Raw genomic sequence first — 57,671 nt, 5'->3', positions numbered from 1 at the left:
ATAGGTTCCTGTTTCACCAAATTCATCAGGTGTTTCTGCGATCTTTTTAAATTCTTCAGCTGTTCTTGGACGGGCGAAGAATTTAACATCTAAGTTTTGAAGGGCCTTGTAGTCAGGTGTATTAAAGATTGAATTTTCATTAATGACTGTCTTGCCAGATTCGTCCTTTTTAAGGGCGCCGTCAGGTAACTTAACGTGGACATTGCCATTATCGCCGATATAGGCACTTGCTCCAGGAACAATTTTACCTGTGATCGGGTTATAAACTTGGCCGACTAATCTTTCTTTTGCATTTTCATCCACATTATCTACCTTGATGCCTGTGTCGATGTCTTGACCTTGGACAAAGTATTTTTTGTTTGGATCGTAATTATTTTTATTAAGCTTTAATTCTTCAAGCTTATCATTTTCATTTGGCCATGGATTTACCTTGTAGCCTAAAGCAAAGCTACCTCCAAAAAACTTAACTCTCGGATTGTCTGATGTATAATTATCTTTAAAACCAAAAGAAGTGGAGTCATTATCCTTGTTGTTGATATTCTTTAAGGTTTCTTCGCTTGCTCCATAGTTCAAGTTCCTTTGTGTTCTAGCAGCATCTATTATAGTGTTTTCATCTGGTTTGTAGGTTACATCAGGAGATCCAGGTGTTAACTTATCTCCTTCGCTCATCATTGGTTTTTCACCTGGATCAACAGGTATAAGACCACTGTCTGTAACATAAACCTTAGTATAGGTTCTTTGACCGGTTTTCTTGTCGATGGTAATTTGGTAACCATATTCGGTCTTACTTGGTGATGTTGCGGATGGGTTTTTAAGTTCAAATTTAAAACCATCTTTTATCTGCTTTTCATCAGTTTTATTGAACTCCTGATTTGTATCTCCCGGCTGTAAATCTGTTTCTTTATATCGTTCAGATTCATTGTAGTCTTTGATTTCTTTTTCATCAGTGGAATAATTCGGTTCGGTCGATTGGGCTTGAGCCACCGCATTGGGTGTTGCTTGATCGGATCATGCCAATGTCTCTGAATCAGTAGCCCCTCGACCTTCGTCTTCAGAGACACTATTGTTTGCTGCTTCATTTTGTATTTGAACGGACTCTTGAGGAAGATCTACTTCTTGGGCTTTAACAGTTTGTACTTGGCCCGCTAGAATAGCGGCAATAGCCACACTTCCTACCCCAAGGGTCGTTTTGCGAATCGCATAACGATAATTTTTTTCCATTCACTTACCTCCTATATATATAAGCATGGATATACTTATTTAATTTGTGCTTAATCTTTATTTAAGCTTTGATTAGCATTAGTAATTATACAAAGAACGTGTTTGCAATGCAAATAATAGCGGTTCTTTTTTAGCTTTTTTTTTTACTAATTTCATTGATTGATCATCAGTTCTAATCATTCATAGTGATTAAACCCTTATCACTTCTTTTTAAACTCAAATAATCAATGATTCATTTGACACTGAATTAAGAAGGTCCAACTATCCTGACGACGATAGTAACGATAAGGAACTTGGTATTTATCGAGCAATCGCTTAATAATAAAAAGTCCCAAACCAGTACTCTTCGTCCCCATATCCCCAGACTTGATTTCCGCCGTCCTATCTTCTTCTAAGGGGGTAGCCTTGCCTTCTAGGCTAGTATTCTGAATATAGAACCAGCCTTGTCGGCTTCCTACTTCAATCGTCTCACCGAGTTTAGAGTACTTGATAGCATTAGAGATTAAGTTTGATAGCACAATCTGAAAGGCTGACCGGCTAATATAGAGGCATTCTTGATCTAAGTGACTAACAATTCTAATTGATTTTTCTTGGGCCCAGAGGGCGTAATCTTGATAGACCTTGGCCAATTCTGGTCCAATCTGAACCCAGTCTTCATCTTGACCCAACTGTTCAACCGAGGAAAGTTCTAGAATCTGACGAATACTAGCGGATAGATCCTGAGTCAAGTCTAGACACCGGTCAATATATGTATCGCGATCCTTATACTTTCCCACCTGATACTTCATATTCTCCAAGATGATCTGTAGGCTAGCTAGAGGCGTCTTCAAATCATGGGATGCCCCTGTAAAGAAGTCAAAACGCAGGCGTTCCAATTCAATGCGAGCCGCTGAATTAGCTTCGACTTGTTCGATCACCGCGAGTAAATGACGGTATAAATGATTAAGCTGGTCCTTCAATTGACCGATCTCATGATAAGAATTAATAGGAAGTTGGGCATCTGGATCGAGCTTCATCATGCGGTCAGTCACACGTTTAACTTGTTGAATATGATGCGTAATCACCTTAGCATAGATATAAGCAATGAGCAGAGCAATTAAAAATGACAAAGCAATCGAATAAGGCAGAAAGGTCAAGGACAAATCCTTAGCTTCTTTTTTTATATCGGCCGTCGAGACAATCTGGACTTTAATCGGGCCTTGATCCTTAGATTGAACCGACCGTTCTTCAATAATCAAGGAATTATGGTGGCTGGTTAGATCACGATCAACTTGATCATCAACCGGCAAGGAATCTGGTTGACTAGCCGTTTGGATAAAGGCCTTAATATCATTGCCATTGGAATAAACTTCCAGACTTTGACGAATGGCCGAGACTTCCAGCCCCTCTAAGGATTGAGCTAAGCCTTCAGCAGCCTGATCCAATGCCTGCTTACGGGTCATCAAAAAAGTTGGCTGAAAGATAAAATAAATGGTTAAATGGACTACTACCACCAACCCCGTTAGAATTGCCAGGGTTGATAGGAAGAGTCCAGGAAAAAGTTTAAATCGTTTCATTATTTCTCCAATTTGTAACCGACGTTGCGAATCGTGACAATGCAGTCCAGATCAAGTTTACGGCGGAGTTCTTTAATATAGACGTCAATCACTCGATCAAAAGGAATCTCATCGCTATCCTTCCAGACCTGATCAATGATCTGGCCGCGTGATAAGACCTGCCCTTGATTCATGACTAAACACTGTAAAATCTCAATTTCTTTAGGGTTCATCTTTACAGGGCGATCGTTGACCGTTGCAGAATAGCTTTGAAAATCTACCACCGTCTCTTTATATTGAAAGACCGAGTCTTGCCCATAATACCGCTCCATCAAGGCGTCGATCTGAGCCTTAATTACTGGCAAGGAGAAGGGCTTTTCCACATAGCCATCAGCTAAGGAAGAAAAAGCCGCCACCTTATAATCTTCACCAGTAAAGGCTGTCAACATCAAAACAGGCACCTTAGACATCTCCCGGATCCGCTTTAAGACTTCCAACCCATTGAGCACAGGTAATTGAATGTCTAGGATCACCAACTTAATCACCTCTGGATCAAAGAAAATCATCGCTTCACCCCCGTCGCTGGCTTCTTTTACCTCATAACCTTCATTACGCAGGTATTCTGCCAAGCCATCGCGGATCATTTCATCGTCTTCCACTAACAATAAGGTCATCGAATTCTCTCCTTCTTTTATTCGATATCAATTAATAGGTCTTTAGCTGACTTCTTAAAGAGTTTAAGGGAGGCTAGAACTAAGGCAAAGACTAAAACTCCTAGAATAAAGAGGAAGCCTTTGCTAATGATGGCCGGATCCAAGTGAATAGATAGGCTGGTAATGGTCTTATTGAAGCCATCGACTTCCGCACCCCCGCCCAATCCTGCTGCTGAAGATTGATTAGCGATCTCTTGCTTTAAGCTTCCCGTTACTTGGTTGAGGATTTGGCTACCCATCATTTGACCTAAGGCTTTGGCTACCCCTAAAGAAGCAATAAAGGCAGGTAGGGACACTAATAAGAGTTCCATAGCGAATTGACCAAAGATCTTCAGCTTGGAAATACCTAAGGCTAGGAAGATACCAATTTCAGCTCGGCGGGCATTCATCCACAAGATTAGTAATAAGCTTAGAACAATCGCAGCAAAGATCAAAACAGCTAAGAGGATCTTTTTCGAGATGCCATAAATGCCTGAAATCGATGCTTGTAACATTGGGTAATTAGAGCTTGACTTGATTAACTGGTAGTTGCGCCAGTCAATGTCCAATTTTTGTAACTTGCCTAAGAGATTATCTAACTTTTGCCCCCCTTTAACAAAGAAGGTAGCGTCTTGATAAGCAGCGGTTTCTTCATCATTACCATAGACCTTGGCTGCTGTATCAATATCGGAAATCACATTATTCTCATAGAGCTCTTGGGGTACTGTAACACCAGACTTATTATGTCCATCAAACAAGCCCTTAATCGTTACCTCAACAGTCTCATCAGCTTGCTTAACATTATCCGCATCATAGCGATTGGACTTGATGGTTACCTTGTCGCCCACCTTTAAGTTGTTTTTAGCCGCCAAGTCTTTATGCATAAGGATTTGATTTTTGTCGCCTTCTTCAAGAGGTTTTCCTTCCACCAAGACAAATTCACCAGAGACAAATTTATCTTCTCTTGCTGACTGGTTAACTCCGGTAATCATTACCGCATGTCCAAATTCAGCTTGACGGTCAGAGGACTGACTTTGTTGAAGTTGGTCATTATCAACTAAGTCAAGATCAGGTAGGTCGGCAACACTATTGATTCGCTTTACATAATCGACAATGTCTTCTAAGTCAGCAATCTGTTGGATATCCTTTCCGGCGACGTTCCCACCACCACGAGGGGTTCCGGGATTATACTGACGGTTAATCTGCATCGAGAAACTATTATTGATATCTTTTAGGGTCTCCTCGGCAGCCTGGTCTGTGGCTGCATTAATGGCCAGACTGATCAAGGTCAAACTGGAAGCCATCAAGACGATCACAAAGATCAACAAGCTTTTTAGTTTTTTTCGAGTCACATAGGCTAAAGCATTTTTAAACATCTTTCATTCCCCTCCTTCTAAGCGTAATTATTAACCGCCACAAGACTTCGATCCTTCAATTCAAGGACTTGATCGGCAGAAGCAGCCAGTTCACGGCTATGAGTCACCACAATGACACATTTATTACGATCACGGGCTAACGTCTTCAAGAGACTGACAATCTCCGCCGCCGTTCCTTCATCCAGGTTCCCCGTCGGTTCATCGGCCAGGATAATTGGCGCTTCTGATACTAAAGCACGCGCAATGGCTACCCGTTGTTGTTGACCACCGGATAATTTTTTAATATTACGATTAATTTGATCACGGTCAAGACCCAACTCAATTAAGATTTCCTCTGGGGCTTGAGGGTTCACCAAGCGAATATTCTCCAGGGGTGTTAAGTAGTCAATCAAGTTATAGGATTGGAAAACCAAGGCAATATGATGTTTGCGGTGGTAACTATCCCCTTTTTCTTTGATATCCTCTCCTTGGAATAGGATCTGTCCGCTACTTGGTTGGTCTAATGCGGCTAAAAGGGATAAAAGGGTTGACTTCCCGGAGCCTGACTTACCAATAATGGCATAGAATTGTCCTTCTTGGAATTCTTGGTTGACCAAGGTCAAGACCTTTTCACGCGAATCAGGATATTTATAGGATACATTTTTTAACGATAAGATATTCATAAGATTACTCCTAACTAATTTTTGCTAATATATGACTGGGGCGTTTACTTAAGATCACTACGGAAGAGCCACTCACAGCAAGAACAACAATAATCATCAATAAGCCATAAGCTTGCAGAAGAGTGATAATGGCTGGAAGACCCGTAGATGCTTTAAGTGCTAGTGAATTCATAGACTCCGCCGCTTGACCAAAATTCAAGCTGGCTAATAATGGTTTGAGCATCAAGGGTTGTAGTAAAGCTGATAGAACCAAGGCCGGCAAGGATAAGAAGACTAATTCGGCGAGGAATTGGCCAAGAATCTTAGCCTTAGACCGTCCGATCGCTAATAAAACCCCAATCTCATAAAGACGCTCACGTAACCACAAAAGAAGGATGGCGGTTAGTATTACCCACCCAGCAAACATTACACCGTAAGCCACCCAGTGAAAGAGACTTTTCAGTGTTTTGATAGAACTTAGGATTTGATCATAAGCTTGGCTGTCTTTTATAACATCCAATTGACCGTGATCCTTAGCCCAAGCTTGAGCAGCCTTGAAGCTTGCTTGTAAGGCTTGAGGATCTTTCGCATAGCCATTCAACTGAGTCAGCTGGTTATTTTGTCCCTTCATTAATAATGCTTGACTACCCAGATAGTCCATAAAGAAGGTATTCTCACTTAAGTCCGAAGATACACCGGTATATTGTTCTTGGCGCTTCCCTTGAAAGATGCCGACAATCTCAAAGGGCACGGCTTCCTGGTCCGCAGGATCACCCTCTAAACTAACTGGCCGTAACTTAACTAGATCATGGAGCTTCAACCCATTAGCCTTGGCAAATTCCTCATGAACCAAAATCTTATCACGATCTTTGTCTGTCAATGCCCGTCCGGATACTAACTGAAAGACCTGACTATTAAAGAGCACATGTTTGGCTGAATCATCGGTTGCGTAAAGTGCAACATTGTTCTTAAGCCCTTCAGTTAGATCATCCCGTTGGATTTTCTGTGATCCGGTGACAGCTTGAAGGTCAGTGAGTTGAGCATTTCCTTCATAGAACCGCACCCATTGGTTATTTGGCTGACTTTCTTGAAGGGATTTTACCTGCTTTAAATCAAAGGGTTGAGCGGGATCCTTCGACCGAATGGAATAAGCTGCTTGCGAAGCTTGATACAAGGAGGCTTCCATCTGATTGGACTGCTTGACTAAGTCAATACATGCCGTCAAGGCTAGTAAAATCAGTGTCAACATACATAGCAAGCTGATACTCCGGGTTTTCTTTCGCCGGATATAATAATAAGCCATTTTTAACATAGAACACCTAGTTTCTAATAAGTTAATAAAGTTCAAAAAACAACTTTCTTTTGACTTATTATAGACTAACTTTTTAATGTGAAACAGTGATGAAATTGTTGGGACTTTTCTAACCCTTTCTGAAAATCAATTGAACAGTGACAGGTTTAGTGCTTTTCGCTATAATAGGGTTTGACTTTTATAGAAGAGGTGATACTATGCCAATAATCGATCTGATCGAATTCGCAAAAATTATTATTTTAAGTATTATTCAAGGGATCACAGAGTGGTTGCCGATCTCATCAACGGGACACCTAATTTTAGTTGAAGACTTACTACAATTACAATTAGATCCTAATTTTATGGAGATGTTTCGTACGGTGGTCCAATTTGGATCCATCTTAGCGGTGGTCCTTTTATACTTTAATCGACTCAACCCCTTAAATCCCCGCAAAAGCCAGCAAGAAAAAAAAGATACCTGGATCCTATGGTCCAAGGTGATTATCGCCACCATTCCGGCGGGCGTGCTGGGACTATTAATTAAGGATTATATGGAAGAATACTTCAATACGCCCTATGTAGTTGCGGCAGCTTTGATTATTTACGGTTTTGCCTTTATCTGGATTGAAAACCGCCAAACAGGCCAACATGATAAGATTGACCGTCATTTACAAGATGTCTCCTATACCAGATCCTTTAAGATCGGACTCTTCCAAGCCCTATCCTTGATTCCTGGTACGTCCCGGTCGGGTTCCACCATCCTAGGAGGACTTCTATTGGGTATGGACCGCACTGTCGCCACTGAATTCTCATTCTTCATGTCCATGCCAGTCATGCTCGGTGCTTCTCTGGTTAAGCTCAAAGACTTTGGACTCGACTTCAGCCAAGCCGACCTCATCTACCTACTATCCGGAATGTTCGTCGCCTTCATCGTCTCCGTCCTCGTCATCCAATCCCTCTTAAAATATATCCGCCGCAACGACTTCAAAGCCTTCGGCTACTACCGAATTATCCTAGGAACCATCGTCATACTCTATTATTTATTTAAATAGAGTGCGACAAAAGTCGGTAAGAGCCGTAGAGCTAAGCAAAAACACGAGCATTTTCGCAGAAAATGTTGAGGGTTTTTGCTTAGATTCTAGGCTCTGACTTTTGGAGCACGTTTTAACAGAGTGCGACGATGAGCGATAATCCCCTGTAGGCTAAGTAAGAAATCGATCGGAGTGATGTTAGTCACGCAGAGCGATTTTTACTTAGACATAAGGGGATGCTCATCGAAGCACGTTTTAAATAGAGTGCGACAAAAGTCGGTTTTAGCTTAGAGTCTTGGCTCTGACTTTTAGAGCAGGTTTTAAATAAAGTACAACCTCTGTTCTTACACGAACGGATATCTTTCCCATTACAAAACAGTGCGATAAGTATCGCGCTGTTTTTATCTTATAATGGACTACTAGCAATGCTTTCACGAATAAAAATTGGCTTCTTTATTTGAAAGCTTGCACTTTCCAACGCAAAAGCGTTATGATAGATTGTATCTGATTATTTAATAAGTGAGCTGGTTCTATTGGTAAATAAAATAAACTATCTATCCCTTCAAAAATTGGATCACCCCCTATTGATCGATGTACGAAGTCCTTTTGAATTTGAACAGGGACATATTAGCGGCGCCATCAACCTGCCGGTCCTGGATAATGCGAGTCGGCAAGATGTGGGACGACTCTACCGCCATGTCAATCCCGAAGCTGCAAAGCTAAGAGGGATGGAATATATGGCTCAAAACTTGCCTAAATATTTCAAACGTTTCTTAGAGCTACAAACCAATCATACCCCAGTTTTCTATTGTAAAAGTGGGGGCTTCCGTTCTTCTGCCATTGTTGGCTTATTAGATGGGATTGGCGAAAAGGTCTATCAACTTGAAGGTGGCTATAAAGCATACCGCCAACACTTGATGACCTACTTTGACCAAGTAAGTCCCCAAATTAACTTTGTGGCCTTAGATGGACTGACGGGCTGTGGTAAAAGCCTGATCCTTAAAGAAATTCAACGCCAAGGCGGACAGATCATTGATTTAGAATCCCTAGCAAACCACCGAGGTTCGCACTTTGGTCATGTGGGACTGGGCAAACAACCCAGCCAACAAAGCTATGAGTCCCGCCTAGCTCAGGCTTTAAGCCAGCTCCAACCGGGTTATGTCTTTATCGAAGGAGAATCGGCAAGCATCGGTAAAGTTCACTCTCCTCAAAGCTTTTACAATGCCTATAAGGATTCTCCTCATCAAGTTCTCATTGAGGCCAACCTAGAAAAGCGAATTCAGATCTTAATGGCAGACTATCTTCCAAATGGTGAGGACAATAACCTGCAAGAAATCATGGACGCCCTGCAAGGCATGAATAAGATGAATCCTCAGCGCAAAGCTAAGCATCTACAAGCCCTGGAACAAGGAGACTATACCAGCGTCATTCAAGACCTGATGCTTAATTATTACGACCAACACTACACGCTCATCAACCGTCACTTCGAACACCACCTCATCCATCACCATCCAGAACAAGCCGCTCAACAACTCTTAACATGGTATCCCTCATCAAAAAAGCTGTGATCATAAACTTGATCACAGCTTTTTTGATTATCTATGCAAAATTTATGCTTCTTCTGCTTGAGGGATTTGTAGAATAAAATCAATCAATCCTTCATTCGTCATTCGTGTAATATAGTCTGACACTTGAATTCCTTCTAAGGCTTCCAACATGGCATCTTTGCGAAGAGGCACGCCTTGGAGCTTGGCTTCCAATTCTTGAATGGGTTTTACAGCAAAGAAGTCACCACTAATTTGAATATCTTCAATGATGGCTTTTTTAATGCTCAAGCCGATATGCAAGGTTCCAACGCCTTCGAAACGATCAGACACCTTAAACTGAAACTCTCTAAATCGGCCATAATTCCAATCCCAATTATTATATCTTTCATTAGCAATCTGATCGATGGCTGCCCATTCTTCTTCACTCAAGACATAACGCTTAGCATCTTTCAAGTCATCCACTTGACATAATTCTTTTAAGGTTAATTCGGTATATTCTTCAACCGTAATATCCTTATATTCATCTGCTAAAGCTTGACGCAAGGCGCCAACACGAGCACGAACAGATTGAACCGCATGGGAAGCCATTTTTTTCTGATTAGGTTTTAAGACAATATCCATCACTTCATAGTTAGGATCTAACAACATGGAGAAGCCTGCATAGACGCGACCGTGAACCACCGTCATCGCTGCACCGGATATTTTTTGTCCGTTCAAGGTTAAGTCGTTCCGCCCTTTTTGTTGCAGACCTTCCACCCCTAATTTTTTAAGAGCCTTGATAATCGGCGCATAGAGTTTATCGTAATTACCGTAGATGTCATTGCCGTTATCCGTATTGAATAAGAAGCAATAACTCATATTCCGATCATCCAGGTAGATGGCCCCACCGCCGGTCTCCCGACGAACTAGCCCAATGCCATGTTCATCCATATAAGGCTGGTTAACTTCTTCAAAAGCATTCTGATAGAGGCCAATTTGAATCGATGGACGACACATATAAGGCATAACAATATCATCGTCTAAAAAAATATGATCACGCACATAGGCTTGAAGTGCCATTAATGTTCCTTGGTCATAGACCCATTCGCCGTCACGTTTTGGTTCAATTATAATCATTTATTCTTCCTACTTTCCTCTTAAATCAATAATGACTGTCCTTAACTAGTAGCGAATGATAGATCGCTAGATCTTCTGATGAATAGATATTAAAGACAACCTTAAGGGGTGACTGGTGTATTGTGAGATAGTCCCTGACTGTCGCAATCGCCAGATTTGCCGCCATTTTTGGTGGAAAATGAAAGACACCCGTTGAAATACACGAAAAAGCCAGGGAGTTTAAGTGAAAGGAATCTGCTAATTCCAAACAAGCCCGATAACAACTGATCAAGGCTTGCTTTTGCTTTTCACTGACTGTTTTACCATAGACATAAGGGCCGACCGTATGTATCACAAATTGACTGGGCAAGTTAAAGGCCGGGGTGATCTTGGCAGAACCAACCGGTTCAAGATGACCCTGGTCTTGAATCAAGCGATGACAGGCCAGCCTTAACTGGATTCCTGACCAAGTATGAATACTATTATCTAGGCAAAGATGGTTGGCCTGGGTACAACCCAATAGACGCTGGTTAGCGGCATTAACAATCGCATCCACTGCTAATCGCGTCATATCTCCTTGCCAAAGATAGAGTTGAGCATCGACCTGTTGAGCGTCAGATAGAGTCACTTGTCCTCTTCGTTCCTGCAATTTTTTTAAGACATAATCTTGTTTCAGTAAAAAAGACTCTGACGCAGGCCATGGTGGTCGGACATTGCAATAACCACGAAAGAGATTGAACCAGTCTTCCAAGCTATGCCTAGGATAGTCGGCAAAAAAAGCAGCTTGATCCGGCATCTCTTGATCTAAGGCAGCCACTAATTCCTTCAAGTCAGTGATGAGTGGGTCCAAGCAACCATCCCTTTCTCCCTTATATTATTAAGCGAATGATTATGCGTCTTCTAAGGCTTCGTAGGCTGCCTCATCGACTTGGGTTAATTTAACAATCCAATTTTCTTCTGGTTTAACAGAGTTTAATAGTTCAGGCTGGCTAACCACTGCCTCATGGCGCTCAGTAATCTTACCAGCCAGTGGACTTGGTAATTCAAGAACCGTTTTTGACGCTTCCAAATTAGCCAAAAGCCCATCTTTTTCGACTTGGTCTTCTTCAGAAAATTCAACAAACCCTACCGTTCCAATATCTTCTTGGAGTTCTGGGGTCATTCGAATGACATAATCTTGTCCTTCTTTTTCGATAAATAATTGACTAGCACGTTTTGCCATTGCCATTCCTTCTTTCTATGATGTATTGTCTGTTGGACTCTATCATCATAACAAATACCCCCGGATAAATCGAGTTCTTTGCCTACATTTTATCCGAGGGGTTACTTATTAATTAACGATAAATTGACCATTCAAAAAACACGATTATCGAGCATTCAGGCTGTCCATGAAGCGTTGGAATCCAGCTTGTCCGGCTTGATCCGTCTTAAAGACGCCAGCATCTTCCAAAACGCGTTGGAATTTTTGGCCGATGGCATCTTGAATTAAATCATCAAGCTGGCTTTGGTCCTCATGAAGCACACTTTCTTTCAGAGATTGTGCCCAGGCTTGATGGATACCTGGAACCTGTTCCAGTGGGATTTCTGCCTTTAGATAAGCCTTAACGGCTTGAAGCTCCTCAAGTAACCTTGGTGGGAGAATGGCTAACCCCATCACCTCGATCAAGCCAATATTTTCTTTTTTAATATGTTGAACGTCTTGGTGAGGATGGAATATGCCATCTGGATAGTGATCATTCGTGCGATTATTACGTAGCACTAAATCCAATTCAAAGGCCTTATCGCGTCGTCTAGCAATCGGCGTAATGGTATTATGCCGCTCACCATTCGTATAAGCAAGGATCTCTAAGGACTCATCGCTGTATTCTAACCAGTGATTAAAGATCATTTCGGCCGCATCTAGTACCAGCTTCGGATCCGTATGACGTAAGCGAATCACCGACATAGGCCAGTAGAGATGTTCCACCGTCAAGTCTGGGAAGTCAGCTAATTGATATGTCTCGGAGACCTTGGCCCTAGCCATGGCGAAATGATGCCGTCCCCCTTGATAATGATCATGAGAGAGAATCGAACCACCTGTAATCGGTAAATCGGCGTTAGACCCCACAAAATAATGGGGGAAACGGTCAACGATCGCTAATAAATTGGCAAAAGTCCGCCGGTTGATCGCCATCGGCTGATGCACTTGATGGACGAAGATACAATGTTGGTCAAAATAAGCATAGGGTGAATACTGTAAACCATAGCCTTCTCCGTTGACCTCCAAACGAATCAGTCGGTGATTAGTCCGAGCTGCATGATTCAAATCTCCCTTGAACCCTTCATTTTCAAAGCAAAGAGCGCACATAGGATAAGAACTAGACTCCATCTGACGAGCTAAAGCGATTTCTTGAGTGGTTTTTTCCGGCTTAGAAAGGTTAATGGTAATATCTAAACAACCATAATCGGATTCATATTGAAAAATAATATTTTTAGCAATCTGCCTTGTCTTAATATAATCATTAGTGCGTGACAATTGATAGAAATACTCGGTTGCTGCCTGAGCTGATTCTTGATACTTTTCCCAGAAAGTTTGGTTCAACTGTGAAGGGAGCGGCGTGATCAGGTCCATAATCTGGGCTTCAAAAATCTCGCGAGCAGATGTTGAAGTTTGAATAATCCCCCGTTGCTTAGCATAATTAACCATCTGATCCATATTCTCTAAAAGGGATAGATCATTTTGACCCAAGTCTTGAAAGCCCTTGAGGTCCAACATAGCAATTAAGCGATTCTGCAAGTAGACTCGGTCTAATTCTTGAGCAAAACCTAACTGAATCGCTTGGTTCACAAAAGAAGCAATCGTAACATGAATTTTTTGCAAGATCTAATCCTCCTCGTTGATAGCCGTTAGCTCACAGATCCCCGGTGCACTCTGTGCCAGATAAAAGCTGGCTGGATAGCCTACTTTAGCTTGATAAATAGCTTGAATTTGATCCTTGACTGAATCTAAGCGGTCTTTCTTAACCAAGGCAATGGCGCATCCACCCATCCCTGCCCCAGTCATTCGAGCACCTAAGACTCCTTCTTGTTCCCACGCTGCCTCAACTAAGGTATCTAATTCCAAACCAGTCACATCATAATCTTCTCGCAAAGATTGGTGCGATTGATTCATCAACTGGCCAAAGGCTTCCCAATCACTGGCTAATAAGGCATCCTTAGCCTGTTGGGTCCGTTCATCTTCATAGACCACATGCTTGGCTCTTTGTCGTATGACAGGATCTTCAATCAAATGACTCAATGCTTCAAATTGATCCGGTCTTAATTGACATAAATAAGTGATATCACATTCCTTTTGTAGATCAGCTAAGGCTTGGTCACATTCAGCCCGTCTTTGATTGTATTTTGAATCTGTCAATTTACGCTGCTTGTTAGTATTCATGATCAACAAGACCACTTCCCCAAGTTGGAGCGGTAGAAATTCATAAGTCATGTCGGATACTTTCAAGTAAGCCGCTGAATCTGCTCGGCTCATCCCGATCGCAAACTGATCCATAATCCCCGTATTCAATCCTAGATAATCATTCTCCACTTTCTGACCTAATAAAGCCAAGTCCAAGTGACTAAGTCCTAAATCAAATAACTGGTTCACAATCATACCGATTAATAACTCTAAGGAAGCAGAAGAAGACAAACCAGCACCATTCGGGATATTGCCATAAATCAATAAATTAAAGCCCGATACAGTCTTGCCTGTCTTTTCCTGGCAGTATTGAATCATCCCCTTAATATAGCTAACCCAGCTATCAGAAGCTTGATAGGATAGGTCTGCTAAGTCAAAAGTCACACAACCATCTGACTCGAAGTTCAAGGATACACAGGAAATCTTTTGATCAGAGCGTAATGACACTAAACCATAAGTCCCATTTGAAATTGCGCAAGGTAGGACGTGCCCCCCGTTATAATCAATATGCTCACCAATCAAATTGACCCGACCGGGTGCAAAGAAAGCACGCTGACTTTGAGTGTCAAAATATTTCAAAAATGCTGCTTGTAATGCTTTTATATCCATAACAATCCCTCTTAACTTTGTTGAATTTGATAGACCGTCTTACGGTAGAAAGGTTGGTCTTTTGCTAGAAAAATATCCTGCAGCCGGTTCAATTGACCCGCATCAGGTAATTGTTGTGCCTCTAAGGTAAAGGCCGCATGAGGAATGACTCGCTGACCGTCCATGTACTGGTTGCTGGCTACTTGGTTCAAGCTATAGACCACTAGACAATCACAGTCTGTCCAAGCCTCAAGCTGATAACCAGCCCTATCATCAGTCACAGTTACACAAGCCTGATCGCCTGAATCCCTCAATAGAAATGCATGATCAAGCCCCTGAATCCGTTTAATTTGAGGATCCTCACTCGCAAAAATTTCACTAAAGGGTTTGGCTTGATTCAAGTCAAAAGCCGTCCCTTGCACTTTGGCTAAGGCTCCCTGTGGAAGATTGGCTTCATCCGTGGGTACATAATGACTGGCAAAAAGCTGAATTTCAGCGGCATTGATAGGAAGCTCATAGTCGCCCATTAGATTGAAATAAACATGATTGGTTGGATTAAAAATCGTCGCTTGGTCACTTTTAGCCAAGTATTCAATCGTCCAGCGATTATCACTATCGAAGCTATGACGGACAGTAACTTCTAGATTTCCTGGATAGCCTTGGTTTCCAGCGGCATCTTCTAAGAAAAAGTCAATCTGAACACAGTCCTGGGTCGCTTTAACCTGATAATCCCAAGCTGCTAGATCAAAGCTGTGTCCTCCACCATGAAGATGGTTAGGTCCTTCATTGGCTGTCAATCGGAGCTGGTCGTCTTGACAAGTCAAACTAGCCTGGCTTATTCGACCCGCAACCCGGCCCACGGTCGCCCCCGCATATAAGTCCTGCCAAAGAAAAACCTCATCCGCATCTTTATGCGATAGAATAAAGGCATGGCCGGACAGGGTTTGCCAACGATTAATCCGTGCCCCTAAATTTGTAAAAGAAATCCGTTGATCTTGATTTTCGATGAAAATTTCATCATAGTTTGAATGTGCTTGACCTCCAAAGGATTCAATCCAATAACGCATCCTATGTCCCTCCTTAAGACCACTTCATGCTTGATTTTACCATACTTGTAGGTCTCGGACTAGATGCATTCACTTAAGAACAGGCAACAAAAAAAGCCGTAACGATCTGTTACAGCTTGATTGCCATCTTTCCTATTCATCAAAAAATGGCTTGTTCTTATTACTTGAATTATAAAAGGTAAATCCTTGGCCAATCACTTCTTGCACTTCAGTAATCGTCATAAAGGCCTTGGGGTCCACTGTCTTAAGCAAATTTTGGATTTTAACCACTTGTGGTCGTGAAACTACCATATATAGGACCTTCTTGTCAGTGTGAGTATAATAACCAAAAGCTCTAAAGACGGTAATTCCCCGATGGATCAAGCTTGATACAGCTTCAGAAACTTCTTGAGGTCGGTCCGTAATGATCATGACTGCTCGGCGTCGTGACAAACCTTCTGTCACCATATTCAAGGCCTGAGAAGTCAAGTACTTCATAAAAATCGTAACGATCGTATTCTCATAACCGATCACAAAGGATGAAGATAGGACAATTCCCATATTCAACAAAAAGGTTCCTGTGGCAAAGTTCAAACCGGTATACTTTCTTAGGATCATGGCGATAATGTCCGTACCGGCTGAAGAACCGTGGCCCTTAATGATGAATCCAAGGCCAATCCCCATAATGACCCCTCCAGCGATGGCCGAAATTAGAATATTTTCTGACTGAAATGGAGGTAAAAAAACGTGGTTCAGTGCCCAAGACGTGGCAAACATGGTATAGATGGTAAAGATCAGCGTTCTTTTTTCAATAAAGCGGAAACCAATTAAAATAATAATTGTATTCAGAACAAGGTTGGTCGTCCCAGTAGGGATGTGCTTTAAATAATAGAGAACAATCGCAATCCCAGCGACGCCTCCATTCCCAAAATGATTAGGAATAACAAAGGAGTTAACCCCAGCGGCATAGATAATCGATCCCAGAGTCATCATGAAAATGGAATACCCAATTGCCCAAGGACTCATCGGTATTTGAAACTTCGGCTTTGTGCTAGTCATATCACTGCTCCTAAATAATTGTTAAGCCTCCGCTAACTCGCTAAGCGCTCAAGGCTTCAATGCTATTATACCCTTTAAAAAATTTTTTTGAATAGCTCTTCTTTAAGATTTGATGAGAGTGATTGAATTGTGTAAATTTATTCCAAAAACTAAACCCTTCCTTCTGCTATGGTAGACCGCCTAGAGCCTCTTTCAGAGCCTCACGACTCAAGGGACTACTCACGGGTGAGCAATAAGCCTTTCTACTGACTCAAAAAACAATCCAATCCCACAACTGTGGTGGACCGCCAGGAGCCTTCTAAGGAAGTCTCCTTGGCTCAGTTGGCTACTCAAAGCCTAAGCGCTAAAGCGCCAAGCCTTTGATGTGTGCCAGCTGTCCTTTAACCACGGCTGTGGGATTGGTTTATTTTTATCGCCTGTTACAAGGCTCTAGCTTAACGATCGGATATAAGGCCTAGCTAGTCACGTAAGAAAACAATTTTAGATTATTTTTAAGATATTTATATAAGAAAAGTAACTTTTTAATAAACAAGGTGATGATTTATTTTATTAGAAATCTAAACTCATAACGGCAAGCATTAAGATCGGATCGTATCAAATGGAAATCTTTATATAATTTTCATCCTTAAAAAAGTTGTTAAATATATACGATCATCGATGATACCCAATCTAATCAAGTATCTTCTGGATTATAGAAACTGCTTATCTTTAATAAGTTATGTTTATTCTCACAAAAACAATTAGTCTATTCTTAATTCAAATCATAAAATTTATGAAAAAAGAACCCTCCTCTGCGGTCCGCCATAGCAGAGGAAAGGGTTTAATCTTTGAAATCAATTTTCGGATTAGTAATTACAACATATTGGTTTTATTTTTATAAGCCAGTGAAAGGGGATCGCTCCCTCAGAAAGCTGCTCTTTTCCTAGCTATTCAACGGTTACAGACTTAGCTAGATTACGTGGTTTGTCCACATCTAGTCCTCGATCTAAACAAGCATAGTAAGCGATCAGTTGGCTAATCACAACGGACACAAAAGGTGCAAAAAGCGGATGAACTGGATCGAAGACAAAGCGGTCCTCTGCCTTTTGCAAGTTAGCCATCGAAATCACCATGGTATTCGCCCCCCGAGCCTTCACTTCTTCCAGATTAGACCGGGTATTGGCTGCTGTCACCTCATCCGTCACAATCGCAATCACCGGTGTTCCTTCTTCAATTAAAGCAATCGTACCATGCTTTAATTCACCCGATGCAAAAGCCTCAGTTTGAATATAAGAAATCTCCTTCAACTTCAAGGCTGCCTCCATGGCAACATAGTAATCTAAATGACGCCCGATATAAAAGGTCGACCGAGCTTGTCTAAGATTATTTTCAACCCAATCTTTGATGGATTCCTTCTCACTAAGCACCGATTCAATTCGGCTAGCAACCAAACTCAATTCATGGCTCAATTCAAAATCAACTGCTTCTGCTAAGACATAGGCTAGAATCATCAAAACCGTTAATTGTGCGGTATAAGCCTTGGTCGAAGCCACCGCAATCTCCGGACCTGCATTCAATAATAAGGTAAAGTCACTTTCACGAGATAAGGTCGAGGCAGGAACATTAGTCAGGGTAAGACTTGGATGATTCAAGGCTTTAACCCGCACTAGAGCCTGACGGCTATCTGCCGTTTCGCCCGATTGTGAAATAAAAATGAAGAATGGACGGTCACTCAATAGCGGCATATGATAGGCAAACTCAGAAGCTAAATGGACTTCTACCGGAATCTGAGCTAGGTCTTCAATAAATTGCTTGCCCATCCACCCTGCATGATAGGATGTCCCACAAGCCACAATATAAAGACGGTCTGCCTGGTGGATCGCTTGAAGCAAATCAGAGTCCACTGCAAAGTCTCCATTATCTGTTTGATAGGCTTGAATATTCCGGCGAATAACCGCTGCTTGCTCACTGATCTCCTTAGCCATATAGCAAGGATAAGAACCTAATTCTAAGTCATCCACCCGCAACTGAGCTTGGTAAGCTTCGCGGTCGATCTTATTGCCAGCTAGATCTTCGATCATAACTTGGTCTTTAGTTAAGACGATCACTTCTTGGTCGTGAATCTCCAAATATTGCGTGGTTAGATCAATACTTGCCATCGCATCCGATGCCAGCAAGTTAAAGCCTTCACCCAAGCCTACTAAGAGCGGCGACTTATTCTTGGCAGCAAAAAGACGATCTGGCTGTTCTTGATCGATTAAGGCAAAGGCATAAGATCCTTCAATCAAATTCAGAGCCTTCACCAAAGCATCTTTAGTAGCTAACCCTTCAAAGGCAAATTTTTCAATCAGATTAACCGCCACTTCCGTATCCGTTTGTGATTGGAAGTGATAATCTTTCAGATAAGTCTCTTTCAATTCTAAATAATTTTCAATGACTCCATTATGCACAAGGGTAAACCGTCCTCTAGCGGATTGGTGAGGGTGGGCATTCTGGCTAGAAGCGGGTCCATGGGTCGCCCAACGTGTGTGCCCGATTCCAACCTGTCCGGTCAAATCATTCGGAATTAATTCCTTCAAATGAGCAATCCGACCTTTTTCTTTATAAAGATGCCCTTGCCCCATCGAATCCATCACAAAGATTCCAGCAGAGTCATAGCCCCGATATTCTAATTTTTCTAATCCATTTAATAAGGCATCCACTAAGGCACCTTGTCCAATATATCCAACAATTCCACACATAAATATTCACTCTTTTCTCTGTCCTATTTATGCTTTCATATGCTTGAAATAAGTTTTGTCCAGAGCCTGACAGCTTTGATTTGTCTTATTTCTTTAGACCGCATAGCCTTGAGCCACCCGCCGAAAACTTCGATTAGCTCATTCCTCGTCACCTAATCAGGATTAGGTCTGGCGCTTGATCCTAAATTAACCTCCATTATTATTTTTTGAAAGCTTATTTAATTTACCTGAATCAAATCTGTTTGTCAAAAATTACCCCTTAAAACACCCTTGGATCACTGTCGCAGAATAGGCTGGCAGCTGAATCTGATCAAGGTCCTGCCAAGGAGCTTCCGAAGAATAAGCCAAACTCATTCCTTGAAGCAAGACTCGGTATGAACCGGATATCAAGCGATAGGCCTTATCTTGACTGGTCCCATTAAAAAAGAGCATGATTCGAGTATCTTCTGCTTGGTACTCAATTCCCACCAGACCATCTTGTGCTAATAAAAGCTGGGCGGTTCGCTCAATCTGATCAAAACTCGCCTGTCCTAGCAGCGGAAAAGCCTTACGAAGTCGAATCAAATCCTTCACATATTGGATAAGGTCTTGATGACAATCAGCTAGCTGCCAATCCACTTGATTAATCGCATCAGGCAGATTATAAGAATCCCGATATCCCGTTTTACTGCGCATAAATTCTTGACCCGCATGGATAAAGGGAATCCCCTGACCCAGTACACCTAGGGCTAAGGCTAAGGCTTGTTGTCGTTTGATTTGTTCTAGACTGGCACTAGGGTCCGCCTCTTTCAATCGGTCGAAAAGCGTATAAGAATCATGCACTTCACTATATTGAATTAACTGCAAGGGGCTGGCTAAGGAAATGCCTTCTAGCTGACCCAATAATTTTTGACCCATCGCTTTAGAAAGTTCGGCGCCACCATTAATAAAGCCTTTATGCTTCAAGTCCTCATCTTGTCCCCGAACAACCTTACGAAACTGATCATTGAAAAATGCATAGCCTGGTAACTGACCTGCATTCTCCAAGGTAGCCGCATAGGCTGGCGGAAGGACTTGACTCATCTTCCACCCTTCCCCTAACAGAAAAATATCCGGTTTTATTTTCGTCAATTCCTGACGAATCAAACGCATGGTCGCTAGATCATGAAGGCCCATCAAGTCAAAACGAAAGCCATCGATATGATATTCTTCCACCCAAAAGCGCAGGGAATCGATCATATACTGGCGCATCTTTTCCCGTTCAGAAGCTGTCTCATTCCCTACCCAGCTTCCATTAGCTAATTGTCCCGAAAGGTCAAAACGAAAGAAATAGCCCGGCGCTGTCAAATGAAAGGGATGGTCTTCCCATCGATAGACATGATTATATACCACATCCATAATGACCCGCAGGCCTTTTTGATGCAGAGCTTGAATCAGGGCTTTTAATTCGCGGATCCGGCAAATCGGATCAAATGGATCACTAGCAAGACTCCCCTCAGGTAGATTATAATTTTGCGGATCATAGCCCCAATTATACGATTTTCTCGGTCGCTGGCTTTCATCGATCGTCTGAAAATCAAAAACCGGCATCAATTGCACATGGCTAATCCCCAGTTCTGCTAAATAATTCAGACCCGTTGCCATTCCCTGGGGACTGCGACCGCCTGATTGGGCCAAGCCCAAATAATATCCCCCATTCTTCACCCCCGAAGCAGGATCTTGCGTAAAATCACGCACAGAAAGCTCATAGATGAGGATCTCATGACTGGCAAGAGCTGGCAGAGGCTCCTCTTTCCCCCAGTGATCAGGGTTAGTCCGAGAAAAATCAACCACAACAGCCCGCTGACCATTCACTGTCGCAGCCTTGGCATAAGGATCCATGGTTGAAATCCAATCCCTCCCATTGTACAAGGCATATCGATAAATATAACCGTGGCAATCCCCCTTTAAGGTCAGACTAAAGACACCAGAATCTCGATCTTTGGTCATGGAAATTCGGTCGGCTACTTGATCTGAATCCTTAGCATAGATGATTAATTGGCAAGCTTTGGCCTTAGGTGCCCAGAGGGAAAAACACGTCTGATCAACTTGGTAATGGGCGCCTAAATCTAAACGTTCTCGATATGCCATCTATTAACATCCTTTCTATCGATAAGTAAACCGTTTTCCTAATTAGTGATAAAAAAAGCAATCGTTAGAAATAACTCTAACCATTGCTTTCAACAAATTGTGAAGGTAAGTGAATTCTACTATTTATGCGTTATATTAAATCGGCGACGTTGGGTTAATTGGCAATACCGCTCATACCAGATATCTATGAAAGCTGGATTAAAAGGACCTTTCTCCTCTTCGATCCAACGAACCAGTTCTTGAATATTATACTTCAAGATCCGATCAATCTCTGGTGGATATTGGTAAAACTTACTATGTTGTTCATATTCATCAAGATCCAATAAACGCTTCTCCTTATCCGGAAACATCTTTATATCTAAATCATAATCAATATATTTTAAAGCTTCCTTATCTAAAACATAAGGTGAAGCTAGATTACAATAGTAAGTCACACCCCGCTTGCGTATCATGGCAACGATGTTAAACCAAAACTTCTGATGGTAATAGACCAAGGCCGCTTCTCGCGTTACCCAGCGTCTACCGTCGGATTCAATTACCAAGGTATGATCATTGCATCCAATCAGCGACTGTTCACTGGTCTTCAAGACCATCGTATCCCGCCAAGTGCGGTGTAATGAACCATCGTGCTTATAACTTTTAACAGTAATGAATTCACCTTCTTTTGGTTGCTTCATCACTGAACCTACTTTCTATTATGTCTCTTTGACATATAAACAATTCGCTTCACATTATATCATAGATTTTGATTCATGGGCAGAATAATCCGGTAAAGTTTCAGATTTTGTTATAATGAATCTATCCAATATTTATAGAAAGAGGAATTAATCATGACAGTAGCCAATCCATACCCCGATCATTTAGAATTTGGAATTTTTTCCTTAGGGGATCATATTCCTAATCCTTACACTGGTGAGCGCATTAGCCAACGTCAACGCATCGATGAACTCATTCGCTTTGGGGTCGAAGCGGAGCAAGCTGGGGTTGATTGTTTTGCGATTGGTGAAAGTCACCAAGCCTATTTTACCAGCCAAGCTCATACCGTTATCCTCGCTGCCCTTGCCCAAGCCACACAGTCCATCCGCCTATCCTCTTCTTCCACCATTATTTCAACTTCAGATCCGGTTCGTGTTTTTGAGGACTTTGCGACCCTGGATTTGATCTCTCAAGGAAGAATGGAAATTATCGCTGGTAGGGCTTCTCGTACGGGTCTTTTTGACCTATTAGGCTATGACATTCGGGATTATGACGGCTTATTTGAGGAGCGCTTTGACTTATTAAGACAGATCAACCAGAATACACTGATTAGCTGGCAAGGCAAATATCGCCAGGCTTTAGACAATGCCAGCGTTCTACCCAGACCCTATCAAAATCGACAAATCCCTATCTGGCGAGCGGTTGGCGGCCACGAGACTTCCGCCATCCAAGCAGGCAAACAAGGAGCAGCCATGGTCCTATCCCATCTCACGGGATCAACAGACTTCCATTATCAAAATATCAAAGTCTACCGGCAAGCACTTGAAGACAATGGCTTCGATCCAAAGACGATTCCGCTTGCCACTTCAGGTATGTTCTATGTAGCAGAAAGCTCCCAACAAGCCCGGCAAGAAGCTTATCCCTATATCTCCAAGGGCTTTACTTTCTCCAATGGTCAAGCCTTCCCCAAACGTGCCTTTGCCCAATCCAGTCAGATCGATAACATTCTGAACATTGGTAGCCCACAGAAAGTCATTGAAAAAATCCTCTTCCAATATGAGCATTTTGGTATGACCCGCTACTGGGCTCAAATCGACTTTGGAGGTCAACCTTTCGACAAGTTAATGAAGAATCTGGAATTGATCCAATCAGAGATCTTACCGGCCATCCGACGTTATACCCAAAATAAAGCCTCGAGTGGTCAAGCTCCCCAAGATATTGAGCAATTCAAAGAAATGATCGCCAACAAAACGAAGGAGGATGAATAAATGAAGACCCTTCTACTCGCTAGTAGTTTAATCGGTTCTAAAAGTCGAACCGCCCTCAATTACGCTAAAGAACGTTTATTAGCCAACTATCCAGAAAGTGATTATCAACTATTGGACTTAGCAGAGATGGAGGTAGCCTTCGCCAAAGGCTATCATTACCTTGATTTAACAGGTGATACCCGAACATTAGTCCAAGCCATCATGGATTGCGACGTATTGATCTTAGCTAGCCCAATTTTTCAAGCTTCAATTCCGGCTAGCTTGAAGAATGTTTTTGACCTATTACCCCAAAACGCCCTTCAAGGCAAAGTGGTAGGAACCATCATCACTGCGGGATCCCAAAAGCATTTTTTAATTCCGCAATACCAACTGAACCCAATTCTCACTTATATGAAGGCGAGTCAACCTTCTTCCTATGTTTTCGCCCATGATCTGGACTTTGAAGCTGGCCAACTCATCAATAGCGATGTGAAGGACCGCATCGACCGACTCATCACCGAATGCCACACCCTAGCTGTCGCACTCAAACAAGCACAAGAGCAAGAAGATCAACGCTATGACTTTTAACCCATCCTCTGGCTTATAAAAATAAAATCCAATCCCACAGTTGTGGGGTTGGATTTATTATTTTTTTGAACAGGTAAAAGCCATTGATCCCCCATCTAAAGTGATCACTTATTAGAAGCTCTAGGCGGTCCGTCACAGTAGAAGGAAGGGTTCAGTTTTTGGAATAAATTTTCAAACTACTAAGTATCGATTTATTAATATTTATTATAAGAAATCAAAGAGAGCCATTAAGCTTCAGCTAATTCCAAGGCGTGACTTTGGTGCAAGTGATAATAAAAGCCCCGAGCTTGCATGAGCGATTCATGCGTACCTTGTTCAATAATTCGCCCTGCCTTCAATACTAATATTAAGTCCGCTGACTCAATTGTGGCTAAACGATGAGCAATCACAAAAGATGTCCGCCCCTTCATTAGCCGATTAAAAGCTTTTTGTACTAAAACCTCCGTCCGGCGGTCAACCGAAGAGGTCGCCTCATCTAGAATCAATAACTGAGGATCCCGCAAAAAGATGCGGGCAATCGCCAACAATTGGCGCTGTCCTTGAGAGAGGTTGACGCCTCCTTCCACCAACAAGGTATCATAACCTTGCGGCAAACTCCGTATAAAGCCATCCGCATGAGCTAATCTAGCTGCTGCTTCAACTTCCGAACGCGTCGCTTTGGGATGACCATAGGCGATATTATCATGCACGGTCGCTTCCTTAATCCAGGTATCTTGCAAAACCATAGCAAACTGCTGTCTAAGATCCTTTTTGGAATACTGATTAATATTTATCCCATCCAGTAAGATCTGTCCTTGATCTAAATCATAAAAACGCATCAACAAATTGATCAGAGTCGATTTTCCTGCACCAGTCGGTCCAACAATCGCAATCTGCTGACCGGCTTGAACCTCAAAGGACAAGTCTTGAATCAAAGGATGCTTGGGAGAATAGGAGAAAGATACCCCATCGAAAGCAACCGCTCCACGAAGTTCCGAAGAAAGCAAAGGACGACTCCCCACTTCTTCTTCAGGGACTTGATCGATCATCTCAAAAAGCCGTCTAGCACAGGCTAAAGAAGACTGTAATTCGGCTAAAACTGCCGAAATATCATTAAATGGCTTAGAATATTGACTCGCATAATTGAGGAAGGTCACAAGCTGACCAACAGATAAGGCAGCTTTTTGAATACGAGCAATCCCTACTAGCGTGACCAAGGCATAAATCAAAGCATTAATAAAGCGGGTTGCAGGATTCAGAGTCGATGAATAGAACAGAGCCCGCTGGCTATCTGCCATATAAGTCTGATGTAAGGCTTGGTAGCGGTCTTCAAAACGATCCGCTTGGTTAAAAAGTCTCACTTCTTCCATTTGTTGCAAAGACTCATTCACAAAATCTGCCTCTTTGGCTCGAGACTGTGTTTGTAATCGAAAGGCCTCATAAGAATAATGGGCTACAAAATGAGCATATAGCAAAGAAATGGGGGTTAAAACAATCACTAATCCCATCATCACTCGGTCTAGTCCAGCCATCGATATCAGCGTAAAGAAGATCATCAAGCAACCATAAATAAACTGATTAAAAACCATTATTAAACCTTGCCCCAACTGATCAGCATCCGTCGTCACCCGTGCAATTAAATCCCCTGTAGAAAGTTGGTCCAGATAGGCTAAGGGCAAGTGATGAACCCGTTCTAAGGCCTGGTTACGAATTAATTCTACGGTTTTATAGACTAACTGATTAAATAGGACTGGATTCAACCACTGCAAACATCCATTCACAGCTATAATCCCCAACATCCAGCTTAAAATTCGCCATAGACTTGCAAAATTAACCTGACTAGGACCTAACATTTGGTCAATCGCCTGACCAATTAAGACTGGGATATAGAGCGTCAGCAATACCTGTAAGCTTGTAGCTACTAAACTTGCAAGAAGTAAGAGGCGATTCTTAAGCAAATAGCCACTCAATCGTTTAATTTGGCTTGATTGGTTATTCTTCATCTTTCTTATCCCCTCCTTTTTGCAATTGATAGATCTCTTGATAAATGGCCTGACTGGCTAATAAATCGTGATGATTTGCAAAGGCCAATTGCTTAGCTTGATCCAATAATAGGATCTTATCGGCCGCTTTTAGACTTTCGGCTCGCTCAGAAATCAGGATGATCGTTTGAGAAGGAGTTTCCTTACGCAGGGCTTGAAGGAGTTTGGCTTCCGTTAAATAATCCAAAGCAGACGTTGCCGCATCCAAAATCAAAAGAGGTGCCTTAGCCAGAATTGCACGAGCTATCACCAAGCGTTGTCGCTGACCACCGGATAGATTCATCCCCTGAGCCAGTATCGGGCTATCCAGTCCCTGGTCTAAATCCGCTACAAAGTCCTTTGCCTGAGCTATTTCAAGCGCCTGCCAAAGCTCTTGGTCATCGGCTTGAGGATCAGCTAGAAGAAGATTGCTGCGCACCGTCCCCTTGAATAGGCGGGCGGTCTGGAGAACCACTGCCATTCCTTGACGAAGGCTATCCTTAGTCGCAAGATCAAAATAGGCAGAGTTATAAGCAATCACTCCCTGAGTGGGCTGATAAAACTGCGTTAAAAGTCGGATTAATGTTGTCTTGCCCGAGCCAGTGGCTCCCATAACACCAATGAAGTCTCCCACGTTCACCGAAAAATTAAGCTCACAAAGCGCTAAACCGCCTGTGTCCGGATAAGCAAATGAAAGCTGATGACAGGCTAACAGTTGACCTTCCTGAAGACCTGTTCCTGGCATGAGTTTCTTATCTTCAAGCGGTGCCTCCAAAACAGCCACAATCCGATGGGCAGCCGTCTGTGTTCGATTAAAGACTAGTACCACCTTGGTTAATTTAACTAATTCCACTAAAATCGCTAATAGATAATTGACCAGAGCCACCAATTGACCGGGGCTTAAATGACCCCGATCAATAAATCGGCCTCCTTGCAGCAAAATTACAATTAATGTGCTGTTAACCACTAAATAAGTTAAGGGATTGGTTAAAGCCGTTAGCTTCCCCGCCTGAAGTTGTAACTGGGTCAAGTAACTATTGACCGCTTTAAAATCTGCCTGCTCCTTACTCTCTTGATTAAAGGCGCGAATCACTCGCAAACCCTTCATCTGTTGACTCACCTGGACACTCAGCTGGTCAAGTGCTGCTTGAATTTTTTGATAATAAGCTTGACCAAAGTAAGTAATTCCCCCCACAATTAGAAATAAAATTATCACCATGACTACAAAATAAAGCGTCATCCGCCAATCAATTAAGGCTGCCATGAACATCGACCCAAAGACAATAAAGGGTGATCGCAGCAATAAGCGAAAAAAAGTATTCAAGCCAGTTAAGATCTGATAAAGATCACTCGACAATCGGGTATTGATACTAGTACGTCCCAATCGATCATAGCTAGACTGGTCCATGGCAAGAGCATGTTGATAAAGGTCCCTCCCCAGATTATTGGCAAAGCCTGTCGCCGCCTTGGCTGAAAAATACTGGCCCATCATCGAAAAAGCCAAGCCCAAAAAAGCCAATGCCAGCATCCAACCACCTTGAATGAGCAGCTTTTGATAGGGAGCTTGTTGCATAACTTGGTCGACCAAACGAGCAACGATTAAGGGAACAGCCAATTCAAGCAAGACTTCTATTAGCTTACATAAGGGAGCTAAAAAGCTGATCCAACCATATCCCCTAAAATAAATCATTAGTTTTTTCATACGATTAATCTTCTTTCATTCGAATTCGATCTAACTTCTTTTGTAGTGTGGAAGTGGCTAATTGGGCATAAGTTGTTTCATTAACAAAACGAAAACTATCATCCATCAACCACAAGGCCTCAAGCAATTTTTCTGATTGCTTAGAATAGACAACTGGCAAAAGATAGACCTGCCAGATTCGATGAGAAAAAACATGCTTGATTGGACCTTGAACCGACTCTAACAATAGCTTTGCTTTATCGAGAATGCCGGCTTCATTGGACCATTCAGCCACTTGATCTTGACTAAAAAATTGCTGTAAAGCTAAGCCTTTAATCGCTGTAGACTGATTAAGCGTCGCTATATCATTTAAATTCAGCATAGGAAAATGCCATAAGCCTTGTAATAGCTCTCCCGTTTGATGTTGGCGCACTAGCATCTGCCCTTTCTCATTTACTAGATAAAGTGCTAGCTTTAGTTCTTGTTTTTGCTTTGTTTTTTTCAATTTAACCGGATAGAGCTGGGATGTCTTATGCTGAAAGGACCGGTCAAAGTCTGCTAAGGGATGAGGGTTTGGATAGGGATTCGATGGCGTCATCACCAAGGCTCCCATATCCATTAAGGCCTGATTAAAGTCCCCCGGCCGATTCGGATCAATCAATTGGTCCAGAATTTCTTTAAATAGACGCTTGGTGGCTGTTTTTTGAATATCTTGATCAATCTCAAATAAACGTGCCGTTACTCGCATCAAATTCCCATCGATAGCTGGTTCAACTTGATTAAACGCAATCGAAGCGATCGCTGCACCGGTATAAGGTCCAATCCCTTTAAGTGTTAATAGTTCTTTAAGTGTCTTGGGCATCTGCCCTTGATATTCGCTCATCACTGTCTTAGCCGCCTGTTGCATATTACGCACTCGTGAATAATAACCCAGACCTTGCCATAAGCTCATTAATTGCTCTTGAGGGGCCTGTGCCAAGGCTTGAACTGTCGGTAGAGCCTGCATAAATCGTTGATAATAATCAATCACTGTATCGACTTGTGTCTGCTGCAGCATTACCTCACTGACCCATATCGCATAAGGATCTGACGTCCGCCGCCAGGGTAAGTCCCGCCCATTTTGGTCATACCAAGCCAATAAGCAGTCACGAAAATCCTGAATTTTTTCGGGTGACCAATCAAAATACTCATTGATGTCCACTGTGCAGCCTCCTTTAATTCGTATTTTCCCAAGAACTATCATTTAACTTAGTTTGGATGCTCTCATAGCTAAACCCCTGGGTCATTAAATCCCGGATAAGTGCTTGCTTTAATTCATAGCCTTGTAATTTTCTTTGACGGCGTTTCAAGGACTTCTCAAAAGCCTTGTCGAGTCGTTGATCAGTCTCTTCTTGCGATAATTCACACCAGGAAGGATCAAAATCCCTATCTACTTGTTCCTTGGAATAGCCTTTTTGTAATAAGTGTAAAAATAGCTTGTTTTTTAACATTTGTGGGGATAAGCGTCGCTTAGATTGGATAAACTTACGACTTAGGTGTTGGATATTCTCCCGCAACAAATCCTGTGGATATTCTTCAAGGGCGTCTTGGATAATCGACTGAGCTACGCCTTTACGACGCAATTCATAGTCAATCTTTTGAGGTCCTTTACGATTCACCTGAGCTTGCGTGCGCAAATAAGCCAAGGCATAGGTATGATCATTTAACAACCCCAGTCCTGTTAATCGATCGAGCGCTGCTTGGATCCATAGGTTATGATCTTGCTCAAGCACTTTGACATCCCCTACTTTTAGCTGTTCATCAGCTGCTTGCTCCAAGTCCTCTTCAACTGGATCATCCCAAAAAGTCAAGTCCGCTTCATCAAAGTTCACCATGCTTATTGATCGACTTTGCGTATTCATAAAATGATTCGTTACCGACTTTACTTGGTCTAAAGAAAAGTGGCTAGTAGGCAAGTTTTTAACTTGCTTTTTTAAGTAATCTTGCATTTCTTTAGTGGATTTTAAGCCGTAGGATAAGTAGTTAAGCCCTTTTAAATAGAGTTTTTGTTGAGCTTCTGCTGCTAAAATTGCATCTACCAGCCCTTGATCTAGGTCTTTGCCTTTATTTAAGGAGAAGTCGATTAAGATTTGTTCGTCAACACCAAAGGCAAATTGGTCATTGATATAGATGGAATAGCGTTGTGGATCTTTCTTTTGACGTTGGATTTTGCTTATTTTCATCGATATCACCTCTTTTTCCCCTATTGTAACATGCTAGTTCTATCTTCGCTTAAGAATCCCTTAAGTCTTTATCGATTTATTCTGTAAAAATCTAAATATCGACTCCAAAAATGACGCCTTCTTCCCGATGTGACGGACCGCCTAAAGTCTCCTTTAGATAAGGAAGAGAGGGGCCTTTTCACTGGCTGATAAAAATAAAACCACTCCCACAGCTGTGGTGGACCGCCAGGAGCCTTCTAAGGAAGTCCCCTTGAGCCGGCGAGACTCTGAAAGAGGCTCTAGGCGGTCCGCCACAGCAGAGGGAAGGATTCAGTTTTTGAAATAAATTTTCGGATTAAAAAATCATAAGCTGTTGGCTTTATTTTTGTAAGCCAGTGAAAAGGCTTGTTGCTCTACCATGAGTAGCCCCTTAAGCCAGCAAGGCCCCAAAGGATTCTGTTTTGGTATAATTTTTCAGATTTAAAGGGTGTAAACGAATAATACCCATAAATTAGCTACTAAAAATCTAGACCTATGTTATAATTAATTGCACTAAATCTTGGAGGTGAACACATGCAATCCTCGGATAAAACCATCCTGCAATTGGCCAGCTATGCTGGAAAGCTCTTGATTGAAGCAGAAGCCGAAGGCTATCGGGTGGAGCGAACGGTCAAGCAAATTCTTGAAGTTGCCAATGTCAACTATCTCGATGTCTATTCTTCTGCCTCTGGACTCTTTATTAACCTAGAAGAATCAATCAACGATCAACAATCCGATACCACGACCCTCGTCGTTCGTGTACAAAATCGATCCAATCAGATCTTTAAAATAGACCGAGTCAATGCCGTCACCTACGACTTCATTGACCACCGAATTAATGCTGAAGAAGCCCTACGACAACTCAAGGCGATTCCGGAAACCGAATTTACAGCTCATAACAACTTCGTATCCATCTTCATCTTAATTATGGCCTATATTGCGCTCTTTGATGGTCAGCCGGGAGATTTAGTCATTTCACTGATTCCCTCTATTTTAATTTTATTTTTTCTCTTATCGGATGATAACTTTGGCATGAACAGTTTTTTAATTAATGTCTTTATGACCGCTTCTTTATCCTTTGTTTTACCGTTGATTGCCTACTATGTCACCGATAACTTTAATCCAAATATTGTCATCTCAGCGACACTCATGCCCCTATATCCTGGAACAGCCTTCACAAATGGAATACGGGATGCCATCCGGGGCGATTATTCAACGGCACTAACTCGTTTTATTGATGCCCTACTAACAGCTTTAAGCCTGGCTTTAGGAGTGGCCTTAGGCCTTGTCTTATCGAATGGAGTGATTACTTTATGGAACTAAATCAACTACTACTCAAGCTCTTTGCGGCATACTGCGCAACTGTAGCGGCCGCCATTAACGTTAAAGCCCCAAAGCGCTTTATCTTCTGGTCAGGCTTACCCGGGATGTTTTCTTATGGAGTCTATCTATGGGTCAAGAACTTCTCAAATGACTTTATCGCGACCTTTCTGGGTTGCTTAGTCATCTCGATATTAGGACAATATATGGCCCGGAAATTTAAAACCGTCGTTAACGTATTCTATATTCCAGCTTTCTTCCTATATGTTCCAGGGGTTGCTATGTATGAGACAGCCTATAACTTTATGAATAATGACCTAATCGCCGCTGGTAGCTCTTTATATCGAGCGATTGTTACAGCCCTTGCTATTGCACTAGCAGTCTTCGTAGTCGACTCGGCGATGGAAACCTTCAAATACCATCTTGAAAAACAAAAGAATCATTAATTTAACTAGGAGGCTGTGACGAATAATCACAGCCTCCTAAATTAGTAAAATCCGACTTTAGTCGCTTTCGATTTCTCAAATTTTTTGGTAAATTATGATAAATTCAATAAAAAGGAGTAACTAGACTTTGAAAATACCCCTCTTAAAAATTATAACCGGCCTCATTAGTCTGATGGCCTTGATCTTTGTCTTTAATCAATTTTCCTTGTTGTATCGTAACTTATATTTGATTCATCCCTTATTAGCATTGCTTGTTTTAATTGCTTGTCTCTTGGCCTTTGTTGTTTTCATATTATGGATGGTCAAAGAAATTATGGCCCTACCTAAGGCTTTGATCTTAGACCCCCAGGCTAGCTCGGAAGAAAGAGAGGAATTTATTCAATCCTCCATCAAAAAACTACAACATAACCCTCGACTTCAACAGTTGGATTTTAGCTGGCAGGATTTGACGCTCGATAACCAGATTGAAAAGATCGACCAAGCCAATCAAGTCCTTAAGAATGCCGGTATGGAAGACATTAAAAAGCAAGCTCAAACCGTTTTTTTAACCACTGCTATCTCGCAAAATGGCACTCTAGACGCATTCACGGTTCTATATGTTCTCATTCAATTGGTCTGGCGACTGATCAAGACCTATGACACCCGACCCAGCCTAAAAAAAATCATCCATATCTATAAAAATGTCTTTTTGACGGTCTTAATGACCCGAAGTTTAGAAGATTTAGATTTGATTGAAGCTCAGTTGGAGCCACTCATTGCCTCGCTCTTTGGTAGCAGTCTGATCTCCATGATCCCCGGCTCCGTCTCCATGACCAATCTAGTGGTTAACTCCCTATTTCAAGGGGCTATCAATGCTCTTTTGACCTTGAGAGTGGGCATTATTACGATCGACCACCTATCAAGCCTTAACGCCCTTAATCCTCAGCAGGAAAAACGGTCTGCTAGCTTAGAAGCTAGCAAACTCCTAGGCGTAATTATCAAGGATGGCAGCCTACAAATTATCCAAATTCTCGGTCGGTCGATCAAGCAAGCAGGTCGAAAATTAAACCCACTTGCAGACTTAAAAGGAAAACGATTTTTTTAAGGAACTTTTCTTGATTTTATGTAGGTAAAGCATTAAAGTTATAGCCGTGTCATCAATAATTTTAAGATAAAAAACGAAAGGAAGTGGGAAGATGTCTTTTACGAGTATCAAAGGGCTTATAGATATCGCCAATGAAGAGAATAAAACAATCTCGGAGGTGATGATTGACAATGAAATCGAACTTCAAGGGATCACCCGTGAAGAGATGATGGACCACATGCGTGACCAATTCCATGTAATGGTAGATGCCGTTCGTAAGGGAACCGAACAATTGACCATGTCAAAAACTGGAATCGCTGGAGGCGATGGTTACCGCGTCTTTCAATATAGTCAACAAAAGAATTCCCTGATCGATCCTTTCACCCTTCAAGTCGTTGCCAATGCGATGGCAGTGAATGAAGTGAATGCCTCAATGGGACGCATTGTAGCTACCCCTACTGCTGGTTCTGCTGGGATCTTACCTGCTGTACTCGTCCATATGTATGATACTGGTGACTACGAAGTCGACCAGCTCGTTCAAGTCATGTTTACCGCTTCCGCATTGGGCTTAGTCATTGCCAACCGGGCATCGATCTCGGGAGCTCAAGGCGGTTGCCAGGCAGAAATCGGGTCTGCAACAGCCATGGCAGCCGGTTCTTTAGTTGAATTAAAAGGCGGAAGCCCTGAACAAGTCGGTCATGCCGTTGGACTGGCTTTAAAGAACTCCCTAGGCTTAGTATGTGACCCGGTAGCAGGGCTGGTTGAAATCCCATGCATCACTCGGAACGGTCTTCATGCACTCACAGCTATGGCGGCTGCAGATATGGCAATGGCCAGTGTGGTCTCCATTATTCCAACTGACGAGGTCATTGATGCTATGGACTCCATTGGCAATGAACTGCCTGAATCCTTAAGAGAAACAGGTATTGGAGGAGTTGCTGGAACACCAACCGGACGACGGATTAAAGATCAAGTCTTTGGTAATAATGATGAATTAGTTAAGGATGTCGAAGTCGAGTTATCCGGTACCGGTGAAAAAGTGGTTGATGATGGTGTCACCGCCAAGTATCAATCTGGTTTCGAAATTATCGGTCCAGTAATGATCGGCCCTTCTTCTTCCCATACCGCCGGTGCCGTTCGTATCGGTAATGTCGCTCGTCAACTTTTAGGAGAGGAACCAGAAGAAGTCGTCTTCACTTTAATGGACTCCTTTGCCCAAACCTATCGCGGTCATGGAACTGACTTGGCCTTGATTGCCGGTGTTCTAGGCTTTAACACCAGTGATAAAGAAATTGCCCGTGCACGTGAAATTGCTGAGGAACGTCATCTTAAAGTAAACTTCTTGGAGCGGAATCTGGGTAATTATCATCCCAATACCGCTCGGGTTCACTTATTCGGTGCTAACCGCCATGTGACTATCATTGGTTCATCCATTGGTGGTGGAAAAATTGAAATTCAAAAATTGGATGAATACAATATCCACTTCTCTGGCGAACGGCCCACAATTATCGTACGTCATACAGACCAAAAGGGAACCATCGGTAGCATCGCTAACTTCTTAGTTGAGCATGATATTAATATTTCCTACATGGCCCATGAACGGGTAAAAATTCATGGTCCAGCCATCTCAATCTTTGAGACAGATCAAGCTCTATCCGATGAAGATATTCAAGTACTTAAAAATAAATTCACCTTCATTGATGAATTATTGAGTATCTATGTAAAATAAACTTTATAAAAGAAGCTCTTCCACTAACTATGGTGGAAGAGCTTCTTTTTATGGACTGCTTTCTAATTAGAAAAACTTATTATCACCAATCACCATGAGCCTTTTTGAATCTCCAAGGTTCAGCTGACTACTCAAAGCCTAAGTCCTGATTAGTCAAATTCAATATACATATCGTACCAATCAAGACCACCTAATTTAGACTCCGACAATTGTCCTAAACTAAAGCCTAAGCGTTCATAGTAAGGCACCAAATGCTCCAGGCAAGTCAAAGATAGACCACGTTGTTGGCGATCCTTGACAACTTGAATCATGGCCTTCATCAATTGTTTGCCGTAGCCCATACTTTGATAATCTGGCAAGATAGCTAAGGTTAACAACTTCTCCCATTCGCCCTCTGGATCAAACTGGTCAGAGCCTTCAAACATATAATCTTCAACCCACTTGCCAGCATTCGAAAAGCCTTCAATAAAGCCAACCACTTGTCCTTGATCTTCGATCACCAGGTAATGATCTGGTTGGTTTTTTAACTTATCCACATAAGATTCTGGCTTTGTTGCTACGCCTTCAGGAAAATTACAAGTTTCAATGTCAATAATTGCTGCTAAATCATCATAAGTAGCTGGGCGTATTTGTGTTTTCATCATATTTTACCTTTCTCTTTCTAATAATTGGGTATAGTAAGAAATCATTCGATCTTTTTCTTTAATGAGTTGTGTCAAACAAGCATTTGCGGCTTCAGAAGTATCCAGGTCATCTACCATTTGACTTTGATAGTCCAAATTTTCCTGAATCAAAGGGTGGTCTGCATTTTGTCCGATTTCGGCCAAGATTTGACGGATTTGATATTTAATCCGTTGAAGACGTTGACTCTCAAAATCCTGAATCGCCGGTAGTAAGCTAAGTACTTGCGACATCGCTAGATAGCGTTGCATCTTCCCTTGATGAATCAGACAATACTCCTTATTAAAAGGAGTAATTCCAGCACAGACCCCATGAATCTGATAGACGCCATCATAGAGCAAATACTTGCCCTTCTCATAAGCCGGCAAAAACAGCCGCTTCAGTCGAAAAGTCGGATCTTCATCAACGATTTCAGCTAACCACAGCTTATCATCTTCTTGTTCAGTCAAAGTCAAATAATGACTGGGGCCATGTTCTTGGCAATCGGTCACGAGGCAGCCTCCTTCTTAGAAAATAGACGTTTCATCGCATAGGGAATTTGGTCAATCAAGCGAGAAGGCAAAACAATATACTGGTCTTGATAGAGGCTATTAGCCACTGCGGTATGAAGATAACAAGCAAGCACAACCGCTTCAAAAGGATCTGAAACTTGACCCAAAAAACCAAGCATCATCCCAGCTAAGCAGTCCCCCATACCTCCAATAGCCATGCCTGGATTCCCTGCAATATTTTGATAGGCCTTCCCTTGACGGTCAATCATGACCGTGGGTGCCCCCTTAAGCACTAAATGGATCCCAGATTCCTTAGCCCAAGTTCTTGAGTCTTGAATGTCAAAGGCTCGCTTTAACCGTTGCCATTCACCGAAATGGGGCGTTAAGATTAATTGTGCTTTAGTCGTTACCTGTGGATTTTGACACCAGAGATTCAGTCCATCCGCATCCAAAATGACTACCTGATCCGCTCTTGCCTGCTCCATCAAATGGATAAATAATGACCGACTCTCGGTATCTTGCCCCATGCCGGGACCAATCAACCAATGTTGCGTCTTTTGTAATAAGTCTTCATTGGTGCTAACAGCTTTCCAACTATCAACCATGGCTTCCGGAAGGGCTTGATGGATGATGGATACATTCGCTGGATGAGTCAACAAACTGGTTAAACCCGATCCTACATAGACACAAGCACGGCTAGCAATCAGCGCAGCCCCAGCCATTGCTTGATTACCTGCAATCAGCAAATTATGGCCAAATTGATTCTTGTAGGCTGTTTTAGGCCGTTCTTTTAACAAGGTCGAAACCCATTCTTCAGTCACTTCTTCCATCTGAATCCACCTCCATTATTCGATCCTTTAAGATCAAGCTACCACACTTAGACCGAAAAATCCATGACATGCAAGCAGTTTTTAAACAAAAAACGCCTCAAAAAAAGACCGCACCCTCAAGGCACCGTCTCCTTTGCATGACGAATTAATCTAAAGGAAGTATCGCCACTCCAACTGCTTCAGGGCCTGAATGAACCCCCAATACTGGTGTCAATTCGGTCTCCAGGTAAAGTTCCGCCTGGTCTATCTCTTTCTGTAAAGCAATCTTCAATTGAGCCACTTCCCTTGAATTATCAGCCCCAAAAATGGTTAAATAATACTTCTCATGATTGGCCGCCACGTTTTGAATCTGTTGGACTAAAGCCTTAAAGGACTTGTTACGTCCACGCGTACGACTAATCATGGAGACTTCTCCCTCCTTAACAGTTAGCAAGGGGTGAATATTCAAGAAGCTACCAATCATTCCGACATACTTATTGAATCGCCCCCCTTTAATTAAATACTTCAAGGTTCGAAAGACCGCATAAATCTTCAATTGCTGGCTAGCTTGATCTAAGGCTTGCATAATTTCAAGAACAGACTTGCCTTGGTCACGCAGCTTAGCTGCATAGAGGGTCAATAAACCAGCACCAGAGGCAATCGATTGCGTATCGAATATCGTTAGCTTCAACTTATCAAAGTCCCCTTGCACCACGCCATATAACTGACTCATGCCGGTTAGCTTGGCTGAAGAGGTTAACGCAATTGCCTGCTCGTAACCCGCTTCTTCCAATTGCTTCAAACGATCGATCACCCACTGCAAGGACGGCGTCCCTGTCGATAAACGGTCGCACTGGTCAATGCGCTGGTAGAAGGTCCTAGAATCTAAATCTACTTGATCTAAATAATGTTGATCATCTAATTGAACCTGATAAGGGATTACTTCAATGCCATACTTTTCCCCCAATTCAAAGGTAAAGTCCTGTGAAGTATCCGCAATAATCGCAATTTTAGTCATGATTTTCTCCTAACTCTTGATAACCCCCGCTGTTAATAATCAACGTGGCTAGTAATTTGAAAGCATAAGCTCGAGAAACTAACTCCACCCCTTCAGTATCCTTTGAAAAAGCCATACCCTCGATTGATAATCCAGCTGGATTTCCCACCTGCTTAAAACAATCTTGAATAGCACTATTCAAGGATCTGGCAAAAATATTATAAGCAGATTGGATCGCCATCTTATTCAGCTGCAAGTTCATTCCTTGCTTGACTTGATCCATACGAAGTACCTGCTTATAAATACTTAAGATAAGCAATACTGCCAATTGGTCTCGTCGATATTTGCGACCTGTTAATCTTGGAATCAAGTGCCATTTGGAATAGTTCTGAATCATGGTCGAGGTTATAATCGGTTCCTCAATCCGGATCGGTTCCAGTACCGACTGAATATGGGTCACCACCTCTTGATTAAAGAGCCCTTGGTCTGGAATGGCTTCCCATAAAGGACAAGAAAAATGACGAATTCTTTCCATTCGGTCCATCCAATCCCCCCCTTTTTATCTAGTTATTATAACTATATAATAATCAAAAATCCTTACCTGTCAAGCACAAAAAAGCTTGTGGCTCATCACCACAAGCTCATTGCTAATCTAAATAAAAGCTAATACCAAAGGGACTGTAAAAATTGAAAGGACGATCGATAAGAAAGTTAGCTTGGCGGCAAAGGCTACATCCAACTGATACTGAGCCGCTAATACTGTCGTAGGTGTCCCAATCGGCATTCCGGTCAGGATGGTCACCACACCGGTCAACTGAGGATCCAGTCCCAAGCCCTTCATGATGAACATCACGGTAAAAGGAATCACCATCAATCGAATGAAACAATAATATAGGACTGGCTTTTCAAAAAGTGTAGCTAAATCCACTTGCGAGATAATGCAACCGATCATAACCATCGCTAGTGGTGCTACTAAGCCAGAAATGCCCCCCAGAGCTCGGTCCATAAAACTAGGTAGACTGAGCTCTAATAAGCCCCTTAATAGGCCTAGAAAAACGGCAATTATCGATGGGTTAGTCAACAACCGCCATAAAGTCTTCTGATCAAAGTGAGAGACTGGTTTTCCTTCTAGAATCGCTAAGCCCACCGTCCACATAAAAAGTCGGTGCGGAGCCAAATAGACCGAAGCCATCACAGCACCTGCTGACCCATAGATGGCCTCCGCAATCGGTAAACCCGCAAAGCCCGCATTATTCACTAAGGTTCCATAGCCCATCACTCGCCCTTTTTTAGCAGGAAAAGACCGATACAAGCGATAAGCCAACACACTCGTTATCGTATAAATGACACAAGCAGCCAACATAGCTTGAAAGCTCAAGGCTAGCAACTTAGTATTAACCGCTTTAAAGGAATTAAAAACCATCAAAGGCAAAAAGACATCGATTAATAATTTCATTAAACTTTTTTGTCCCTGCTCTGAGATCAGCTGTTTTTTCCCTACCCAAAAACCTAACAGAATATAGACCAATAAGGTCAACTGCAAATCCAACAACTTCAAAAAAGCTTGCATATCTAACTCCTCTACTCAAATTCGTCAATCATATCAAGCTGCAAATTCAAGGAGGACAAATTGATCTCGTACGTCTGACTTTGTTTTGGATGTAAGGTATAAAGATAATCATTTCCAAAAATCACCAAGCCCAAGCGATGCCCCTTAGCTAGCGTATAATCCATACCAATCATATCAATCCGATAGCGGGCATAATCTTGATCATTAGCAATAGCTTCAGGTGTTTCTAGATTCATCCAACCACGGGTAATCACATGGACATCCTGATCTTGAGGCTCTAAACTAAAGGTAGTTTGAGGTAAACGACTGGTCAGACCAATCGCTAATTGCTTATCAGTGGTCGAATAGACCCGTTCATCAACCATCTGTCTCTTACCTAAATCTAACAGCATACATGACAGTGCTCCCTTGGGTCGGTCCGACTTGGCTTCTATCGTCAAAACCATATCCCCATGCAGATGAAGCGATGATTCAAGTTCCGAACTGTCAAAACGCAACGCTAAGGGAGAATCTGTTTGAACGAGTTGTTCCTGCCAATCTTTGGCCGAAGAAAAGTCCAAGGCCGTCTTAAAAGTATGTCGCTCCTTACCCGTCACATCTGAAGCTTCCCCTTTAACCAAAGCTCCCTCTTGTAGACAATAATTAAGTTTTTGACGTTGATCATAGTCGACCAACTGCCAATCATCCGGGTCTAAATTCGATTGTACATAACCTCGACCATTCTTAAGCGGTGCTTGTCCTAATCCTAATAAATAGTGATCTAACCAGGCATCCATCAATGGCAAAAATGGGAAATTCGTCATGGAATGAATACAGATATGCTTACCACGATGAATCAGAAAATTACGGCAAGACTTACTTTGACCGGAAGCTTTTAATAATTTGAATAAATGCGAAATCTTAACATTCCAGTCATTGGTTCCATGAATAATTAACATAGGGATCTGAATCTGATCCGCTTGATTCAGGTAATTGCGTTCATCCCAAAAAGCATTATAATGTCCTGACTCACGGTCCATATCGTGACGCATTTGATCAAATAGCTCCATGAAACGTTCTCGACGGTTCGGACTAGTATTAGTAGGGTTCATCAGGAAGGACTCACAATACCAGGATAGGCTATCGATATCCTCCCCAGGATAACCTTGAGGTGCCACCACTAAATTATTATATCGGTAATAATCATACCAAGAAGAGATCCCGGCTTCCGGTAAAATCGTCTTTAAGCACTTGGATCGACTATAGGTAGCTGTCCCAATCGCTAGCGTTCCTAAATAAGACTTACCCGTCATAGCGACCGAACCGTTGAACCAATCTGCCCTCACAGGCTGGGTCGCTTGTAAATCATAATAGGCAGCTGCTTGACCATCCAACCATCTTAGTGTTGCATCCACCGCATCCAATTCCTCTACAGATCCAGTTAGGTTAAAGCCCTGGGAATAATAAGCCCCGCGTCCTGCGTAATGAATCACCGCATAGCCTTTAGCCAGATAACGCTTCATCGCTGGATTCATCTGACTCATGGCAGGCTCTTGAACTTCTTGTAAGGGGCTGGATTCTGTTATAGGATTATCAGAGCGTGGTCCAACCTTTTTGGACCAATCTTTAAGGACCATGTCCTTAACCGGTGTTTGAGCTTCTTCCTCGATGCCATGTAAGTTATCGGCCTTAAAAGCCTCTTCATTCGTTCCCATTAAATATGGATTCGCAATATAAAGAGCCGGTGCTTGTTTGCCTCCCACTTGATATTCTCTTGGCCTTTCGACATAGATCTCCACCAAATCAGCTTGGTCCAAGCCGGTCGTTGAATAACTCGTCTCTACAAAGATCCGTTCCTTAATCGTCTGTTGTTCATCATATGCCATGAGGGTCCGTCCTTGAAAGACCAAGGGACCCTGAGGGCAATACTTAACCTGAAAATGCCGCAAATATCCCTTAGCCAATAGTCCTTCTAAGATCGAACGCTGATCTGGCAAGTCAAGCGCTAATAGATCCTCTAATAAAGCGAAAGGATCGCGATGAACCTCTAAAGATAAGGCATCAATTTGATGCAGCAGATCCTGTGCTTTGGGGGCTAATTCTTGGACCACTCGATTAAAATATCGTTGTAAGTCTTCCTTCGATACGCTATCCTTGGCTAATAATTCATCCATAATTTCTGGTAAATGTTGTTGATTAATAATTAACATAGGTCGCATCCTTTTCTATTTAATTTTCTTCAATCAATACCCCTATTATAGTGGATAGCCTTCTATTGAAACAAGGCTTGTTAATCATCGGAATATTAAAAACCCTCAACTTGACCAAAGTTGAGGGCTAGGCACCGTCATTCACAATAATTTAATATGGTAGGAAAAATTAAATTTATAGGAGATTGTGAATGAGGTATCGCTATATTTGTGTCCACTTCTTTGGTCTCTATGACCAAATCAGAGAGTGAACAAGCTGCTGAGACGTTTTAGTCTCAAGTGTGAAAGCGAGTTAGTAGCCAAAATTTCGAAGTGTTCTTCTAACTCACGACTACATCATAACATAAATTCTTAAGATTCGCCGTCCTATTTATTGATTGATCTTTTAAAAAGTGGACATTCAGTTTTTTTACTGCTATGGAAATTAATCAAATTCTAAAAAATGTTTCATTGATACTGATAAAATCTTCAACTAATTTTTTGAACCACGCTTAATTCTATCTCATTATTTTTAGATACTATTATCTAAGCTATAAATATTAAAAAGCCTTAGATATTGGGGGTATCTAAGGTTTAGGATCATTCACTATATTTAAAAAATGGTAGGATTTAAATTTATAGGAGTAGTGAATGATAGGATTGTTAAGAATCGTTCGTTTCTTAGTTATATAAATGACTCTGCTTCTCTTGAGTTGTGGTGCTAATCTTTCCTCAACTCGTATATTATTTTATCATGGTCAGTCTTGCTTTACCGACCTATTTATTAACGCTTCATTTCAATATTTGGCCATTTTTCTTGTTTAGTTTTAGTTAATAGCTATAACAAGAATAAAAAAGAGAGACCAAGCGATTTGCTTGGTCTCTTCTAAAGAGCCATCTTCTTTACTTGATACAACACTAAGTGTATCTTAACTAAGTTTATGATTTCCTAAACATTGGTTTTTTGTGACCTATTAATCCTGTTCTTTTTTTCGAACATTGATCAATCCGATACCCGCTAAAATTGACGAAGCCGCAAGGCTAAGCAACAAGGTTGAATCATCTTCACCCGTTTGTGGCAATACTGAACCTTGATCTACTTGAGAACCAACATTAGGCAATGGTTGCGGCCTTGACTCTGGTGTCTTTTCTGGTTCTGGAATTGGTTGATCTGGCTCTGGTTCAGGACACGGTTGTTCCGGTTCTGGTTCAGGAGTCGGTTGTTCCGGTTCTGGTTCAGGAGTCGGTTGTCCCGGTTCTGGTTCAGGAGTCGGTTGTTCTGGTTCTGGATTAGGACACGGTTGTTCCGGTTCTGGTTCAGGAGTCGGTTTTTCTGGCTCTGGTGTAACTCCAGTCCCAACCTCAACGATTTGATCAATAGCAGGATAATCATCGGCAGAATAATTTAGCTTTTCAGATTTAATTACTTTTCCTTTTTGATCTTTAGTCACCACAAAGAATTCGCGATGTAGCCCATTTTTACCTACTTGAATAACCCTTCTTGTTCCTGCTGGTAGGTTTGGATTTTCTCGGATAATCTCTTTGAATGGAATTCTCTTGTCCTCATGAATCAATTCTGGAACATACTCAATCGGTGGTTCTCCTACGCTCGCCCACTGAGCATAAAGAGTCCTATTTTGAGTCATCTCTAACTGATCACTTGGTATGTAATATTTACCGTTACCATCCTTTTGAGTATTCCAACCCATAAAACGATAAGCAGAATGTGAAGGTGCTTGAGCAACTGTTGCTTTATCACCATTTTTATATGTGTGGTTATCTTGTGGAACATTAGTTACTCCGGTCGCATTACCATCATAAGTAAGGTGTAGGTACTTACTCCATTGAGCGTAAAGCGTTAAATCTTTCGTCATTGGTAGCTTAGAGTCAATCGCATAGCTTTGACCTTGACCATCTGCTTGAGTGTTCCAGCCCGTGAAGTAGTAGCCTTCGCGTGTCATATCTTTATCCGATTGAATCGTAGCTTCTTGATTCAACTTATATTTAGTGCTGTCTTTTGGAACAATACCTTTCACATCTGTCGCATTACCATCGTAAGTCAATTTAAAGACCTGTGCCCATTGAGCATAAAGCGTTAAATCCTTCGTCATTGGTAGCTTAGAGTCAATCGCATAGCTTTGACCTTGACCATCTGCTTGAGTGTTCCAACCTGTGAAGTAGTAACCTTCACGCGTCATGCCAGAATCTGACTTAATCGTAGCTTCTTGATTCAACTCATAATTAGTCGTATCAGTTGGAACATTAGTAACTCCAGTCGCATTACCCTTGTAAGTTAATTTAAAGGTCTGTGCCCACTGAGCATATAGAATAATATCAGCTTGTTTAGATTTAAACAGCTCTTGATTTCCTTCCATCTTAAGCAAGTCATCAGTCTGATATAGATTTTCACGATCATTTTGTTTCAAGCTCCATCCTAGGAACTTATATCCTTCGCGAACTAACGGACCTTTAACGCTTGCCTTTTCTTCATAAGCATAGGTCTTATTATCTTCTGGCGCTGTGACTGATTCATCATCCGTATTTTTGTCATATTTTAGTACTAATCGACGAGTCCCTATCTCAATAATTTCATCCACCGCATCCACCCAAGGAGAATCTTTACGTTCTATCTTATCTTGAGCTTCACCATTTATATAAGAACGAATCAACTGATGTCGATTTACACCTTCACGCCCTTCTTGGACAACTTTCATATATCCATCTGGAAGGTCTTTATTCTCTCGTATGATTGTATTGATCCATTCTTTAGTAAATACTTCATTAGGATCTTTTTCCACCCGTTCCCATTTCTCATAAAGTGCTAAATCACGATCAGGCATGGTTAGAGTACCATATGAGACTTTACTTTCTTCGGTATAGCGTGGATCTGTATAAAGCCCGCGGAAGACATAGCTACGTTGGATTTCTTTTCCTGAAGAATCCTTGACAATTTCAGTTCGTGTATCCCCTTCAACCCAATACTTCTTACCGTAGATCGACTCACCATTTAAGATTTGTCCATATTTAAGAGTTGGTGTATTGCTTGGCGTCATATAATCAATATTATATTTCGTTTGAGCATATGCCGGAACACCTCGTAAGGTACCATAGATCTTCACTTGATGTTTGTTACGAGTCATTTTATAGACAATGGTGCGATCTTTGTCAGGATTTGGTGACCAGTTATCGGCATATTTTCGTTGGAAGTTCTCATAAAATTCTTTATCAGTAATTCCATCAGGAAGCTGAATATTTTGACTTTCTTCAGGAAGTTTTCCACCGATATAGATATCCGCTTTATTAATTTCAAATTTAGAAATTTCCTCTTCTCGGTATCGTTGCGTATAAGCGAGTTGATTATCAATCCGACGATAGGCTGGTGTGACCCCGTCACGTTTATCGGTAAAAATCCCTTTATTTTCTAGAAGGACTTTACCGTCTTTCTCAACTACCATAAAATCAGTCGTGTGACTGAATCCTTCAATTTCCCGTCCAGTAAATTGATTCATCGCAAACCATGTATAATAAGCTTGGTCTAAGTAATCATCCGAGCGATAGAATTTTTGAGCATCCTCTAAACTCTCAAAACGATATTTGACATTCAGTTTGCCACGGTCCCCTCCGTAGGTCCAATTCCATACGCCAATACCGCCTCCATCAATCCCATCTTTAGCACCACGCTCAGCACGATTAATGGTTAACAAGACACGGCGGTCTAATTTTTCAATATCTTCAGGGAAAGCTTCGCCATTACCCGGATAACCCTTAGGGAAGGTTGTCTTCATATCTGGTCGATCTTCACCTGGCTGATATCCGCCTGGCTTATTATAGATCAACTCTGCATGACGTTGACTAAATTTATAAAACGGCTCAAAGCGTCCAGCTGTATCCAAGGTCTTAAATGCAGCTGCTTTCTTTGCTTCCAGTCGACGTAAACCTTCTTGAAGCTCAAAGTCTTGATCTTTATATTGAAGATAGTGCGCGCGTCTTTTAGCGCTTTGTTCTTCATTAAAAGTCTTGAATCGCTGATTAATTTCCTCTTGAGTCAATTTACCCGCTTGTTGAGCCATTTCTTGTTCAAAAGCTTGGTAAGCCGCCTTTAATTCTTCTTCAAAAGGCTTGTGAACGGTATTATATTGTTCATCGATTTTTGCTTTCGTATCTTTAATATCTTGTAATAATTTTTCATAGTCCTCAGTGGTCATGTTCAGTTGACGAACACCGTCTTTGATACCGCCACCTAACGTTTCATAGATTAGCTTTTCATCCGGATGCGCTTTTTCGTATTCAAAAATCGCATTCATGAGGAAACTCAAATCTTCACCATAATAAACAGGCAAGTTTACATATTTTTCGCCATTTTGATGGGTTAGATCCAAGGTAAAATTCTCTTGAAGCGTAACATTCCCCTCTGAATCTCTAACTGGCACATTTTTAAGTTCTAACTTCGTTCCACCATACAAACCACGTTGGTCACTCCCTAAAACAAGATTGTACCAAACACGATCTAGGTAATATTGATGGACTGGCAGTTCATTATCTGCTCCCATCGTTGTCTTAGTTAGTCCATCATTTTGTTTAAATAATAAAGGATTAAATTCAAGGAAAGGATCCGATTTTTTTTCACGTTCGATTGCGGATGCTAATGATTCTAACTGGCCATTTTCCTGTTGACGCTGATAGACTTTATGGTTAAGGAGTTCATATTGATCCAATCCTTTAAATTTATAAAAATCTTCTTTCTGTTGATAGACTTGAACAAGATAATAGGATTCTTTAAAAGCAGCCGATTTATCTTCTGGGGCTTTGCTATCGACTTCAATCTCTTTGACAATATCCTTTTCCTTAACTTCACCAGGATCATGCGAACCCGTTCCCACTTCAATAATTTGCTTTACGGAAGGAATAGTTTTTTCTTCAATGGTTGGTGTTCCGTCAGGCTGACCATTTAAAGTCGGCTGGGTTTTAACCGTTAAAATATGACCGTTTTTACCTTCTTGAGTCACCTTTGTCCAACCGTAAGGCTGATCTTTTCTCTCAACAGTTTCTGTTTCAAAAGGTATCACTTTTGTAACTGTTTCCGTTACTTTTTCTCCTACAACACCCGTCCCAATATATTTTATTGGTGGTTTCGGTGCTTCAATGACGCGATATATCCAGACTGGATCACCATAATTGATTGTTTCACCTGAAGGTGTAATTAATTTAGGTTGAATTTTAATTCGTTGGCGCTTGCCTTTTGTAGGTCCTTCTTCTTTCACTTCACCTTCAGGTAATGATGGATCCTCAACGACTTGAGTTTCGGTTAATCGTTTTAAGAAACTTGGATCTTCCTCAAGAACTTTAGGGTCACGAAGCGTTTCTTTTAAAGTTTCTTCGCTTAGTTCATAATCCTCAGTGGCTCCCTCTTCAAGTACTTCTTCAACTAAAGTACTAACCCCATAGCGAACTTTTCTTTTTTCCGAATCATTTATTTCTTCTTTGATAAGTTGAAGTTTTCCGGTATTTTGACCATCTTCATAAATATATTTGTAATACCTTATCGTTTCGCCATCTTTTCCTTCTTGATCTACAACAGTAACACCTTTGGGTAATTTTTCATCAGGTATATTCTCGATCTCAAAATGATTAACAAATGTATCAACCTTTGAACCCCTTAAATCTAACTCCGTCCATTTAAGATACAGTGTCATATCTCCTGCACCCATTGTGACTTTGGAAGTAAGACGTGGGTTCTTGTCATCTGGAGCAATTCGTTGATTGTACTCCGGATCCAAGTAAAGACCATCAAATAAATACTCTCGATATGGATTTTCATCATTTGGAATTTTAACACGTGTTTTACCCGTCTCCAATGAGTTTCCTTGAACACGCAAATCGCTCAGCAATTTAGAACCGTCAATCGTTTCACCATATTTTAGATTGATTGATTTCGTCTCATTATTTAAAGCTTCTGAACGTTCTTCTGATACATGAGAAGAAACGATCGGCCCATGGAAATTCAGTTGATAAGTATTACGATCTAGCTTATACTCCACAACACCTTGATTTTCATCAATGATTTGTTCTTGCGGCGTTTCAGCATGATAGCTAAAGCCTGGAATCTCACTCCCAACAAGTTTACGATCACTTTTTTGAACAAAACGATCCTCATCTTTTGATTCATCGTGTATATACTGAGTTGGATCTTCTAAGCTTTGGAGCAAATACCTTGTTTTAACATCAAAGGTCCCCTCTTCTTGCACCCATTTCTTAAATGAAATATTCCAAGTTAATACCCGTGGCACCGTTTGATTAGATACTTGTTTCCAATCCTTTTTGTCTTCAAAAAGATTGATCACCGGGTCATCGAACTTACCTAAACCTTGTGATAATTTGCCATTATCCCCTTGAATCTCTTGAGTCAAATCTCCATTTCGTGTCGCTGATTTTAACCCATCCTGAATAAAGGTCGCATTATCTAAATAACCCAAAGTAAATTTGAAAGGTAGATAGGCTCCTGTCTCATCTTTTTGGTTTAAATTAATTTCTCGTTCTTTTCCAAAAGAATCTTTTAATTTAAAAGTAGGAATATCATCTCCACCTTGTCGTTGCATTACAACTTGATACGTACGTCGATTGTAGTAGTTGGTGCGATAAGGATTTTCATAATTAAGATATTGCTTCTTCCTATTAAATTCATATTTACGTGAATCGTCAGATTGTAGAAAATCTAAAGCTTCTTGATCATACTCTATAAAATTACGCAATTTAGTGTATCGTTTATCTTTAATATCTTCCGGTTCATCTTCTGGATCTACTTCATCTAATTGAACCTCAAACATTTTCGATTCCTTGATTTGATAGTCCATTCTAACATCAAATGATTTTTTATTTTCAAATGATACACGGTCTTTTTCTGTTTCATAACTTTTTCTTAAGTTCAGATTAACGATATTCTCTGAAGTTTGATCTGCGGTTTGAGCCTCCGGTATATTTTCCTCACTGACTTCCAACAAGTCTTGAGTTTCAGGAGACTCTTCAGCTACTTTATCTTCAGTTTCAAGCTTCATATTTGATTCCGAGGCTATTGATTCTGCTTCTACAACGTCTGTCGTATCCGTATTAATTTCTTGTGCGTTTACTGAAGCAACATTACCAGCCATTAATAAGCTTGTTGCTACAATAACTGACCCCACCCCAACTGTTAGCCGCTTAATCGCATATCGAACGATTCGATTGGCAGATTGCTCTTGATATAAGCGCTTATTATTCTTCCCCAACATCTTACCCACTCCTCACCATTTATTATTAATAATTATTTTAATAAATCGTATTTTAATTAAAACAAAATTAGACTAAGTGTCTAGAATTAGTATACCTCATTAATCCAGCCATTTCATTAATTTATAATAATTATTTTATTATCAAACCGATCTTTGAATAAAACGTTTTCTATACCGTCGGCTAACTCCTATTATTAATAACAACGATTCCATCAAGCTTGATAATACTTTGATTAGCCACTTTTTTCTTCCAAAAAATCAATTATCAAAAAAATTAAATGAATTCGCTTTATTTTTTTATTTTCAACTATTCTAACTAACTTTATCCTTTTCGAAAGAACTTTTAATCCATTACAATCCAGTTAACCAGTAACATCTAAACATACAAAAAGAGGCTGTGACATAAGTCCACCAAAAAACCGGCTGAATCGTTGTAATATCAACGATTCAGCCGGTTTTTATGTTATAATTAAGTTAATCAATAAAAAAACAGAGGACCTCACCCCTCTGTTTCCATTTCAATCCTAGAAAGGACCAAAAAATGCATACTCATTATAACCTAAATCAACTTTATTTGGAAGTCTCTTATCAATACCGCCCTCAAGAAGATCACATCAGCTACTATATTCATCAATTTGTGGACTCTCTAGAGATTCATTATCCCTATCTCTTTGGTCGTCCTCGTAAATATGACTTCTCGATGTTACTCAAGTTATTATTATATGCTTATTCTCGCGGTGTCTTCACCAGTCGCTCGATGGAACAATTGGCTCGCGAAAATCTGCCCGCTATCTGGTTGTGTCAAAATGAAGTACCTTCTTACCGTACAATTTGTCGATTTAGACAGTCCGATGAATTAGCTGACATTCTTAAACAAAGTTATGATGAATTTGTGCGGTATTTAAGACAACAACGACTTATCGATGATCATCTCTTTATTGATGGGACAAAAATCTTAGCGGATGCCAATAAGTACAGCTTTGTCTGGAAAAAGAACACGATCCGCTTTGAAGCAATGAATCGACAAAAGATGACCGAACTCGTCAATGAAATGCGTCAGTATTATCAAATGGGGTTGATTCCAGAAGAGACCCCACTAACGCTTGAAGGGCTTGAAGAAACCATTACCCAGCTTGAAGTTCGCTTAGAAGACTTAGAGGAAACCATCGAAGAGTCTCCTCGGTTGTCACCGAATCCTCACAAAAAGGAGCGGCGAAAAGTCAAGAGTCAATTGAGGCGCATGAAACATTGTCATTCCAAGCATCAACACTATCAAACGCAACGAGCCATCTTAGGTGAACGTCATTCGTATTCAAAAACGGACCCCGATGCGACCTTTATGCGAATGAAAGAAGATCCCATGAAGAATGGTCAGTTGAAACCGGGCTATAATTTACAGATTGCCACCTCTCATCAGTTTGTTTTAGCTTATGAACTTTTTTCAAACCCGACAGATACGCGGACATTAAGACCTTTCTTTGAGAGTCATCAAGCACTGTTTCGCTCCTTTTCAGTGGTGAGTATGGATGCAGGATATGGCTCTGAAAGTAACTATACTTATCTTGAAGAAAGCTTTCCCGAAATCACCGCATTAATTCCTTATGGCACGTATCTTAAAGAACAGAGTCGAAAATGGCGAAGTGACGACTCAAAAGTCATGAATTGGGACTATGATGAAAAAGAAGACTGTTACGTCGATCCTCAAGGGGTACGATTTAATTTCGTCGCTTATCGCACCCGAACGGATAAGTATGGTTTTGAAAGAAATTTTAAAGAGTATCAAGCAGAACGGATCGATGAGAATCAACAAGAAATTGAAGCAGCCCTTACTCAGAAAGGATATGTCCGAAAAATTACGGTTAATCCTTCGTATGACTACTTCAAAGCCAAGCAAAGGGGGCTCTTAAAAGATCCGAAATATCGTCCAATTTATAGCCAGCGGAAGATCGATGTTGAACCAACATTTGGTCATCTGAAGGCTTGTTTGGGATTCACTCGATTTCATGTTCGAGGGAAACAGGCCGTGAATAATGAGATGGGATTAGCTCTAATGGCAACTAACCTAAGAAAATTGCGATTAAGAAAGACAGAAAAAGAAAGAACCCAGAAATTTTACTCCTATTGGATAAAATTTCTGGGTATTTTTGAGACTTGTGTCACAGCCTCTTTCTAAGTATTTATTTTTCTAATAGAGCTTCTCTCTGGTCACGATTTAGGCGGTACAGGATTACATCAACGCCAAAAAAGTCTTCCAATAATGGCTTGAGTTCAGCCATTGCCTCTTGGCAGCGAGCTGCTTGTTCTTGATTGATCGCCTCATAACATAGAAGGGCGTTCTTCGTTGCTTCTGTCAACATGGTTCGTTGAGCTTCTCGCCAGTTAAAATTACGACAAACAGCCCCTTGCTGATCATAATAGATCACTTCCCCCTCTAAAGCAGGGTCGGATTCTTCAGCCCCTAAAGGCAAGAACTCTTCGCCCCCTTTAGCCATCCCCAAATGAAGGTCTCCGGCTAAGCAGTCAATATCCTCACCACCACCAGGAATCCCATAAGCTAAGGCGATGGCATTATAGATATCCACCAAAGGATTGATTGGTGAGAAGGTCTTGTCAGAATTAACCCGCTTAAGCATGGCTTCAATGGTGCAACGAGCTCCTTTTTTCGTCTTAAATTGACTGAAAGCTTCTCGCCACTGTGCCACTACTGGGTTCAAACGGAAGGTCTCTTCGGTTAAGAATTGTTTCGCTCTTTGAGTTCCCTGATCCAGTAGATCTTGCCGTTGTTGATGATTACGATCCGTATTATCGATTCCTCTTAACACCAAAATATTAAATTCAGCATCCGGAAATAAGTCAAAAATTGCTTCATCAATAATGAATTTTTTCATCATGACCCTACTTTCTATCGATTCTTTCTAATACATATTCTCATTATACCTTAATTAAATAGTCATTTCCAACAGGATCGGTGTATGGTCTTGACGAGCGCCTGAATCAATCATGGCAGAGTTTTTAATTTGGTCGCGCAAACGGTTAGAGACAACAAAATAATCAATTCTCCAGCCCGAATTATTTATCTTCGATGTCTTCACCCGTTGCGCCCACCAAGTGTATTGACCTTCTACCGGTCCATGAAGATGACGGAAGCTATCGGTAAATCCTCGTTCCAGTAAGCGCGAGAAGCCTTGCCGTTCTTCATCGGTAAAGCCTGCTGAGAAGTGATTGCTTGCCGGGTTGGCTAGGTCAATTTCTTCATGGGCTACATTAAAGTCCCCCATAGCGATGACCGGTTTTTGTTGGTCCAATTCAACCAGATAATCCGCATATTTTTGATCCCATATCTGACGGTCAGCTAGCCGCTTCAATTCACTACCCGCATTAGGCGTATAGACATTGGTCAAGAAGAGGTCCTCTAATTCCAAGGTCAAGATTCGCCCTTCACAGTCCATGAGTGCAGGCCCCCCGATCTCTGGGTAAGTAACCTGAGCATCAATCGATTTTTTATATAGGAACATGACGCCTGCGTAACCTTTTCGTGCGGGTTCGCAGGATGACCGCCAAGCCAGCTGATACTCTGGAAATTGTTCTTTTAAGATCTCCAAATGTTTCTTTGTCGGACCCTTAGTACTGAGCTTGGTCTCTTGAATAGCTATAACATCCGGTTTTAATTCAACAAGATCACGCAAAACGGCCCGGCTCATCAAGGCTCGATTCGAATCACTGGTCAAGGCCGCATTTAACGAGTCAATATTCCAAGAAATTAATTTCATTGTATGGCTCCTTTACTAGATAACTTACTCTTATTCTACCATAGACAATTGGTCTTGGGTGGCATTCATGATGGCTTTGAGCTTTTTCTGATGCATCAAAAAGGCTGGAATCAAGAAGGCAACGGATCCAATCCAAGCCATGGGATTAGCCAAGACTGCTCCAGCAAAGCCCATCCGAGGTGTCAGGAAGAAAGCGGCTAAGACCCGCATGACCAATTCGCCAATACCAGCCAAGGTTGGAAAGAGCGAATCATTCATCCCTTGCAAACTATACCGTAGCACAAACAAGATCGCTAAGAGCCAGAAGCTAGGGCCCATAATATGAAAGAAGGTGTTTCCATACTCATAGAGGGTGTTCGACACTGCTTGATCCCCAAAGATGGCCGTCAATTGACCACCTACAAAAAAGACAATCAGACCTGCTACCCAGGAGATCAGTATATTTAATGTGACTAACTTCTTAACCCCCGTTAAAAGACGGTCATATTTTTTAGCACCAAAGTTCTGTGCGACAAAAGTTGCCGCTGCTAGTCCAAGCGAGGCCATAATCTGTTCGACTAAAAGATCAATTTTAATAGCAGCTGAATAACCTGCCACTGCATTGGGACCAAGCGTATTTAAAGCCATAGAAACAGAGACCGAACCGATCGCTATAATAGACATCTGGAAACCCATGGGGAAGCCAAGTTTACAGTGAAGCGCTAATTCATCTCCCACTAACTTAAAATCTTTCTTCTCCACTTGCAAGACATAGATTCCCTTATAAATAACATACAAGCAGATCATAATGGCAGCAACCTGAGCGATCACCGTCGCATAAGCCGCTCCCTTAACACCCATCTTAAAATAAATAATTAAAACATAATCCAAAATAATATTCACCACTGTCGTCACAATCAAAGCCACCACGGGTGTCCGACTATCCCCAATGGCTCTTAATATATTGGACAACATATTAAAAAGAATCGTCACAATCATTCCGGCAAAAATAATAAAAATGTAATCATAGGCATAGCCAATTATTTCTTCCGGGGTTCGAATCAATCGTAAGATATCCCCTAAGAAATAAGTCGAAGCTAGAGTCAAGACCCCAGTCACGGCACAAGCCAGCATTATATTAATCGCAACTGACCGTTTGACCTTGCGGTAATCTCCCGCCCCAAAAGCTTGCGCTAAAGGAATTGCCGTTCCTGAGGTAAATCCTTGAGCAAAACCTAGAATAAAAAAGGTCAAAGAGCCTGACACTCCGACCCCAGCTAGCGCCTCCAGCCCTAGAGTTCGCCCAACAATAAAAGTATCGACCATATTATAAAATAATTGAAAAAGATTGCCGATAATGAGCGGCAAAGAAAATAGGACCGTTTTCTTGATAATAGGTCCTTCCGTCATATTATTCATTGACCTACCTCCTTATTTTGCTTAACTTTCAAAGTATAGAGAAAAGCGGTCGGTATTGCAAGAAAGTTTGCCCACAAAAAAAGAAGCTAGCCGCATGAACCAGCTTCTTGATAGACTTTTTATAGGAAGGCCATCACTAGATAATTCAAAATGAAGAGCAACATGGATACCCATAGAATAGGATGGATTTCCTTGGCTTTTCCAGTAAAAATCTTAACAATCCCATAGAAGATAAAGCCAGCTGCAATCCCATTCGAGATGGAATAAGATAAGCCCATAAAGACAGAGGCAAAGAAGGCTGGCACAGCCATTTCAAAATTAGCCCAGTCGATATCACTCAAGGATGACACCATCAAAATTCCAACAATAATTAAAGCAGGCGCTGTCGCTTGGGCAGGCACCAAACTAATCACTGGTGATAAGAAAGCAGCTAAAACAAAGCAGATAGCCGTCACGACCGAGGTAAAGCCAGTCCGTCCTCCAGCTCCAATTCCAGCGGATGATTCCACGAAGGTTGTGGTATTGGAAGTTCCTAAAATAGCCCCAAAAATCGTACCGACAGAGTCTCCGAATAAGGCCCGGTCCATTTTGGAATTAAAGCCGGAACTCGATTCAAGAGCTCGCTCGTCTTCTTCTGAGAAGATACCAGAACGGCGGCCAGTCCCAATAAAGGTCCCTACCGTGTCAAAGACATCCGATAAAGAAAAGGCAAAGATAGTCATCAAGACTACTGGTAATTTAGAAAGGTCTGAGAATAAGGATGGGATACCCGCTGAAGTGAAAATAACCCCAAAAGTCTGACCCAATTGTTTGAAAGAATCTGACAAGCTATTAGATGAAAAATTCAAATGCGAAAAGTCTACCATTCCTGTCACAAAGGCTAGAATGGTGGTAAAGATGATCCCAATCAGGATAGCTCCATTAGACTTTCGTAACATCAGAATGATGGTTACCACTAACCCTGCTAAAGCGACAAATACCGGAATATTATTGAAATTCACGAGCGCCGGTAAGATACCACCTGAGGTAACAACACTGGTCACCGGTTCCGTCAAGCTTGCTGCTGGATCGCCCCCATTAATGGATAGAATATTGCTCGCATCCGAGGTAAATTGTAAGAGCCCCGCGTTCTTAATTCCTAAATAACCGATAAAAATCCCAATCCCAGCCGAAATCGCATGCTGTAAAAAAGAAGGGATCGAGGTGATCAATAATTTACGAATCTTAGTAATCGTAATCAAAACATTTAACAAACCACAGATAAAGACCATCGATAAGGCTTCTTGCCAGCTAAAACCTAAGGCAAAGACAACTGTATAAGTAAAGAAGGCATTCAAGCCCATCCCCGGTGCTAAAGCGTATGGAACATTGGCATAGAGTCCGATAAAGGCCGTCGATATGGCAGAAGCGAAGATCGTTGCCAAAAAGACACCTTGGGCCGGCATCCCAGTTTGCGAGAGCATGGCCGGGTTAACAAATATAATGTAGGACATGGCTAGGAAAGTTGTAACCCCTGCTTGGATCTCTCGTCCTAGGCTAGTCTGATTGTCCTCAAATTTGAAATACTGTGCAATAGCGTTCATAGAATTCCTCCTTAACTTGATAGATCCTATTATAAAAGAGCAATCCTTTGAGCACGACCTTTTACCAAATTATTTTAAGCTTATTTATTTTAATGTTCGGAAATCTTCTGATTTTACTAGACTACGATAACAAGCCCCATGCACATTCAAAAACAACCCTTTGAATGGTTTTTCAAAGGCACTAGACGACCTTTCCCCCTAGAAATAAGGAGCGACTAGAGAATAAATTCCTAAGTTCACAGGCTAAATCAAATCTTAAGAAAAATCATCCCTCAGGTCACGGAGCCTTTTAAATTCGGTCAGGCTCTTAGCCATCAAGAAGGGATTGATCTGGCGTTCTTGGCCGATTGTCGTAGGAAGACTCGCCTTGCCAGCCCTTAGGCATGCTTGGCAATCAGTCAAAGCCGCTTGCAAGACGCTTGAATGTGGATCCAAACTCAAGGCAAAGCGCAGATTAGTCTGAGTATATTCATGCCCAGCATAGACCTTAACCGTATCGTCCAAGGAACGAAAATACTGCATGGACTCATAGGCTGCTTGATAGTCTTTGGTAAAGACTCGACCACAGCCAGCTGCAAATAAAGCATCCCCACAAAATAGGCAATCTGCTACTAAAAAAGAGAGGTGGCCCGGCGTATGCCCTGGTGTCTGGTGGACGGTCACAGGGACCTGCCATAAGTCAAATTGATCCTGATCCTTAAGAACATAGTTCGCCCAGTCTGCCACTTCTTGAGGGCCATAGACGGGACAAGATGGATAGTTAGCTTTAATGGCTTGAACCCCATCGGTATGGTCCGCATGATTATGGGTCAACCAGATCGCCTTTAGTTCTAAGGAATGGGCCTGAAGATAATCCAAGACCGGTTGGCTCTCTCCTGGATCGACCACAACCACTTCTTCACCTTCAACTAATAACCAAATATAATTATCTGCAAGGGCTTTAACATAAGTCACATTCATTGATTAATCCGCTCCTTCTAAAAATAAGTGTCGTAATTCCTCTGCGCTAAGATGGTGGACGGATCCAGTAGACCCCTCCACAAAGCGGTCAAAGAGGGCTGATTTTTCCTGCTTTAATGCTTCCATCTTTTCTTCCAAGGTCCCTTTAGCAATCAATTTATAAACAGTCACATTGTTCTCCTGACCAATTCGATAAGCACGGTCAGTGGCTTGGTTTTGAGCACTCTCATTCCACCAAGGATCCAAATGAATCACGATCGAAGCCTGAGTCAAATTGAGTCCTGTCCCTCCGGCTTTAAGTGAGATTAAAAAGACCTGACCAGGACTTGCCTGAAACTGTTCCACTGCTCGTTGGCGAGCTAGCTTAGGCGTTTGGCCCGTTAAGATCAAACAAGGAATTGCCCTATCCGTCAAAGAATCCTGTAAAAGATCTAAAGCGGAAGTGAAGTTAGAAAAAACCAGGACAGACTGACCATTCGCCAAAGCTTGTTGAATTAATTCGATGGCTGCTTTCATCTTGGATGAAGCTTGCTGAATATTATCATAAATCAAACGTGGATCCAGGGCTAGCTGGCGCAAACGTGTTAAGAGAGCTAAGACTTGCATGGCTTGTGCGTCTTCCCCAGCTTCTTGAGCTAACTTTTGTTTTGCTTCCATTAAGCTAGCTTGGTAGAGTTTCTCTTCGCTTGCTTCCAGGGAAACAATGTAATTCTCCTCCAACTTATCCGGTAAATCTTGCATGACTTCCTTTTTCATCCGACGAAGCATAAAAGGCTCTATCATCTGCTTCAACTTTGTAGAAGCTTCAACCGCATCTTCCTTCACAATATCGTGCTCAAAACGCTTTTTGAATTTGGGATAGCTGTATAAGTAACCTGGCAACAAGAAGTCAAAAAGCGACCACAGTTCGGCCAGATTATTCTCCATCGGCGTCCCCGTTAGAGCAAAGCGATAGTCAGCCTTCAAAGTCTTAATCGCCCGTGCAGTCTGACTCTGAGCATTCTTAATATATTGCCCTTCATCCAGGACCAGGGTATCAAAAGTCAAATCCTGATAATAGGCCAAGTCCCGCCGTAAGTAATCATAAGAAGTAATCAAAATCCCTGGCAAGTTCCCATAAGCTTCAATGATGGCCCGTCTTTGAGCAGCCTTCCCTGTGATTAAGTGAGACTGGACTGGAATGGGGAATTTTTGCAGTTCTTTTTGCCAATTATAAATTAATGAAGCCGGTACAACGATCAGGATAGGCTTAGTCAGTACTGAGACCACTGAAGCCATATAGGCGATCAATTGTAGACTCTTCCCTAGTCCCATATCATCCGCCAAAATCCCACCCAAACCCATGGCGCGTAGTTTTAAAAGCCACTCGACCCCTTGCACTTGATATGGATAGAGGATTGAACGAATACCTGGATCGATCGGTAACGAAGGCGTCTGCATGCAGTCTTCTATCGCACAGTCAAACTCCAAATCTAACGACTCACGATTAAAAGCCTTTAATTGATAATAACGATACAGGGGCACTTGTTCATGCTGGTTGAGCTTCTTTAATGCCAAGTCTTGCAGCAGACTCTCGACT

General features: G+C 41.7%; 44 protein-coding genes (2 of these 44 running past the window's edge). 9 read left to right on the top strand and 35 right to left on the bottom strand.

The window, feature by feature from the left end; all coding sequences use genetic code 11:
• From HMPREF9706_RS08410 to HMPREF9706_RS08380, 7 genes are all read right to left on the bottom strand, one after another.
• On the bottom strand, positions 1-984 hold part of the coding region annotated (locus tag HMPREF9706_RS08410) for a G5 domain-containing protein (protein ID WP_006908949.1) (this coding region is incomplete at its 3' end). The annotated region extends 4,652 nt beyond the left edge of the window; 984 of 5,636 annotated nt are visible.
• A gap of 24 nt (positions 985-1,008) precedes the next feature.
• A complete protein-coding gene (locus tag HMPREF9706_RS09145; RefSeq protein WP_006908948.1) occupies positions 1,009-1,221 on the bottom strand; it encodes a YSIRK-type signal peptide-containing protein in 213 nt (70 codons plus the stop codon).
• 224 nt (positions 1,222-1,445) lie between these two features.
• Positions 1,446-2,777 carry a sensor histidine kinase gene (locus tag HMPREF9706_RS08400; RefSeq protein WP_006908947.1) on the bottom strand — a complete coding sequence of 444 codons (1,332 nt, stop codon included), beginning with the start codon at positions 2,775-2,777 and terminating at the stop codon, positions 1,446-1,448.
• Complete coding sequence (locus HMPREF9706_RS08395) at positions 2,777-3,430, bottom strand: response regulator transcription factor (RefSeq protein ID WP_006908946.1); 654 nt, start codon at positions 3,428-3,430, stop codon at positions 2,777-2,779. Before HMPREF9706_RS08395 ends, HMPREF9706_RS08400 begins: the two co-directional genes overlap by 1 nt.
• A gap of 17 nt (positions 3,431-3,447) precedes the next feature.
• Positions 3,448-4,824 (bottom strand): ABC transporter permease, encoded by a 1,377-nt coding sequence (locus tag HMPREF9706_RS08390; RefSeq protein ID WP_006908945.1) that lies wholly within the window; start codon positions 4,822-4,824, stop codon positions 3,448-3,450.
• A gap of 17 nt (positions 4,825-4,841) precedes the next feature.
• Positions 4,842-5,486 carry an ABC transporter ATP-binding protein gene (locus tag HMPREF9706_RS08385; protein WP_006908944.1) on the bottom strand — a complete coding sequence of 215 codons (645 nt, stop codon included), beginning with the start codon at positions 5,484-5,486 and terminating at the stop codon, positions 4,842-4,844.
• Positions 5,487-5,496: 10 nt separating this feature from the next.
• Complete coding sequence (locus HMPREF9706_RS08380; RefSeq protein WP_231285874.1) at positions 5,497-6,714, bottom strand: ABC transporter permease; 1,218 nt, start codon at positions 6,712-6,714, stop codon at positions 5,497-5,499.
• Between the two features lie 260 nt (positions 6,715-6,974).
• On the opposite strand from HMPREF9706_RS08380, the gene HMPREF9706_RS08375 reads away from it, so the two are divergent.
• Positions 6,975-7,808 carry an undecaprenyl-diphosphate phosphatase gene (locus HMPREF9706_RS08375; protein ID WP_006908942.1) on the top strand — a complete coding sequence of 278 codons (834 nt, stop codon included), beginning with the start codon at positions 6,975-6,977 and terminating at the stop codon, positions 7,806-7,808.
• A gap of 512 nt (positions 7,809-8,320) precedes the next feature.
• Positions 8,321-9,355: a tRNA 2-selenouridine(34) synthase MnmH gene (gene mnmH / locus HMPREF9706_RS08370; RefSeq protein WP_006908941.1), complete on the top strand. Its 1,035-nt coding sequence runs from the start codon at positions 8,321-8,323 to the stop codon at positions 9,353-9,355.
• 42 nt (positions 9,356-9,397) lie between these two features.
• Here the strand turns inward: mnmH and HMPREF9706_RS08365 are convergent, their stop codons facing one another.
• From HMPREF9706_RS08365 to ntdP, 10 genes are all read right to left on the bottom strand, one after another.
• Positions 9,398-10,450, bottom strand: coding sequence for a lipoate--protein ligase (locus tag HMPREF9706_RS08365; RefSeq protein WP_006908940.1), 1,053 nt, complete (start codon positions 10,448-10,450; stop codon positions 9,398-9,400).
• A gap of 25 nt (positions 10,451-10,475) precedes the next feature.
• The gene (locus HMPREF9706_RS08360; RefSeq protein WP_006908939.1) at positions 10,476-11,279 is read right to left on the bottom strand and encodes a protein-ADP-ribose hydrolase; all 804 of its coding nucleotides are present in this window, start codon (positions 11,277-11,279) and stop codon (positions 10,476-10,478) included.
• Between the two features lie 39 nt (positions 11,280-11,318).
• Positions 11,319-11,651, bottom strand: a complete 333-nt coding sequence (locus HMPREF9706_RS08355; RefSeq protein ID WP_006908938.1) for a glycine cleavage system protein H — start codon at positions 11,649-11,651, stop codon at positions 11,319-11,321.
• Between the two features lie 144 nt (positions 11,652-11,795).
• Positions 11,796-13,289, bottom strand: coding sequence for a UDP-glucose--hexose-1-phosphate uridylyltransferase (gene galT, locus HMPREF9706_RS08350; protein WP_006908937.1), 1,494 nt, complete (start codon positions 13,287-13,289; stop codon positions 11,796-11,798).
• Positions 13,290-13,292: 3 nt separating this feature from the next.
• Positions 13,293-14,477 carry a galactokinase gene (locus tag HMPREF9706_RS08345; protein ID WP_006908936.1) on the bottom strand — a complete coding sequence of 395 codons (1,185 nt, stop codon included), beginning with the start codon at positions 14,475-14,477 and terminating at the stop codon, positions 13,293-13,295.
• An 11-nt stretch (positions 14,478-14,488) separates the two neighbouring features.
• A complete protein-coding gene (locus HMPREF9706_RS08340; protein WP_006908935.1) occupies positions 14,489-15,523 on the bottom strand; it encodes an aldose epimerase family protein in 1,035 nt (344 codons plus the stop codon).
• Positions 15,524-15,655: 132 nt separating this feature from the next.
• Positions 15,656-16,561, bottom strand: coding sequence for a YitT family protein (locus HMPREF9706_RS08335; RefSeq protein ID WP_006908934.1), 906 nt, complete (start codon positions 16,559-16,561; stop codon positions 15,656-15,658).
• Between the two features lie 926 nt (positions 16,562-17,487).
• Positions 17,488-19,281: a glutamine--fructose-6-phosphate transaminase (isomerizing) gene (gene glmS, locus HMPREF9706_RS08330; protein ID WP_006908933.1), complete on the bottom strand. Its 1,794-nt coding sequence runs from the start codon at positions 19,279-19,281 to the stop codon at positions 17,488-17,490.
• A 252-nt stretch (positions 19,282-19,533) separates the two neighbouring features.
• The gene (gene pulA, locus HMPREF9706_RS08325; RefSeq protein ID WP_006908932.1) at positions 19,534-21,390 is read right to left on the bottom strand and encodes a type I pullulanase; all 1,857 of its coding nucleotides are present in this window, start codon (positions 21,388-21,390) and stop codon (positions 19,534-19,536) included.
• Positions 21,391-21,509: 119 nt separating this feature from the next.
• Positions 21,510-22,067, bottom strand: coding sequence for a nucleoside tri-diphosphate phosphatase (ntdP, locus tag HMPREF9706_RS08320; RefSeq protein ID WP_006908931.1), 558 nt, complete (start codon positions 22,065-22,067; stop codon positions 21,510-21,512).
• Positions 22,068-22,220: 153 nt separating this feature from the next.
• On the opposite strand from ntdP, the gene HMPREF9706_RS08315 reads away from it, so the two are divergent.
• Positions 22,221-23,354 (top strand): LLM class flavin-dependent oxidoreductase, encoded by a 1,134-nt coding sequence (locus HMPREF9706_RS08315; protein WP_006908930.1) that lies wholly within the window; start codon positions 22,221-22,223, stop codon positions 23,352-23,354.
• Positions 23,355-23,921 carry an NADPH-dependent FMN reductase gene (locus HMPREF9706_RS08310; protein ID WP_006908929.1) on the top strand — a complete coding sequence of 189 codons (567 nt, stop codon included), beginning with the start codon at positions 23,355-23,357 and terminating at the stop codon, positions 23,919-23,921.
• A 227-nt stretch (positions 23,922-24,148) separates the two neighbouring features.
• Here HMPREF9706_RS08310 and HMPREF9706_RS08305 read toward each other — a convergent pair whose 3' ends face one another.
• Genes HMPREF9706_RS08305 through HMPREF9706_RS08290 form a run of 4 tightly spaced genes read right to left on the bottom strand, consistent with a single transcriptional unit; the run spans position 24,149 to position 29,824 of the window.
• Positions 24,149-25,903 (bottom strand): ABC transporter ATP-binding protein, encoded by a 1,755-nt coding sequence (locus HMPREF9706_RS08305; protein ID WP_006908928.1) that lies wholly within the window; start codon positions 25,901-25,903, stop codon positions 24,149-24,151.
• The gene (locus HMPREF9706_RS08300; RefSeq protein ID WP_006908927.1) at positions 25,893-27,623 is read right to left on the bottom strand and encodes an ABC transporter ATP-binding protein; all 1,731 of its coding nucleotides are present in this window, start codon (positions 27,621-27,623) and stop codon (positions 25,893-25,895) included. The genes HMPREF9706_RS08305 and HMPREF9706_RS08300 overlap by 11 nt, the downstream gene beginning before the upstream one ends.
• 4 nt (positions 27,624-27,627) lie before the next feature.
• Positions 27,628-28,803 carry an A/G-specific adenine glycosylase gene (gene mutY, locus HMPREF9706_RS08295; RefSeq protein ID WP_006908926.1) on the bottom strand — a complete coding sequence of 392 codons (1,176 nt, stop codon included), beginning with the start codon at positions 28,801-28,803 and terminating at the stop codon, positions 27,628-27,630.
• A 13-nt stretch (positions 28,804-28,816) separates the two neighbouring features.
• The gene (locus HMPREF9706_RS08290) at positions 28,817-29,824 is read right to left on the bottom strand and encodes a RecX family transcriptional regulator (protein WP_006908925.1); all 1,008 of its coding nucleotides are present in this window, start codon (positions 29,822-29,824) and stop codon (positions 28,817-28,819) included.
• A gap of 552 nt (positions 29,825-30,376) precedes the next feature.
• Between HMPREF9706_RS08290 and HMPREF9706_RS08285 the strand changes: the two genes are divergently transcribed.
• From HMPREF9706_RS08285 to sdaAA, 4 genes are all read left to right on the top strand, one after another.
• Positions 30,377-31,165: a threonine/serine exporter family protein gene (locus HMPREF9706_RS08285; protein WP_006908924.1), complete on the top strand. Its 789-nt coding sequence runs from the start codon at positions 30,377-30,379 to the stop codon at positions 31,163-31,165.
• Positions 31,156-31,608: a threonine/serine exporter family protein gene (locus HMPREF9706_RS08280; protein WP_006908923.1), complete on the top strand. Its 453-nt coding sequence runs from the start codon at positions 31,156-31,158 to the stop codon at positions 31,606-31,608. Before HMPREF9706_RS08285 ends, HMPREF9706_RS08280 begins: the two co-directional genes overlap by 10 nt.
• 127 nt (positions 31,609-31,735) lie before the next feature.
• Positions 31,736-32,692 carry a DUF697 domain-containing protein gene (locus HMPREF9706_RS08275; protein ID WP_006908922.1) on the top strand — a complete coding sequence of 319 codons (957 nt, stop codon included), beginning with the start codon at positions 31,736-31,738 and terminating at the stop codon, positions 32,690-32,692.
• Between the two features lie 91 nt (positions 32,693-32,783).
• Positions 32,784-34,400, top strand: coding sequence for an L-serine ammonia-lyase, iron-sulfur-dependent, subunit alpha (sdaAA, locus tag HMPREF9706_RS08270; protein ID WP_006908921.1), 1,617 nt, complete (start codon positions 32,784-32,786; stop codon positions 34,398-34,400).
• 149 nt (positions 34,401-34,549) lie between these two features.
• Here the strand turns inward: sdaAA and HMPREF9706_RS08265 are convergent, their stop codons facing one another.
• The 8 genes from HMPREF9706_RS08265 to HMPREF9706_RS08230 all read right to left on the bottom strand — a co-directional run bounded on the left by HMPREF9706_RS08265 (position 34,550) and on the right by HMPREF9706_RS08230 (position 48,381).
• Positions 34,550-35,044: a GNAT family N-acetyltransferase gene (locus HMPREF9706_RS08265; protein ID WP_006908920.1), complete on the bottom strand. Its 495-nt coding sequence runs from the start codon at positions 35,042-35,044 to the stop codon at positions 34,550-34,552.
• A gap of 3 nt (positions 35,045-35,047) precedes the next feature.
• On the bottom strand, positions 35,048-35,572 hold the full coding sequence (locus HMPREF9706_RS08260; protein WP_006908919.1) for a hypothetical protein: 525 nt from the start codon (positions 35,570-35,572) through the stop codon (positions 35,048-35,050).
• The gene (locus tag HMPREF9706_RS08255; RefSeq protein ID WP_006908918.1) at positions 35,569-36,402 is read right to left on the bottom strand and encodes an NAD(P)H-hydrate dehydratase; all 834 of its coding nucleotides are present in this window, start codon (positions 36,400-36,402) and stop codon (positions 35,569-35,571) included. Before HMPREF9706_RS08255 ends, HMPREF9706_RS08260 begins: the two co-directional genes overlap by 4 nt.
• 145 nt (positions 36,403-36,547) lie before the next feature.
• Positions 36,548-37,399 carry a DegV family protein gene (locus tag HMPREF9706_RS08250; protein WP_006908917.1) on the bottom strand — a complete coding sequence of 284 codons (852 nt, stop codon included), beginning with the start codon at positions 37,397-37,399 and terminating at the stop codon, positions 36,548-36,550.
• The gene (locus tag HMPREF9706_RS08245) at positions 37,392-37,922 is read right to left on the bottom strand and encodes a DUF1836 domain-containing protein (protein WP_006908916.1); all 531 of its coding nucleotides are present in this window, start codon (positions 37,920-37,922) and stop codon (positions 37,392-37,394) included. The genes HMPREF9706_RS08250 and HMPREF9706_RS08245 overlap by 8 nt, the downstream gene beginning before the upstream one ends.
• Before the next feature lie 108 nt (positions 37,923-38,030).
• A complete protein-coding gene (locus HMPREF9706_RS08240; protein ID WP_006908915.1) occupies positions 38,031-38,948 on the bottom strand; it encodes an AEC family transporter in 918 nt (305 codons plus the stop codon).
• 11 nt (positions 38,949-38,959) lie between these two features.
• Positions 38,960-41,137 carry a CocE/NonD family hydrolase gene (locus tag HMPREF9706_RS08235; protein ID WP_006908914.1) on the bottom strand — a complete coding sequence of 726 codons (2,178 nt, stop codon included), beginning with the start codon at positions 41,135-41,137 and terminating at the stop codon, positions 38,960-38,962.
• 953 nt (positions 41,138-42,090) lie between these two features.
• On the bottom strand, positions 42,091-48,381 hold the full coding sequence (locus HMPREF9706_RS08230) for a YSIRK signal domain/LPXTG anchor domain surface protein (protein ID WP_006908913.1): 6,291 nt from the start codon (positions 48,379-48,381) through the stop codon (positions 42,091-42,093).
• 541 nt (positions 48,382-48,922) lie between these two features.
• Between HMPREF9706_RS08230 and HMPREF9706_RS08225 the strand changes: the two genes are divergently transcribed.
• Entirely contained in the window at positions 48,923-50,554 is a 1,632-nt protein-coding gene (locus tag HMPREF9706_RS08225; protein ID WP_006908912.1) for an IS1182 family transposase, read from the top strand.
• Positions 50,555-50,558: 4 nt separating this feature from the next.
• Here the strand turns inward: HMPREF9706_RS08225 and HMPREF9706_RS08220 are convergent, their stop codons facing one another.
• The 6 genes from HMPREF9706_RS08220 to HMPREF9706_RS08195 all read right to left on the bottom strand — a co-directional run.
• The gene (locus tag HMPREF9706_RS08220; protein ID WP_006908911.1) at positions 50,559-51,269 is read right to left on the bottom strand and encodes a B3/B4 domain-containing protein; all 711 of its coding nucleotides are present in this window, start codon (positions 51,267-51,269) and stop codon (positions 50,559-50,561) included.
• A 54-nt stretch (positions 51,270-51,323) separates the two neighbouring features.
• Positions 51,324-52,151: an exodeoxyribonuclease III gene (locus HMPREF9706_RS08215; protein ID WP_006908910.1), complete on the bottom strand. Its 828-nt coding sequence runs from the start codon at positions 52,149-52,151 to the stop codon at positions 51,324-51,326.
• A gap of 30 nt (positions 52,152-52,181) precedes the next feature.
• A complete protein-coding gene (locus HMPREF9706_RS08210; RefSeq protein ID WP_006908909.1) occupies positions 52,182-53,549 on the bottom strand; it encodes an MATE family efflux transporter in 1,368 nt (455 codons plus the stop codon).
• Between the two features lie 119 nt (positions 53,550-53,668).
• Entirely contained in the window at positions 53,669-55,132 is a 1,464-nt protein-coding gene (locus tag HMPREF9706_RS08205; protein WP_006908908.1) for an NCS2 family permease, read from the bottom strand.
• Between the two features lie 255 nt (positions 55,133-55,387).
• The gene (gene gloB / locus HMPREF9706_RS08200) at positions 55,388-56,092 is read right to left on the bottom strand and encodes a hydroxyacylglutathione hydrolase (protein ID WP_006908907.1); all 705 of its coding nucleotides are present in this window, start codon (positions 56,090-56,092) and stop codon (positions 55,388-55,390) included.
• Positions 56,093-56,095: 3 nt separating this feature from the next.
• Positions 56,096-57,671, bottom strand: the 3' portion of a protein-coding gene (locus HMPREF9706_RS08195; RefSeq protein ID WP_006908906.1) for a DEAD/DEAH box helicase. It continues 1,508 nt past the right edge of the window; only the last 1,576 of its 3,084 coding nucleotides appear in the window; its start codon lies off the right edge, out of view — the gene reads right to left on this strand; its stop codon occupies positions 56,096-56,098.

The organism is Facklamia hominis CCUG 36813, from assembly GCF_000301035.1.
GTDB lineage: Bacteria > Bacillota > Bacilli > Lactobacillales > Aerococcaceae > Facklamia > Facklamia hominis.
Note: the sequence above shows the minus strand (reverse complement) of the source record. Positions and strands in the feature narration are given on the sequence as shown.

Coding starts and splice junctions, on each gene's coding strand:
- HMPREF9706_RS08245 (WP_006908916.1), bottom strand. CDS start 37,922: ATGGACCGAATGGAAAGAATTCGTCATTTTTCTTGTCCTTTATGGGAA.
- HMPREF9706_RS08355 (WP_006908938.1), bottom strand. CDS start 11,651: ATGGCAAAACGTGCTAGTCAATTATTTATCGAAAAAGAAGGACAAGAT.
- HMPREF9706_RS08250 (WP_006908917.1), bottom strand. CDS start 37,399: ATGACTAAAATTGCGATTATTGCGGATACTTCACAGGACTTTACCTTT.
- HMPREF9706_RS08235 (WP_006908914.1), bottom strand. CDS start 41,137: ATGTTAATTATTAATCAACAACATTTACCAGAAATTATGGATGAATTA.
- sdaAA (WP_006908921.1), top strand. CDS start 32,784: ATGTCTTTTACGAGTATCAAAGGGCTTATAGATATCGCCAATGAAGAG.
- HMPREF9706_RS09145 (WP_006908948.1), bottom strand. CDS start 1,221: ATGGAAAAAAATTATCGTTATGCGATTCGCAAAACGACCCTTGGGGTA.
- HMPREF9706_RS08225 (WP_006908912.1), top strand. CDS start 48,923: ATGCATACTCATTATAACCTAAATCAACTTTATTTGGAAGTCTCTTAT.
- HMPREF9706_RS08210 (WP_006908909.1), bottom strand. CDS start 53,549: ATGAATAATATGACGGAAGGACCTATTATCAAGAAAACGGTCCTATTT.
- HMPREF9706_RS08220 (WP_006908911.1), bottom strand. CDS start 51,269: ATGAAAAAATTCATTATTGATGAAGCAATTTTTGACTTATTTCCGGAT.
- HMPREF9706_RS08315 (WP_006908930.1), top strand. CDS start 22,221: ATGACAGTAGCCAATCCATACCCCGATCATTTAGAATTTGGAATTTTT.
- HMPREF9706_RS08240 (WP_006908915.1), bottom strand. CDS start 38,948: ATGCAAGCTTTTTTGAAGTTGTTGGATTTGCAGTTGACCTTATTGGTC.
- HMPREF9706_RS08290 (WP_006908925.1), bottom strand. CDS start 29,824: ATGAAAATAAGCAAAATCCAACGTCAAAAGAAAGATCCACAACGCTAT.
- HMPREF9706_RS08340 (WP_006908935.1), bottom strand. CDS start 15,523: ATGCGTTATTGGATTGAATCCTTTGGAGGTCAAGCACATTCAAACTAT.
- HMPREF9706_RS08265 (WP_006908920.1), bottom strand. CDS start 35,044: ATGATGAAAACACAAATACGCCCAGCTACTTATGATGATTTAGCAGCA.
- gloB (WP_006908907.1), bottom strand. CDS start 56,092: ATGAATGTGACTTATGTTAAAGCCCTTGCAGATAATTATATTTGGTTA.
- ntdP (WP_006908931.1), bottom strand. CDS start 22,067: ATGAAGCAACCAAAAGAAGGTGAATTCATTACTGTTAAAAGTTATAAG.
- HMPREF9706_RS08385 (WP_006908944.1), bottom strand. CDS start 5,486: ATGAATATCTTATCGTTAAAAAATGTATCCTATAAATATCCTGATTCG.
- HMPREF9706_RS08285 (WP_006908924.1), top strand. CDS start 30,377: ATGCAATCCTCGGATAAAACCATCCTGCAATTGGCCAGCTATGCTGGA.
- HMPREF9706_RS08205 (WP_006908908.1), bottom strand. CDS start 55,132: ATGAACGCTATTGCACAGTATTTCAAATTTGAGGACAATCAGACTAGC.
- HMPREF9706_RS08390 (WP_006908945.1), bottom strand. CDS start 4,824: ATGTTTAAAAATGCTTTAGCCTATGTGACTCGAAAAAAACTAAAAAGC.
- HMPREF9706_RS08375 (WP_006908942.1), top strand. CDS start 6,975: ATGCCAATAATCGATCTGATCGAATTCGCAAAAATTATTATTTTAAGT.
- HMPREF9706_RS08300 (WP_006908927.1), bottom strand. CDS start 27,623: ATGAAAAAACTAATGATTTATTTTAGGGGATATGGTTGGATCAGCTTT.
- HMPREF9706_RS08280 (WP_006908923.1), top strand. CDS start 31,156: ATGGAACTAAATCAACTACTACTCAAGCTCTTTGCGGCATACTGCGCA.
- HMPREF9706_RS08255 (WP_006908918.1), bottom strand. CDS start 36,402: ATGGAAGAAGTGACTGAAGAATGGGTTTCGACCTTGTTAAAAGAACGG.
- HMPREF9706_RS08395 (WP_006908946.1), bottom strand. CDS start 3,430: ATGACCTTATTGTTAGTGGAAGACGATGAAATGATCCGCGATGGCTTG.
- HMPREF9706_RS08305 (WP_006908928.1), bottom strand. CDS start 25,903: ATGAAGAATAACCAATCAAGCCAAATTAAACGATTGAGTGGCTATTTG.
- HMPREF9706_RS08230 (WP_006908913.1), bottom strand. CDS start 48,381: ATGTTGGGGAAGAATAATAAGCGCTTATATCAAGAGCAATCTGCCAAT.
- HMPREF9706_RS08365 (WP_006908940.1), bottom strand. CDS start 10,450: ATGATTATAATTGAACCAAAACGTGACGGCGAATGGGTCTATGACCAA.
- HMPREF9706_RS08380 (WP_231285874.1), bottom strand. CDS start 6,714: ATGTTGACACTGATTTTACTAGCCTTGACGGCATGTATTGACTTAGTC.
- HMPREF9706_RS08310 (WP_006908929.1), top strand. CDS start 23,355: ATGAAGACCCTTCTACTCGCTAGTAGTTTAATCGGTTCTAAAAGTCGA.
- pulA (WP_006908932.1), bottom strand. CDS start 21,390: ATGGCATATCGAGAACGTTTAGATTTAGGCGCCCATTACCAAGTTGAT.
- HMPREF9706_RS08400 (WP_006908947.1), bottom strand. CDS start 2,777: ATGAAACGATTTAAACTTTTTCCTGGACTCTTCCTATCAACCCTGGCA.
- HMPREF9706_RS08345 (WP_006908936.1), bottom strand. CDS start 14,477: ATGGATATAAAAGCATTACAAGCAGCATTTTTGAAATATTTTGACACT.
- HMPREF9706_RS08335 (WP_006908934.1), bottom strand. CDS start 16,561: ATGACTAGCACAAAGCCGAAGTTTCAAATACCGATGAGTCCTTGGGCA.
- HMPREF9706_RS08215 (WP_006908910.1), bottom strand. CDS start 52,151: ATGAAATTAATTTCTTGGAATATTGACTCGTTAAATGCGGCCTTGACC.
- glmS (WP_006908933.1), bottom strand. CDS start 19,281: ATGTGTGGAATTGTTGGATATATTGGACAAGGTGCCTTAGTGGATGCC.